Here is a 57,146-nt window from a genome sequence, read left to right as displayed (position 1 = left end):
GGGCAGGGCCCGCCCGGCGGTGGCGACCAGGGACAGGGCGTTCCCGCCGCGCCCGTAGTGGCCGGTGACCAGGCCGACCGGCAGTCCGATGGCGGCGGCGAGGGCGAGGGCCTCCAGGGTGTACTGCACGTGTTCCCCGAGGCGGACGGGGATACCGTCGTAACCCTGCCAGTGGGCGCTGTCGCTGAAGAAGGCGTTGACGAAGTTGAGTACGTTCACCGGGCTGCGTCCTTCAGGGCGGGCGCCTGCTTGCGGCCGGCCGTGCCACTGGGCATCCAGGGCGTCAGCAGCACGCGCACGAGGACGAGCAGGGCGTCGACGAGGATCGCCAGGAGGGCCGTGGTGATCACGGAGTTCCAGGTCAGTTCGGGCCTGTTGTAGATCTGCGCGTCGTGGAGCAGGTTGCCGAGCGCGCCCTGGTTGCCGATCAGCATGCCGACGCTGACGAGGGAGATGCTCGACACGGTCGCCACCCGCAGTCCGGCGATGATCGCCGGGACCGCGATCGGCAACTGCACCTGGAAGTACCGCCGTATCGGCCCGAAGCCCATGGCGGTGGCCGCGGACAGGGTCTCCTGGGGTACCGAGCGCACCCCGTCGACGATCGCCGGGACGAGCACCACCAGGCTGTACACCGCCAGCGGGATCATCACGGTGAGCTCGGTCTGCCCGGTGTAGTTGATGAGGACGACGAAGAACGCCAGCGACGGGACGGCGTACAGCACGGTCGTGACGCCGAGGACGGGCGGGTAGAGCCAGCGGAAGCGGATGCAGAGCTGGGCGATCGGCAGCGCCAGGAGCAGTCCGGCCGCGACCGGCAGCAGGGCCTCTCTCAAGTGCAGTCCGACCAGCCCGATCCAGCTGTGCTGGAGGTCGCTCGGCATGTCGAAGAAGTCGTGCAGGAAGTCGCTCATCCGGCGACCTTCTCGTCGTCGCGCCCCGCCGCGTGGGCGCTGCGGATCGCCTCGCCGATGGTCGCTTGCGAGACGACGCCGGTCACCCGCCCGCCGGTGTCCACGGCGACGGCCCAGCCGGTCGGCGACAGCACCGCGCAGTCGAGGGCGACCCGCAGCGAGTCGGTGCCGGGCACGAACGGCCGCCCGTAGGAGAGCAGTCGTTCCGGCCGGATGTCCCCCGCGACCAGGTCCCGCGGCTCGCCCCAGCCGAGGGGCCGGCCGTCCGCGTCGGTCACGAGGAGGTAGGGGGCGTCGGGGGCGTCGATCTGCTCGGCGGTGGCGTCGAGCGGGATCACCGGGTCGCTCGTCAACTCCAGCCGGGCCGACGGGAAGAAGGACAGGCGCCGGATGCCGCGGTCACCGCCGAGGAAGTCCTCGACGAAGGCGTCGGCGGGGCTGGACAGCAGCTCGGCCGGGGGCGCGTACTGGGCGAGGTGGCCGCCGGTGCGCATCACGGCGACCATCGTGCCGAGCTTGATCGCCTCGTCGATGTCATGAGTGACGAAGACGATGGTCTTGCCCAACTCGTCCTGGATGCGCAGCAGTTCGTCCTGGAGCCCCTTGCGCACCACCGGGTCGACCGCGGAGAACGGCTCGTCCATGAGCAGCACCGGCGGGTCGGCGGCCAGCGCCCGCGCCACGCCGACGCGCTGCTGCTGGCCGCCGGACAGCTGGTACGGGTACCGCTTGGCGAGCGCGGCGTCGAGCCCGACCCGCTCCATCAGCTCCGCGGCCCGCGCCCGGGCCTTCTGCTTGCCCCAGCCGAGCATGCGGGGCACGGTCGCGATGTTGTCGACGATCGTGCGGTGCTGGAAGAGGCCGGCGTTCTGGATGACGTAACCCATGGACCGGCGCAGGGTGGTGACGGGCTGCCGCTGGATGTCCTCGCCGTCGAGGAGGATCGTTCCCTCACTCGGTTCGACCATCCGGTTGATCATCCGCAGGGTGGTCGTCTTGCCGCAGCCCGACGGTCCGACGAGGACGGTGATCGAGCGGTCGGGTATCTCCAGTGAGAGCCGGTCGACCGCCACCGTGCCGTCCGGGTAGCGCTTGGTGACTGAATCGATCCGTATCAAGACGCCGGGCCCTTCGGGTTGGCGGAAGCTTTTGGCCATGGTCGTACGGGTTGTTGCCGGTCGAGTCTAGACGGCGGTCGTTTCCGGCCCCGGGGCGGCCGGAACCCCGGCCCCGGCCAGTGGCAGCCGCACGGTGAACACCGTCGCCCCCGGTTCGCTGTTCAGCTCGATGCGGCCGCCGTGGGCCCGGACCAGGGAGTGGGCGACCGCCAGGCCGAGGCCGCTGCCGCCGCGGTCGCGGCTGCGGGCCTTGTCGACGCGGTAGAAGCGGTCGAAGACACGCTCCTGGTCCTCGGGCGGGATGCCGGGGCCCGCGTCGGCGATCCGGACCAGGGCGGTGCCGGAGGCGACAACGACCTCCACGGACACCGGGGTTCCGGGCGGGGTGTGCACGGCGGCGTTGGCGAGGAGGTTGTCCAGGACCTGCCGGACGCGCTGCGGGTCCAGGCGCACCGTGAGCGCCGTCGGGCCGGCGGTCACCGTCAGCGGGTGGTCCGGCCGGCTGGCCCGGAAGGCGTCGGCGGCCTGCTGGACCAGCTCCACGAGGTCGGCGTCCTCGCACCGCAGCGGCGCCTCCACCTCCGCCGCGTCCAGCCGGGCGAGCAGCAGCAGGTCGTCCAGGAGGATGCCCATGCGGGCGGCCTCGGCGCGCAGCCGGGCCAGGTGCCGGTCGCGTTCCTCGGGGGCGTTGGCGGCGGCGTACTGGAAGAGGTCGGCGTATCCGCGCACCGACATCAGCGGGGTGCGCAGTTCGTGCGAGGCGTCGGCGACGAACCGGCGCAGCCGCTGCTCGGCCTCCGCGCGCACGGCGAGGGAGTCGTCGATGTGCTCCAGCATCGTGTTGAAGGCGGTGCGCAGCTCGTCCACCTCCGGGCCGCCGTCCCGGCCGTCGGCGCGCAGCGGCAGCCGGGCCGCCGACTCGGTCAGGTCGTGCGAGGTGATGCCGTGCGCGGTCGAGGCCATGTCGCTGAGCGGCTTCAGCCCGCGGCGCAGCATGCGGCGGCCGAAGACCACCAGCGCGAGCAGCGCCAGCGCGAAGGTGACGACCTGGATGGTGATGAGCTGCCCGACGGTGTCCTCGATGTCCTCCATGGGCGCGGCGCTCACCAGGACCACCCCGGGCTCGACCTCGCAGGCGCGCAGCCGGTAGGTGCCGGCGCCCCTGAGGTGCTCGGTGCGCAGCAGCTCCGTGTGCGCGGTGGTCTGCGCCGAGGCCAGGGCGGTGAAGTCGTCGACGTCCTCCGGCAGGTCGGCGGGGTCCTCGGGCCTGCGGAGCTCGGGCGTGCCGTGCGAGACGTCGTACACGGCGTAGAACCAGCTGTAGTACTTCTTGCCGGAGAGCGTGCCGTAGTCGGCGATGCTCTTGGACTGGGCGATCTGGGCCTGCGCCAGCTGGGTGTCGAGCTGCGCCGACAGGTAGTCGCGCATGTACGTGGTGAGGGCCGTGCCGACGACGGCGAAGACGACCAGCGACAGCGCGCCGAGGCCGAGGGCCAGCCGGGTGCCCAGGCGCATCCCGCGGTAGGCCCGCCGCAGCCGGGCGATCACTCGGAGGCCTGTCGCAGGACGTACCCGAATCCGCGCACGGTGTGGATCAGCGGCGCACCGCCGTCGTCCGTCTCGTCGAGCTTGCGGCGCAGCCGGCTGATGACCAGCTCGACGACGTTGGAGCGGCCGCCGAAGCCGTACTCCCACACGTGGTCGAGGATCTGCGCCTTGGTGAGCACGGTGGGCGACTTGCGCATCAGGTAGCGCAGCACCTCGTACTCGGTCGGGGTCAGCGACAGCAGCCTCTCGCCGCGCCGCACCTCGCGGGTGTCCTCGTCCATGGTCAGATCGCCGACCTGGAGCACGGACCGCTGGAAGGCGGGGCCGGCGCTGCGCCGCAGCACGGTGCGCAGCCGGGCCATCAGCTCCTCCACGGCGAACGGCTTGACCAGGTAGTCGTCGCCGCCCCGGGTCAGGCCCGCGACCCGGTCGGCGACGCCGTCGCGGGCGGTGAGGAACACCACCGGCACCATCGTGCCGGAGGCGCGCAGCCGGTCCAGGACGCCGAAGCCGTCGACGCCGGGCAGCATCAGGTCGAGCACCACGATGTCCGGGTGGAACTCGGCGGCCCGCTGCAGCGCGTCCTCGCCGGAGTACGCCGTGACCGCTTCCCAGCCCTCGTAGCGGGCGACGGTCGCGACGAGGTCGGCGATGGGCGGGTCGTCGTCGACGACGAGGAGTCGTACTTTTTCCACCCGCTCATAGTGCTTCACGTGTCCGGTGCCGCCATAGCCGCCCGAGCTTTCGCCGCCGGATCGATAAGTACTTGAAAGTTGGGCGACAGTATTCCGACAGCTCCCCCGCGACAAGCTCGGTGTCCCAGGATCCGATCAAGGAGCTGCCGATCGTGACGACCCTCCAGGAACGCCCCGCCGCGCCCCGCCCGGGGGTGCGCCCCAGAGTGGTGGGCCGCACCGGCCTGTACGCGGTGCTGGTGGCCAACGCGGTCGTGGTGACCGTCTTCTTCGTCCAGGCCGGTTTCGCCTCGAACACGCTGATCGTGCTGGGGCGGCTGGCGGGGCTGTACGGGGCGCTGCTCATGGCGTTCCAGCTGCTGCTGGTGGCGCGGCTGCCGTGGTTCGACCGGCGGATCGGCATGGACCGGCTGACGTCCTGGCACCGCTGGACGGGCTTCTCGGTGCTGTGGCTGCTGCTGGCGCACGCCGTGTTCATCGTCTTCGGCTACGCCCAGTCCTCGTCCCTGGACCCGGTGAACCAGCTGGTGGATCTCGCCGAGACCGTCGAGGGCGTGCTGCGCGCGATCACCGCCCTGGCCGTCATCATCGTGGTCGGCGCGGTCTCGGCCCGCTCCGCCCGGCGCCGGCTGGCGTACGAGACCTGGCACTTCATCCACCTGTACACCTACGTCGCGGTGGTGCTGGCGTTCACGCACCAGGTCGCGGCGGGTACGTCGTTCACCTCGTCGTCCGTGGCGCGGACGTACTGGTACGCCGTGTGGGGCGTGGCCCTCGCCGCGGTGTTCACGGGCCGGCTGCTGCTCCCGCTGTGGCGCAACCTCCGCCACCGGCTCCGGGTCACGGCCGTCGTCCCCGAGAACGACGACGTGGTCTCGGTCTACATCACCGGCCGCGACCTGGACCGGCTGCCCGCCCGCGCCGGACAGTTCTTCCTGTGGCGGTTCCTGACGAAGGACCGCTGGTGGCAGGCCAACCCGTTCTCGCTGTCCGCCGCGCCGGACGGCCGTACGCTCCGGCTGACCGTGAAGCGGGCGGGCGACGGCAGCGCGGCCCTACGGCACCTGAAGGTCGGCACGCGGGTGTTCGCCGAGGGCCCCTACGGCGCCTTCACCACCCTGCACCGCACCCGCCCGGACGCCCTGCTCATCGCCGGCGGCGTCGGTGTCACCCCGATCCGCGCCCTGCTGGAGGAACTGCACGGCCACGCGGTCGTGATCTACCGGGTGGCCACCGACCAGGACGCCGTCCTCTACGACGAACTGCGCGAGCTGGCGCTCGCCAAGGGGGCCGAGCTGCACCTGGTCACCGGGCCGGCCCTGCCCGACCGGCTGGCGCCGCAGGAGCTGGCGCGTCTGGTCCCGGACATCACCGGCCGGGACGTGTACCTGTGCGGCCCGCCGCCGATGATGAACGCGGTGCTCGGCAGCCTGCGCGAGCTGGGCGTGCCCCGGACGCAGACCCACTTCGAGCGCTTCAGCCTGGCCGGATGACGAGGAGAGATTCGTGAAGCGAGCCATACCCGTCCTCGTCCTGAGCGTCGCCGGCCTGATCCCGGTCTGGAGGTACGCGCCGTCATCCGACACCGGGTCGTCGTCCGCCTCGCAGGCCGCCGCGCCCGCGTCGACGCCCTCGGTCTCCTCGTCGGGCGGCACCACGACGACGGTCGTGTCCGGGTCGACGATCGACACCGAGAAGGGCCCGGTGCAGGTCGAGGTCACGTTCGACGGCGACGAGATCGCCTCGGTGCGGATGCTCCGGCAACCGAACCATCCGCAGACCACGGCCGCCGTGCCCAAGCTGATCGAGGAGACGCTCCAGGCGCAGAGCGCCGACATCGACACGGTGTCCGGTGCCACGATCACCAGCGACGGCTACAGGGAGTCGCTCCAGGCCGCGATCGACGCGAGGGGCTGACGGCATGCGGCGCGTCGAGCACGTCATGGGCTTCCCGGTGTCGGTACGGATCGACGACGAGGGCTTCCCCGAGGCGCCGGTGGACGGCTTCTTCGCCTGGCTGCGCGAGGTCGACGCACGGTTCAGCCCGTTCCGCCCGGACAGCGAGGTGTCCCGGCTGGGCCGGGGCGAGGTCGCGGCCCCCGGCCCGGCGCTCCGCGAGGTCCTGGACCTGTGCGAGGAGTACCGGATCGCGACCGGGGGCGCCTTCGACGTCCGGCTGCCCGGCCGCGGCCTCGACCCCTGCGCCGTGGTGAAGGGCTGGTCGGTGCAGAAGGGAGCGGAGCTGCTGGCGGCGGCCGGGGCGCGGCGGTTCTGCCTCAACGCGGGCGGCGACGTGCTCGCCTGCGGCGGCCCCTGGCGCGTCGGCGTACGCCACCCCGAACACGCCGACCGGCTCTGCACGGTCCTGGACCTCACGGACCGGGCCGTCGCGACCTCCGCCCGCTACGAACGCGGCGACCACATCCTCGACGCCCGCACCGGCCGCCCGGCGACGGGCCTGATCAGCATGACCGTCGTGGCCCCGACCCTGACCGAGGCGGACACGGTCGCGACAGCGGCGTTCGCCCTGGGCGCCCAGGGCGTCGCGTGGGCGGCGGCCCGCGAGAACTGCGAGGTGTTCGCGGTGGACGCGCACAGGCGCGTGCTCCGGAGCCCGGGGTTTCCGGTGGCCGGGGCGGGGTCCGTCGCGGCGTAGGAATCCACGTCGACAAGGATCGGGGCTCCTCGAGAACTCATAGGCACCGCTTATAAGGGAGATCCGCTTTGCGTCTTGGACGCCCCGCGGACCGCCTTGCTGCAATCGACGCATGACGACGAACCACCGCATTGCCCTGATCCCCGGCGACGGCATCGGCGCCGAGGTACTGCCCCCGGCACAGCAGGTGCTGGATGTTCTCGGCCGCCGCCACGGCTTCAGCCTGTCCTACACGTCGTACGACTGGTCGTGCGAGCGGTACCTGCGGGAGGGCGCCATGATGCCCGCCGACGGGATCGACCAGTTGCGCGACAAGGACGCGATCCTGCTGGGCGCGGTGGGATACCCGGGGGTGCCCGACCACGAGTCGCTGTGGGGGCTGCTGATCCCGATCCGGCGCAGCTTCCGCCAGTACGTCAACCTCCGGCCCGTCCGGGTCTTCGAAGGCATCGACAGTCCGGTGCGCGGCGCACGGCCGGGCGAGGTCGATTTCGTCGTCGTGCGCGAGAACATGGAAGGCGAGTACAGCGAGGTCGGCGGCCGGCTCAACCGCGGCTTCCCGGACGAGATCGCCGTGCAGGAGGCCGTGTTCACCCGGGCCGGCGTCACCCGCCTGCTGGACTACGCCTTCACGCTCGCCTCCCGGCGCGGCGGCCGCCTGACCTCCGCGACCAAGTCGAACGGCATCGTGCACACCATGCCGTTCTGGGACCAGCTCGTCGCCGAGCGGGCCGCCTCGTTCCCGCAGGTCGCCTGGGGCCAGGAGCACATCGACGCGCTCGCCGCCAAGTTCGTCCTCGAACCGGCCCGCTTCGACGTCGTCGTCGCCTCCAACCTCTTCGGCGACATCCTCAGCGACCTCGCGGCCGCGGTCGCCGGTTCCATCGGCATCGCCCCGGCGGCCAACCTCAACCCCGAGCGGGACTTCCCCTCGATGTTCGAGCCGGTGCACGGCTCCGCGCCCGACATCGCGGGCCAGGGCATCGCCAACCCGCTGGGCGCGATCTGGTCCGCGGCCATGATGCTCGACCACCTCGGCCATCCCGCCGCGGCCAGGGACATCACGGACGCGATCGCCTCGGTCCTGGCCAAGACCGACGCCCGCACCCGCGACCTGGGCGGAACCGCGACCACCGCCGAATTCACCGACAAGCTGATCGAGCTGCTCTGACAGACCGTCTCAAAAAGGCCCCAAGACGGAACACCGTGTGTGTTGACCTGCACGTTTCCCGGGCCGAAAGTAAGCGCCATCCCCAGCGGGACGCGCCAGGGCCGACCACCACCCAGACCGCACCATCGAAAGGAGCGACCGCATGCGCATCCCGAAGCGCGTCGCCGTGATCGGCGCCGGCACCATGGGCAGCCAGGCCATGTGGCGACTGGCCGCCCGCGGAGCCGAGGTCATCGGCTACGACCGGTATGCCCCGGGTCACGACCGTGGCGCGGCCGGGGGCGAGAGCCGCATCTTCCGCGCCGTGCACCTCGGTGAGCCCGGCTACATTCCGCTGCTGGGACTCGCCGACCGGATGTGGGAGGAGCTCCAGGCGGAGACGGGCCGGTCACTGCGACGCCGCAGCGGCTGCCTGGTGATGGGCGAGGCCGCATCACCGGCGATGCGCCTCCTCGTCTCTTCCAGTGCCACCCATGGTCTGGAGCACGAGGTACTGGACGGGGAGGAACTCGCCCGCCGCTACCCGCAGCACCGTCTCCCGGACGGGCACACCGCCGTCCTCGACCGTGAGGGCGCGATCATCAGGCCCGAGGCGTCGGTCCAGGCGGCGGCCGCCCGCGCCGAACAGCTGGGCGCCCGGCTGCACCGCTACACCCCGGTGCGGGAGATCGTCCCCGCGGCGGGCGGCGGGGTGCACGTCGTCACCGACCAGGGCACGGACCACGTCGACACCGCCGTGGTGACCGTGGGCCCCTGGATCAACACCCTGCTCCCGGACCTGCCGCGGAGCATCGACGTCCGCCGGGTGGTCTGCTCCTGGCACCTGCCCACCCGCCACGACTGGTTCGCGGGCGGGGCTCCTCCCTTCGTGCGCGCCACTCCCCACGACTGCTTCGGGATCCCGTCGCCCGACGGCATCTCCGTCAAGCTCGGCCTCTCCTTCGCACGCCATCTGCCGGTGCCGGAGCCCGAACGGCTCGACCGTACGGTCCGCCCCGAAGAACTCGGCATCTTCCATGAGCTCATCGCCGAGCTGATGCCCGACCTGAACCCCGACCCCATCAGGACGTCGGCCTACATGGAGGGCTACACGGAGTCCGGAAACCCGCTCGTCGGTCATCTCCCCGGCGAGGACGACATCATCGTCATGGCCGGATTCTCCGGCAGCGGCTTCAAACTCTCGCCGGCCATGGGCGAGATCGCCGCCGACCTGGCACTCGACGGCACCACGGAACACCCCATCGACTTCCTCGCACCGGCAGGAGTCGCCGCCGCCTGACCCTCGGCATCGCCGACGACATCGCCCCCGGCAAGGACAGGAGCATCCTCATGCCCATTCCCTCGTTTCAGTTCCGCCCGAAGTACGTCTCGTTCGACTGTTACGGCACGTTGATCGAGTGGCCGATGACCCCCATCACGCGGGAGCTCGTCGGCGACCAGATCCCCGCCGAGCACTGGGACCAGTTCGTCCGGGAGTTCCGCGGCTACCGCTACGACCAGGTGCGCGGCGAGTACTACCCCTACGAGCAGGTCCTGCAGGACGCCTTCGAGCGCGTCTGCCGCAAGTGGGGCGTGAAGGCGGCTCCGGACGCGGGCCGGCGGTTCGCCGACGGCGTGCGCAGTTGGGGCCCCCACCCGGACGTGGTGGAGCCTCTGAAGAAGATGGCCGAGCACTACAAGCTGGTGATCCTCTCCAACGCCGGCGACTCCTTCCTCGCGGAGAGCGTGCCCCGGCTCGGCGCGGAGTTTCACGCGGTCCTCACCGCGGAGCAGGCCGGCTACTACAAGCCCCGCTACGCCGCGTTCGAGTACATGCTCGAGAAGCTCGACGCCTCGCCCGAGGACTTCGTGCACGTCTCCTCGCACACCCGCTACGACCTGATGCCGATGCACGACATGGGCTTCCGCAACCTCGTCCTCCTCGACCGCGGCTGCGACCCCGTGACCCACGGCTACGACTACGTGACGGTGAAGTCCCTGGACGAGCTCAACACCATGCTCGGCATCTGACACTCCCGACTTGCTCCGTTCGCCGTTCCCATAACCAGTAGAGGAAAAGCATGTCGCTCCTGAAGACCATCGACACCGATCCCTCCTTCGCACCCCGCGAGTCCGGCCCGCTGCCGGAGCGCCTGATCTCCGGCGACCCGACGTACAAGACCTGGGCCCAGGACGCCGCCCGCGGGGAAATGATCAATACCGGTGTCTGGGAAGCCACGCCCGGGGAGACGCGCTCGATCAAGGGCGAGATCTTCGAGTTCTGCCACATCCTTTCCGGCGTCATCGAAATCACGCCGGAAGGTGGCGAGCCGGTGGTCTACAAGGCAGGCGACAGCTTTGTCATGAAGCCGGGCTTCGTCGGTGTCTGGAAGACCGTCGAAACCGTGCGCAAGATCTACCTGACCGTGTCGTAACGCCGATACCGCAAGGCGGGCGAGGGGACCGGGCGGCTGCCGCCCGGTCCCCTCCGTACTCACCGGGCGGGCATGGAGATCCGCCGGGCGACGACCCCGGCCGCGACGAGCCCGGCGATGGCCAGGAGGCTGCTGGCGAGGAACGGGTCGGTGCCGTCCAGGGCGGGAGCGAAACCGACGCCGACGTAGAGCGTGACACCGGTGGAACCGCCCAGTTGGTCGGCGGCCCGCTGGACGCCGGAGGCGATGCCGGCGTCGTCATCGGTCACTCCGGTCACCGCGACGTACTGCAGCCCGACGAGTCCGAACCCCATCCCGGCGGCGATGAGCATCATGGCGGGAACCATCGCCGGACCGCCGGCCCCGAGGGAGGAGACCAGGGCGATGGCCGCCATCGCCAGCCCGGTGAAGCCGATGCCGGCCAGGACACAGGCCCGGGCACCCCATCGACCGAGCAGCCGGGGAACCAGCACCGAGGCCGCGATCAGGGACACCGCCAGAGGCAGCATCGTCACACCGGCCCGGAGCGGGCCGGCCCCCAGCCGGTCCTGCAGGTAGTAGGTGAACAGCAGGAACGACGTCGACAGTGCCGCGCTCAGCAGAGCGGTGGCGAGGTTGGCCAGGACGCGCGGCCGGTTGCGGAAGAACCGCAGCGGCACGAGCGGGTTCGGTGAACGGCGCTCGGCCCTGATGAACAGGACGGCGGCCGCTGCCGCGCCGGCCAGCGCCACCGGCGGCAGCCAGGGCAGCGTGCCGTCCGCCTCCCCCGCCTCGACGACACCGAGGGTGAACAGCAGCGGGGCCGCGACCAGCAGGAACGCACCGGGCAGGTCCAGGGGAGTGGACCCGGCGGGCCGTTCGTTCGGCACGAGGACGACCACTGCGGTGAGGACGACCAGGATGAAGGGTACGGACACCAGGAAGATCCACCGCCAGCCGAGCAGCTCGGTGAGGATCCCGGAGACCACGAACCCGAGGACGAGGCCGCAGCTCGCGACGGCCGCCCACACGCTCAGCGCCCGCGACCTGCGCGGCCCCTCGGGGAACATGAGCACGATCACCGCCATCGCCGCCGGAAGCGCGATCGCTTCCCCGGCGCCCTGCAGCAGCCGGGCCGTCACCAGCACGGCGAAGGTCGGCGCGAGCCCGGCCAGCACGGACGCGGCGCCGAAGAGAGCGGTGCCGAGCAGGAGGATGCGGCGCCTGCCGAGCACGTCGCCCAGCCGGCCGCCGAGCATCAGCAGCCCGCCGCCGGTGATCGTGTACCCGACGACGACCCAGGTCAGCGCGTGACCGTCCACGTCGAAGTCGGCGCCGATCGACGGCAGGGCGACATTGACCACGGTCACGTCGACCGCGATGAAGAACTGCAGCATGGCCATGCAGCACAGCACCAGCCACGCACGCACCGGGGACGACGCGTCCCCGCGCGAAAGGAGAATGCCTGAAAACACCGAGTGCTCCGTTGCCCAGAAGAAGTTCCGAGCAGCACGCACGTGCCGCTCCGGTCAACCACGGAGCGACGACGCGTTCAGCAGACGTGAGACGAACGCCCCGCCGCTAGCGGAGCGTCCTCGTCACCGCGGCGCAAGCCGCGCACGAAGCACCAGACATACCACCGATGTTACCGAAGCCGGCGGCGGAAACGGCGTGGGGGACGGCACCCGGCCGGTCAGCTGTCCGGCAACGCCTCCAGGAACCCCGGTGGCGGTACGAAGAACAGGGTGCCGGTGACGGCCCGTGAGTAGTCCAGCAGCGGGTCGGGGCCCGCGTCCGGGCCGCCGAGGAACATCCTGCGCAGCATCGTCTCGGGTATGGCGGGTGTGCGCGCGTAGGCCACGAAGTACGTGCCGAACTCCCCGTGTCCGGGCCTGCCGAAGGGCATCGCCGACCGCAGGATCTTCTGCTCCGAGCCGTCCGGGCCGAGGACGGTGTTGACGTCCTTGTGCGAACCGGGCGCGTCGAGTTCGAGGTTGGTGAGCTTGGTGCGGCCTATCACCTTCTCCTGCGCCTCGACGGCGAGGGCCTCCCAGGCGTCCACGTCGTGCAGGTACTTCTGCACGAGCGCGTAACTGCCGCCGCGGAAGCCGGGGTCCTCCTCGCCGACCAGTGCCGCGTCGGCCGCCGCCGGGCCGACGGGGTTCTCGGTGCCGTCGACGAAGCCGAGGACGTTGCGCGAGTCGAAGTACGAGAACGCCTGGGTCTCGTCCCGCACGGTGATCGTGCCGCGCAGCCGCCGCACGAGTTCGGCGGCGAGCGCGAAGCACAGGTCGGTGCGCGCGGCCTTGATGTGGAAGAACAGGTCACCGGGCGTGGCCGGGGCGTGGTGCCGGTGCCCGGCCAGCTCGCGGAACGGGTGCAGCGCGGCGGGCCGCGGGCCGCCGAACAGCGGGTCCCAGGCCCGGGACCCGATCCCGGCGACGCAGCCCAGACCGCCGTCGGGGCTGGGGAAGCCGACGGACCGCACCAGGCCCGCGAGGGAGCCCAGCACCTCCCGCACGACGGCTTCCCCGCCGGGGTCGATCGTGGCGACCAGGAACACCGCGACCGACGCCGGCGGGTTCAGCACCGGCTGCGGCAGCGTCTCTCCCGAGGGCAGCGGTGACGTCATGGCATCTCATCCCTTCGGCCGGCCGACACGGCCCGCCCGCTCCCCCTCCGGGGCGGCGCGGCCCACGCCCCTGACACGATGCCCGGCGAACAGGCGGCCGGAACTTTCCGGCCGGAAGCGATGGTTGCTAGACCGGATTGACCGGTTCTTCCCGCAGCACCTTCACGTCCCACGGCCCGAGCGGCACCGACTCGCCGTACACGGTGTCCGACAGCACGTCCCGCAGGGCGATGGGCACCGGCACGGAGACCTCCTCCCACGACCAGTTGTGCAGGAAGCGCACGCGGCGACCGTCCCGCGCGGTCGCCGAGGTGGCCGTGACGCTCGGGTGGCCGGGGCGACATGCGCCCTCCGGCGCGTACCGGTCGAACAGGGCCCGGGCGAAGACGGGGTCGGGGACGGTGCCGACGTAGGTGACGCGCCCGGCGCCGTGGCGGTGCGTGGTGACCGCGGGCCAGCGTCCGAAGTGGGGGTGCACGTAGGCCGCGAGCGTCTCGGCGCCCTGTGGCCGCAGCCCGTCCGCCCAGTGCAGGGCGTGCGCGTCGGCCGGGAGCGGGAGGGACTCCGTGCCGGTGACGGGCAGCGGGTCCCCCAGGTTGCTGAACTCGTCGTACGTCACCCCGGCCGCCTCGGCCAGCCCGCCTGGCTGGAGGCCGGTGCGGGCCCTGGCCTCGGTGTCGCCGTAGCCGGTGCGGGGGCCGAGCACGAGATGGCCGCCGGCCTCGGCGTAGGCGCGGAGCCGGTCCAGGACGGTGTCGTCGGCCGCGTAGTAGGCGGGGACGACCAGGAGGGGCGGCAGATCGACGTCCGGGAGCTGCCCGGGGTGCAGCACGCGCGCCTGGAGGCCCGCGTCGAAGACGCCGCGGTAGAAGGCGTCGAAGATCCTCTCGTACGACCGCCCGTCCGGACCTCCATCGGCACCGGCCAGCGGCGGCTGGCCCTGCAGTGCCCACTTGCTGGGCCCGTCGTAGAGGAAGGCCACGTCCGCGTCCGGGGTGAGGGACGCGACGAGGTCGCCGGCCTCCTCCAACTCAGCTCCCAGCGCGGCCAGTTCGCGGTAGACGCGGCCGGGTCGCCCGTTGTGCGGGAGGATGCCGCCCCAGTAGGTCTCGGTGCCGAAGTGCAGGGTGTGCCAGTGCCAGTACTCGATCATCGAGGCGCCTCGGGAGATCAGCGCCCAGGCCGCCTGCCGCCACTGGCCGTCGTAGGCCGGGCGGTTGTCCCACGGCCCGCTGATGGCCTGCGCGTTGGTCTCGGTGACCAGGAACGGCTCCTGCCGTGAGGAGTACATGCGGTCGGCGCTGCGGTACAGCGCCCAGGTGCCGTTGGTCGTCCAGTCCTGCCCGGCCGCGCCGGTGTCGGGCAGGGCGAGGGCGTCCTGCATCGTGTAGTACGGGTTGCCGGCGGTGACGTCGAGGCGGTCGGTGAGCCGGTCGTCCTCGACGCCCTGGCGGTCGTAGGAGATGCAGGTCGTGACGAACTGGCCGGGGCGGGCGTACTCGCGGACGATGTCGGCCTGCCAGGCGATGAACTCGGTGGTGAGCCGGGCCTGGAAGCGCCGCCACGCCAGGTCGTACTGCGGCTGGGCGTTGCCGTCCGGGGTCCACAGGTCGGCCCAGGTGGACAGCCGGTGCGACCAGTAGACCAGGCCCCATGCGCGGTTGAGGGTCTCCACGTCGCCGTACTTCTCGCGCAGTTCGTCGGTGAAGCGCTGGAAGACGCCGTGGTTGTGGAAGAGGTGCAGCCCGGGCTCGTTGTCGACCTGCCAGCCGATGACGGCCGGGTGCCCGGCGTAGCGTTCGGCGACCTTGCGGATGATCCGCTCGGCGTGGAAGCGGAACGCCGGGTGGGTGAAGTCGACCTCCTGCCGGGCGCCCCAGCCGATGCGCTCGCCGGTGCGGTGCTCCCCCGCGATCTCCGGGTACTGCCGGGCCAGCCAGGGCGGTACCGCGTACGTGGGCGTTCCGAGGATGACCGAGATGCCCCGCTCGTGGGCGCCGTCCAGGACCGGCTGGAGCCAGTCGAGGTCGAAGCGGCCGTTCTCGGGCTCCCAGGTGGACCAGACGGACTCACCGACCCGGATCACCGAGAAGCGGGCCTCGGCCATCAGGTCGAGGTCGTCCTTGAGGCGTTCGTACGGCTGGTACTCGTGGTAGTAGGCGGCACCGAACAGGACGCGTGGGGGCAGCTCGAACATGCTTCTCCTCAAGTGGGTTGATGATGTGTCAGCCCTTGACCGCGCCCGTGGACAGGCCTTCGAGGAGCTGTTTGCGCAGCAGCACGAAGAGGGCGACGGCGGGCAGGACGGCGAGGACGGCTCCGGCGAGCACGAGGTCGTACTGCCGTTGCTCCGACACGAACAGGGTCTGCAGGCCCAGCGGCAGGGTGTACTGGGAGCTGTCCGAGACCAGCACCAGCGGCCACAGGAAGCTGTTGTAGCTCTGGAGGAACTGCCAGACGGCCAGGGCGCCCAGCGCGGGCCGCAGCAGGGGCAGCACGATGGTCCGGAAGATGCCGAACTCGCTCGCCCCGTCGATCCGGGCGGCCTCCAGCACCGAGTCCGGGATGGACTGCACGATGTACTGCTGCATCATGAAGATCCCGAACGCGGGTGCCACCCAGGGCACGATCAGCGCGAACCACGGGCTGCCGAGCCCGGTCTTGACGAGGATCACGAACAGCGGCACGAGGATCACCGCGAACGGGATCGACAGCGAGCTGAACATGACGTTGAACAGCAGTCGCCTGCCCGCGAAGCGGAACTTGGCGAAGCCGTAGCCGGCGAGCGCGCACACGAAGACGGACACGGTGGTGGCGACGACGGCGACGACCGTGCTCATCAGGAACCAGCGGCCGAAGGGCTGGTCGGTGAGCAGGGTGCGGTAATCGTCGAGGGTGAACGGGTCGGGGACGAGCCTCGGCGGGTAGCCGAAGATCTCGCCGCGCGGCTTGAACGAGCCGCTCAGCGCCCACAGCAGCGGGGCGAGGAAGCCCAGGAGCAGCAGGACCAGGGCGCCGTAGAGAGGTATGCGGGTGCGGGTCATCAGGCGGCCCTCCCGATGCCGAGGAGGCGGTTGAAGAGCCGACTGAGGCCGAAGACGAGGACGAAGAGGACGACGGCCGCGGCGACCGCGTAGCCGAACTGCTGGCGCTGGAAGGCCGCCCGGTAGATGAACATGGTCACGGACAGGGTGGATTCGGCCGGTCCGCCGCCGGTCAGCAGGTAGGGCTCCTCGAAGATCTGGGCCGCGCCGATGAAGGACCGCGCAGCAGGGCGCGGCGGGTCGGAGGGCTGGGGGGCATGGGCGTGTACACACGTGACTCCTCACGTGGTGCGGCTACGGGCGGGGGTGCACGGGGCCCTGGTCGCGTACCGGCCCGGTGGAGGCCCGTACGGTCAGCTCGACGGCCCGGCCGGGTTGTTCGGCCGGGGCGGGGCGGCCCTCGATCAGGGCGATCAGTACGTCGACGGCGCGGTCGGCGACGGCGGCGAAGTTCTGCCGGACGGTGGTCAGCGGCGGGAAGAGGTAGGTGGCGGCGGGGATGTCGTCGTAGCCGACGACACTCACGTCGCCGGGGACGGCGCGGCCCGCGTCGGCGAACGCGCGCAGGGCGCCGATGGCCATGTCGTCGTTGGCGGCGAACACGGCTGTGACGTCGGAAAGTTCGGCGAGCTGCCGTGCGGCGGCGTAGCCGGAGGCCGGGCTCCAGTCGCCCGGTGACGGCAGGGGCGGTTCGGGTGCGCCGGCGGCGGCGAGGGCCTCGCGCCAGCCGCGCAGGCGGTCGCGGGCGGCCCACCAGTCCTGCGGGCCGGGCAGGTGCCAGACGGTGCGGTGGCCCAGGGAGAGCAGGTGCTCGGTGGCGAGCCGGGCCGCCGCGACCCCGTCGGCGCCGACCACGGCACTCGTGCCGGGCGTCAGTTCCACGCCCTCGCCGAGGCTGACCACCGGCAGTTCGGCGCTCAGTTGGAGCGGCGTGCCGTCGTCGATGGGCTCGGACAGCACGATGCCGTCCACGCCCTGTTCCAGCAGCGCGTCCACGGCGGCAGAGACTTTCTGCCCTTCCAGGGTGCTGGCCAGGGCGACGGAGTAGCCGGCGCGCTGCATCGCCCGCTCCAGGGCTATGAGCAGGGTCGAGGGGCCGTAGAGCGAACTGCCCAGCGAGACCACGCCGATCCGGCGGTAGCGGCCGAGGAGCAGGGCCCTGGCGGCGGTGTTGGGACGGTAGTCCAGGTCGCGGACGGCCCTGAGGACGCGGTCGCGTACCTCGGGGCTGACGTGCGGTTCGCCGTTGACGACCCGCGAGACGGTCTTCTGCGACACCCCGGCGGCCCGTGCGACCTCGGTCATCCCGGGGCCACGCCGCCGGCGCCCACCCGCAGCCGGGTGGCCTTCGGTTCCGGTCGTGGTCATGTGGGCTCCCGGGGGTGGCAAAAGGGCGTGGACTACGTAGTCAACGACGGCAGGATGGATGAACGGGCCGGGTATGACTACGTAGTCACGCCAGTGTCGGGGCGCCCCACCGCCGCGTCAATGGTCCGGACGCAAGCGGTTTCCGGTGCCCGGTGCTCGAGGTGTGCGGCTTCCGCAACGGCTGTCGTGGGCGGCTGGACAGAACCCGGGGCCTCGCGGAGGATGTGGGCGATGCGGCCCGACCCCAAGCACTTTCTCACCCACGCGGTCCGTCGCGTCGCGCGCGCCGGCCATCCGGCGCAGGTACTGGAGGAGCTCTGCGGGGCGACGGTGCCGTCCGTCGCGGACGCCCTCGTCGTGTATCTCGATGCCACGCCGGGCAGCGCGGACCTGACGGCCTCCGACACCCAACTGCGCCTGAGCGGCACCGGCTTCCGCCGTTCCCCCATTCCCGCCCAGCCCTCCGGCCCGGCCTCGTCCCCGGAGGGCGGTCCGCCGTACGACACCGGCGCGCAGTGGCATCCCGGTTCCCAGGACGGGCTGGGCGGTGTGCTGGGCGGCGCGGCGCCGGTCACCGTCCCGATGACGCCGTCGGGCGTCCTGGCGAAGGTCCTGGACGCCGGCGAGGCGCTGGGCAGGGACTCCGGTGATCTGGACCCGGCCCTGCGCGAGCTGCTGGGGCCCGACTCCCGTGTGCCGCACGGGGACCGGGTTCTCCTCGTCCCCCTGGTCGGCCCCGACGGCACGGTGGGGGCCGCCCTGTTCCTGCGCCGCCCCGACCGGGACGTCTTCCGTGCGGGGGACCGGCAGGTGCTCGGCGAGCTGTCGGCGCACGCCGCGCTCGGCGTGAGCGGAGCACCGCCGGCCTCGCGCCCGGCGCCTCCCCCGCCGCCCCCGGCCTCGCGAGTCGCCGCCGAGCCGATGCGGCAGGACGCGGACCGGCTGCGGTTCGTGGGCGCCGCGACGCGGCGGATCAGCCGTGCCATGGATCTGGACGAGATCGTGGCGGGGCTGTGCCGGGCCGTCCTGCCCAGCTTCGCGGACGGGATCCTCGTCTGCCTGCGCGATCCGCTGCCGGTCGGCGACGAGCGGCCCACCGGCCCGCTGGTCCTGCGGCTGCACCGGTTCGACCGCGCCCCGGCGGAGGACACGGGCGGTGTCCCGTTCCCCGAGCCGGGAGTGCCCGCCCCCGACCTGTGCGAGGTCCGGCCGGGCAGCGATCTCGCCGAGGTGCTGCGGGGCGTGCGCCCGGTGTTCACCGACTCCCCCGCCGGTCGTGGTGCACTGGCCGAACTGACCGGCAACGGCGGTGGGTTCGGCCTTCCGGACGGACAGCGCGCGATCCTCGCCCCGCTGCGCGGCCGGCGCCGCGTCATCGGCACGGCCCTGTTCCTGCGCCACCCCGAGTCCAGGCCCTTCGAGCTCAACGACCTCCTCGTCGCCGCCCAGCTCGCCACCCACAGCGCCCTCGGCATCGACAAGGCCGTGCTCTACGGCCGCGAGGCCCACATAGCCGACGAACTCCAGCGCACGATGCTGCCCGAGACCCTGCCCAGCCCGCCCGGCATCCGTCTCGCCGCCCGTTACCTGCCCGCCGCCGAATCGGCCCGGGTCGGCGGCGACTGGTACGACGCCATCCCGCTGCCGGGCAGCCGGGTCGCCCTGGTCGTCGGTGACGTCATGGGCCACTCCATGACCTCGGCCGCCATCATGGGCCAGCTGCGCACCACCGCCCAGACGCTCGCCGGCCTCGGGCTGCCGCCGCAGGAGGTCCTGCACCACCTCGACGAACAGGCCCAGCGCCTCGGCGCCGAGCACATGGCGACCTGCCTCTACGCGGTGTACGACCCGGTATCGCACCGCATCACCATCGCCAACGCCGGTCACCCGCCGCCCGTCCTGCTCCACCCGGGCGGCCGTGCCGAGGTGCTGCGCATGCCGCCCGGTGCCCCGATCGGGGTCGGCGGCGTCGACTTCGAGGCGGTCGAGCTCGACGCCCCCGGGGGCGCGACGCTGCTGCTGTACACCGACGGTCTGGTCGAGTCCCGCCTGCGCGACGTGTGGACGGGCATCGAGCAGCTGCGCGAGAAGGCGGGGACCACCGGCCGGCGCGCCGGGCCCGGCCGGTCCCCCGCGCTGGAGACCCTGTGCGACGACGTCCTCGACATGGTCGGCCCCGGCGACCGGGACGACGACATCGCGCTGCTCGCCGCCCGCTTCGACGGCATCGTGCCCGGCGACGTGGCGTACTGGTCCCTGGAGCCGGAGGACGCAGCCCCCGGCCAGGCCCGCCGGCTGGCCCGCCGCACCCTGTCCCGCTGGAACCTCGAGGAGCTCGGCGACTCCGTCGAACTCCTCGTCAGCGAGCTCGTCACCAACGCCGTGCGCCACAGCTCCCGGCCCGTCACCCTCCGCCTGCTGCGCACCGACGTGCTGCGCTGCGAGATCGGCGACGACGCGCCCGAACTGCCACGCCTGAGGCGCGCCCGGCCCACGGACGAGAACGGCCGGGGACTGTACCTGGTCAGCCGGCTGGCCATGCGCTGGGGCGCGGCCCGGCTCAGCACCGGCAAGATCGTGTGGTTCGAGTTCGCCCGGCCCTGAACTATGGAGCGAGCATGTGGGACGGCCCCTTTTACCGAGTCAGGCGTGACGGATACGAGATCTGCTTCCTGCCCGATGCGGGAGAGGACCTCGACGAGGTCTGCGACGTGGACATGTGGGTCATCCGCGATGACGGCGATCGCTGGTCCGGAACCGTGGTCACTCTCGATGAGGTGCGCCGAATCATGGACCGCCAGCGGCAGGCAGGCGAACCGGAAGGCGACTACTGGTGGTGCTGGGACGGCCTCATCGTCCGCGACGCGGGTGTGCCGTCGATGGTCAAGGTCATCGACGGGCTCGTCGCCGCAGGCCGGCACGAGACAGTTCTTCGCCACGTGGGGCCCGAAGAGGACGTTTGATCTTACTGACCTCGAACGACGGTTCAGCTCGCCGTGCGGCGGATCCGGCCCGCGTACTTCTTCTCCAGCTCCAGGTTGCCCTCGAACCCGCCGGGCACATTGGCCGAGACGTAGACCGGGGGGCGCTCGCCGGCGGCGAGGAGGCGGCCGGCCGCCTCGGCGACCGTCATCTGGACCAGCATCACGCCGGTGAGCGTGGACAGGGCGCAGACCGAGCCGCCGCCGGGGAGTTCGAGCAGGGAGTCCCCGCGCGGGGCCGCGTTGTCGAGGACGACGTCGGCGATGTCGGCCAGCTTCCGGCCGCTGGGGTGGGCGGCGGGGACGGCCCGGGTGTGGGCGAGGGAGGTGAGGGCCAGGACGCGGTGGCCGCGTTCCCTGGCGTGCAGGGCCATCTCCACGATGACGTTGTTGACGCCGGAGTTGGAGATGACGACGAAGAGGTCCTGGGGGTTCGGCGCGGCCAGTTCGTAGAGCCGGGCGGCCACCCCGGCCCGGCGTTCGAGGAGCGGGTCGTCGAGGACGGCCGGGTCCTCGCCGCCGTAGAGGACGAGGTCGGCGATGCTCAGCCGATTGGTGGGGACCAGTCCGCCCGCGCGGCCGGCGAGTTCGAGGACGAGGGCCTGCGAGTGGCCGGTGCCGAAGGCCTGGACGACGCCCTCCGCGCGGACGCACTCGGCGACCAGGTCCGCGGCGGCGGCCACGTCGTCCCGGGCGGATTCGATGACGTGCTGGAGGACGGCGAGGCTCTCCCGCGCGAACCCCTGGGCGCTCACAGACTCGACGGACACGCGTCACACTCCCCACTGATGGATTGATTCACCCTACACTTCCCCACTGATGAATCAATAAATCACACGCCTCCTCGGTCATCAATCGGGTCATCAATCGGGTCGTCGATCGGGCATCGATCGGGTCCTGGTATTCAATCCGCGCCCGCGAGGGTGGCTGCTACCTTCTCCTCATGCCTCCCACGGACGTCACCACACTGATCCGCACCGAGCTTCCCCGGCTGGCGGGGTCCCTGCGGAAGGTCGGCGAGCTGATCCTGGAGGATCCGGCCGCCGTCACCCACTGCTCCGCCGCCGAGCTGGGCCGCCGCACCGGCACCTCCCAGGCGACGGTCACCCGTTTCTGCCGGGCCATCGGGCTGGACTCCTACCAGCACCTGCTGATCGAACTGGCCCAGGAGCGCGGCCGGGGCGAGGCGTCCGACTGGGGAACCGCCGAGATCGGCCCGGACATCTCCCCGGACGACAGCCTCGAACGGGTCGTCCAGGTCGTCGGCACGGCCGACCTGCGCGCCATCCAGCAGACCATCGACCGCATCGACCTCGACGCGCTGGAGCGCGCGGCCCAGGCCCTGGCCCGCGCCCGGCGCATCGACGTGTACGGCGTCGGCGGCAGCGGGGCGGTGACCCAGGAGACGGAGACCCGGCTGTTCCGCATCGGCTGCGCGGTCCGCGGCTGGACCGAGGTGCACGCGGCCGCCACCTCCGCGGCCCTGCTCACCCCCGCGGACGTGGCCATCGGCATCTCCCACTCCGGGGCGACCCGCGAGACCCTCGAACCGTTCGAGATGGCCAAGGAGCGGGGCGCCACCACGATCGCCCTGACCACCGACCCTCGCTCGCCCCTGTCCAGGGCCGCCGACATCCGGCTCATCCCGTCCTCCTCGGAGACCAGTTTCCGGGCCGAGAGCATCAGCAGCCGGCACTCCGTCCTGATGCTGGTCGACTGCCTGTACGTCCGGGTCGCCCAGCTCACCTACCAGCGCGCGAGCGCCTCGCTGGCGCTGACCGACCACATCACGCCCCAGCACGCGGTGAAGTCCCGGCGGGCCAGGTGACCCGGCCGGGCGTGCATGGATGAACCACCAAGTTGACGTGAAGGTGGTTGTTTGAATCACTCCTGCCGTGCAGGATGGGGCTCCCCAGAGCACTCGTAGGAGCCCCATGCGCGTCACCTCTGTCGAGTCGACCGAGCTCTTCACCGGGACCACCGAGCAGCCGCGCCAGGTGGTGGCCGTCGAACTGAGCCACACTCCGGGCCGGACCGTGCGGCTCACCGTCGAGGGCCCGGGCCTCACCGGCACCGCGGAGGCCACCGCCGGCGAGGACGGCACCGTACGCGCCGAGGTCCCCGTCACCGGCGAGGACCTGGTGCCCGGCGACCGCCGAGAGATGACCGTCACCGCGAGCGACGGTGAGGAAGTCACCTCCCGCACGGGCGAGTTCACCGCGGCCGAGCCCGGCTGGACCATGTTCATGGTCAGCCACTTCCACTACGACCCCGTCTGGTGGAACACCCAGGGCGCCTACACGGAGACCTGGGACGTCGCCGACGACCCGGCGGCCAGTGGGCTGCCGGCCCGCACCTTCGACTCGCGCGGCCAGTCCGGCATGAGCCTGGTCCGGGCCCACTGCGATCTGGCCCGCCGCGACCCGGCGTACACCTTCGTGCTCGCCGAGGTCGACTACCTCAAGCCCTACTGGGACGCCTTCCCGGAGGAACGCGCCTTCCTGCGGCAGCTGATCCGCACCGGGCGCGTCGAGATCATGGGCGGCACCTACAACGAGCCCAACACCAACCTCACCGGCGCCGAGGCGACGATCCGCAACGCCCTGTACGGCGACGGCTTCCAGCGCGGCATCATCGGGGCGTCCCCCGAAACCGCCTGGCAGCTGGACGCCTTCGGGCACGACCCGCAGTTCCCGGGGCTGATGGCGGACGCCGGGGTGAGCTCCAGTTCGTGGGCGCGCGGGCCGTTCCACCAGTGGGGGCCGACACTGTCGGTGTTCGGCGAGGAGCCGAGGGACCCGGGCCGGATGCAGTTCCCGGCGGAGTTCGACTGGATCGCCCCCTCGGGACGCGGACTGCTGACCGCGTACATGGTCAACCACTACGGCGCCGGCTGGGCCATCGACAACGCACCCACCCTGCCCGAGGCGGAGACCGCCGCGTACACGCTCTTCCAGCGGCTCAAGCAGGTCGCCCTCACCCGCAACGTGCTGCTCCCGGTGGGCGGGGACTACGCGCCGCCGTGCCGCTGGGTCATGGACATCCACCGCGACTGGAACGCCCGGTACGTCTGGCCCCGCTTCATCAGCGCGATCCCCCGGGACTTCTTCGCCGCCGTCCGCGCGGAACTGGAGACGGAGGGCCGCAAGGCATCGCCCCAGACCCGCGACATGAACCCGGTCTACACCGGCAAGGACGTCTCCTACATCGACACCAAGCAGGCCCAGCGGTACGGCGAGACCCTCCTCGCCGACGCCGAGGCCTGGGCGACGCTCGCCTCCCTCGTCACCGGCCGCCCCTATCCGGACGCGGCCCTGGACAAGGCCTGGCGGCAACTCGTCTACGGCGCCCACCACGACGCCATCACCGGCTCGGAGTCGGACCAGGTCTACATCGACCTGATGACCGGCTGGCGGGAGCTGCACGACCTCGCCCGCGGCGTGCACGCCGACGCGACCCAGGCCCTGGCCGACCAGGTCACCCCGGGCGACGGCCCCGACCTGGTCGTGTTCAACTCCGCGACCTGGGAGCGCCGTGACGTCCTGACCGTCGACGACCCGGGGCTCGTACCCCAAGGGCTCCCCGCGGTCCGTGAGGACGGCCGGCTCCATGTCGTCGTCCCGGAGGTACCCGGCATGGGCCTCGCGGCGCTCCCGCTCACCGAGGGCTCCGTCCCCGGCTGGACGCCCGGCGAGGGCCTCACCATCCGCAACGAGTTCTACGAGGTGACGGTCGACCCGGCGCGCGGCGGCGGCGTCAGCGGGCTGCGCGCCCTGGCCGAGGGCGGCCGTGAGCTGCTGCGCGCCGGTGACATCGGCAACGAGGTCGTCGTCCAGGAGGAGTACCCGAGGCATCCGCGTTTCGGCGAGGGCCCCTGGCACCTCACCCCGACCGGCACGACCGCGGCCCGCAGCCGGGACGTCACCGCCGAGGTGAGCACCGAGCACTCCCCCGCCGGCTCCCGTCTCACCGTCACCGCCGACCTCGGCCTCTTCCGCTACACCCAGCGCTTGACGCTGTGGCAGGGCGTCGACCGGCTCGACGTCACCACGACCGTCGACGGGTACGACGGTGCCGACCGGCTGATCCGCGTGCGCTGGCCCTCGGACGTACGCGGCGGACTGCCGGTGCACGAGGTGGCGGACGCGGTGATCGGGCGCGGGTTCGGCTTCGTCGAGGTGGACAGCGAACAGTTCCCGTGGACGCTGGACAACCCGGCCAACACCTGGTTCGGCCTCGGCTCCACCGCCCGCGTCGCCGTCCACGACGACTCCGGTGTCCTCCTCGGACACCGCTCGATCGGCGTCGCCGAACTCGTCTACCCCGACTGGGACATCGCGGGCGACCTCGGCGCCCCGCTCGCGGCGGCCCTGGTCCGCGCCGGGGTCACGGCGACCTCGACGATCGCGGGCGGCCCGCGCTACGGCGACCTGGAGGTCGACTCCAACCTCCCGGACGTCCGGATCGCCGTCGGCGGCCCCGACCGCAACGCCGTGGTCGCCGAGGCGCTCGGCTGGGACCCGGCGGCCGGCCGGGAGCTGAAGCGCCAACTGGCCGAACGGGGCGTGGCCGCCGTCTGGGTCGCCCCACGCGCCTGTCTGCGCGAGGAGTGGATCCCCGGGGCGGATCTGCGCGACCTGGAACGCCTGCCGCTGCTGGTGGTGGCGGGCGCCCGGCCGGAGGACGACGCCAAGGCGGTCGACGCGATCGTCGCCGACCTGGACGACTTCACGGTGACGGCCACGGCGGCCGGCGGCGGCGAGGCACTGCCACCCGGCGACGCCTGGGACGGCCGCGGCTTCGCGATCCTCAACCGCGGCACCCCCGGCTGCGTGATCACGTCCTCCGGGGACCTCTACATGTCCCTGATGCGCTCCTGCACCGGCTGGCCGTCCGGGATCTGGGTGGACCCACCGCGCCGCACGGCCCCCGACGGCTCGGGGTTCCAGCTCCAACGCTGGTCGCACACCTTCGAGTACGCCGTCGTCGCGGGCACCGGAGACTGGCGCGAACTGCGGCTGCCGCAGGCGGGGCACGCGTACAACCGCCCGCTGACGGCACGGCTGCGGCAGTCCGCCGGCGGCTCCTTGCCCCGCGACTCGGCCATGCTGAAGCTGGAACCCGCCGGCCAGGTGCTGCTCGACGCGCTCAAGCCGCTCGGCTCCCCGCTGGCCCGGGGCAGCCAGGCCCCCGCGGATCCCGGGCGGGGCCTCGTCGTCCGCGTGCACGAGGTCGACGGCCGGCCGGTACGGGCACGCGTCGCCGGGCCGGTGGCATGGGCGGCGGGCGCCCGCGCCGACGTCCTGGAGAGGCCCGGGGCGCCCCTCGTCCCGGAGGAGACCGGCGGCCTCGAAGCCGACCTGACCGGCTTCGAGGTCGCCACCCTCCTCGCCACGCCGGCCCATGCGCCGGAAAGCGCGGTCGGCCCCGGCATCGACGCCCACGAGCCCGCCCAGCCGGTCGCCACCCGCTACTGGCTGCACAACTCCGGCCCGGCCCCACGCGGCAACATGCCGGTCGCCGTGTACCTCTCCCCCACCGCCCTCACCGCGGACGGCCCCGTCACCGCGACCGTCCGGGTCTCCTCGGAGCTCACCGACGCGCCGGTGTCGGGCACGGTGGCCTTCGAGGCGCCGCCCGGCTGGAGCACCGAGCCCGCCGAACTGCCGTACGCGCTCGGCCCCGGCGGCTTCACCCTCACGGACATCACGGTGACACCCCCACCGGACCCCGCCCCCGGCCGGCACTGGCTCGCCGCCCGGCTGTCGTACGGCGGCCAGACGTACGAGGACGTGGTGGCCCTGGACGTCGCGGGCGGGCACAGGGGCCCGACTCTGATGACGGAACTGGGAGTTGACCGGGTGACCGTACGCCGGGGTGAACGGACCCGGGTCCCCGTGACCCTGCGGAATCCCACCCGCGGCCCCGTCCACGGCACCCTGTGGGCCGTCTCCTCCTGGGGCACCTGGCCCGGAGTCACGCCAGGCTGCCAGGGCTTCACGGTGCCCGGCGGGGAACAGGTCGAGTCCGTGATCGAGGTGAACGGCGACGCGATCCCACCGGGTTCGTACTGGCTGATGGCAAAGACGGCCTGGCACGGCTGCGTGGCCTACACAAGGGCCATCGAACTGCAGGTGACGCCATGACGGAGGAGTACGCAGCACGCGTCGGGGGCCAGGCGATCCCGAAGCAGCACGTGGAAACCTTCCTGAGCGCTGGTGTTTTTAGGGGCGCGGGGAACTGCGCGACCAGCCACGACGCCGCCGCACAAGCACGACGACACCGCCAACAACGGCGCTGGGCAACCCAGGTCATCGTCACCGACGAACTCGCCCGCCACGCCTGCGCGGAACGCGGCCTCCCCCCACCGGACGACGTCCAGCCGATGCACCTGCTCACCATCCCGGAAACCGAAGTCGCCGACCTGGGCAGCATCATCGCCGCAGCCCTCGCCCACTCCCCCGCCGCCCGAGCCCTGCTCGCCGCCCTGGAACGCGAACAGCACATCCCCGAAACGGCCGTACGGGACTACTACGACCGCAACCAGGACCGCTTCCTCACTCCCGAGGCGCTACGCCGCGGCGTCGACCCCTACAGCACCCCGGACCCCTCGGACATCCACCCCTACGCGCACGTCCAGGACGGCATCGCACAGCAGTTGCGGCACGCCGCAGCCCGACGCGCGTTCTTCGACTGGCTCGACCGGGCAAGGGCGGACGTCGTGTACGCCGAAGGCCACGAACACCCCGGCGACCCCTCCCACCCGGACCACGAACACCGCCACTGATCGCCGTACGCAACCGAACAGCAACACGGCAAACCATTGACCTCCGATGAATTCTGGTCCACCTTTTCATCAATCGAAGTCCAACTTGGTGATTTGATCCAGCATGACTGGTCCCAGGAGGGCAGCAATGCGCGCAAGAAGACTCACCGGATCCCTGACCTGTCTGGCCGTCCTCACGCTGACGGCCGCCGGCTGCGGCCTGGCCGGCGGCGGTTCGGACGGCGGCGACGCCACGGCCGGCGGCTGCAAGGTCGACAAGGGCAACGTCGGATCCGGCAAGCTCTCCGGGGACGTCAAGGGAAAGATCACTTTCCAGACCACCAACCTGAAGAAGGATTTCGGGACGTACTTCAACGGCGTCATCGACGCCTTCGAGCAGGCCCACCCCGGCACCACGGTCAACTGGATCGACGATCCGGGCGACGCCACCTTCACCCAGCGCCTGGTCGCCGACGCGCAGGGCTGCACGCTGCCGGACGTGGTGAACATCAACGTCAACACGGCGGTAGCGCTGACGAAGAACGGCTACCTGCTGAACCTGGACGACAAGGCCCCGGACGCGGGCAAGCCGTTCGCGCCCGCACTGTGGAAGTCGAGCATGTACGCCGACGCGGACGGCAAGAAGGTGCACAGCGTGCTGCCCTGGTACTCCGGCGGCATCGTGCAGACCTTCAACACCGATCTGATGGAGAAGGCGGGCCTGGACCCGGCGAAACCTCCGACGACCGTCCTCGGCCTGTTCGACGACGCGGAGAAGATAGCCAAGGCCTCCGACGGCGAGTACTACGCGTTCCTCGCCAACCCGCAGCTGCGCATCCCCGCCGACTGGCAGCAGATGGGCATCAAGATCCTCTCCCCGGACGGCAAGAAGTTCACCTTCGCCGACGACCCGAAGACGGCCCGGTGGGTCGAGGCCATGACGAGCCTCTACAAGGCCGGCGGCATGCCGAGGGACTCCCTGTCCTCCACGCAGGACCCGGCCAACGTCTACGGCCAGGGCAAGCTGGTCTACGGCCCCACCAACCCCAACTTCCTGCGGTTCATCCAGCAGAACAACCCGAGCGTCTACAAGAAGACCGGCGTGGCCCCCTTCATGCTGGACGCCCTCGGCCACACGGTCGGAGCCCCGCAGTACATCGGCGTGGCGTCCACCAGCAAGAACGCCTCGACGGCGCTGGCCTTCGGGCGGTTCCTGACGAACGCCGAGAACCAGCTCGCCTGGGCCAAGGACCCGAACGTCGTCATCTTCCCCTCCACCACGGCCTCCCTGAACGACCCGTTCTTCCAGTCGGTCAAGGGCGACGCCCCCTTCGCCGAGGCCCGCAAGATCGTCGCCAGTGACCGCAAGACCGCCACGGCCGACGAGATCGCGCTGACGCCCGGCGAGCTGAACGCCATCTCGGCCCAGATCCAGCTGGCCATGCAGGGCAAGAAGAGCGCCGAGGACGCTCTGAAGGAGGCGCAGTCCAAGGCGAACCGGCTGATCGAGCAGGGCAGTTGAGGATGACCCAACCGACCGTCCACGAGGCGCCCGTCCCCGCTCCCCCGGGTGCGGGCGCCGGGCGCCCCGGCGCTTCCCCCTCGCCCGGCACGCCGGGGCCCCTGCGCCGCGCCCTCCGCTTCGTCCTGCCCGGCCCGAGCGCCGACGCGGGGGGCGCGGCGCTCTACCGCCGCTGGTGGCTGCCGTGGCTGTGGATGACCCCGGCGATCATCGGCGCGACCGTGTTCGGGGTCTTCCCGTTCCTCAACACGGTCGTCGTCTCCTTCACCGACGCCAAGCCGCTCGGCGGCGCGTACGACGTCGTCGGCCTGGACAACTACCGCCGGATGCTGGGCGATCCGGACTTCTGGGTGGCCACCCGCAACAGCCTGCTGTACGCGCTGTTCGTCGTCCCGCTGATGGTGCTGCTGCCGCTGCTGCTCGCGATCCTCGTCGAGAAGAACCTGCCGGGCATCGGCTTCTTCCGCTCGGCGTTCTACACGCCCGTCCTCGCCTCCAGCGTGGTCGTCGGCCTGAGCTGGCAGTGGCTGCTGAGCGACCAGGGACTGGTCAACACCTGGCTGCAGAAGGCGCACATCATCCGCGAGGCCATCCCGTTCCTGTCCGACTCGTGGCTGATCCTGCTGTCGGCGATGGGCCTGACCCTGTGGAAGGGCCTCGGCTGGTACATGATCTTCTACCTGGCGGCCCTCGGAAACGTACCCAGGGAACTGCACGAGGCGGCGGCCGTGGACGGGGCGGGCGCCGCGCGCCGCTTCTGGCACATCACCGTGCCCGGGGTCCGCCAGTCGATGATGCTGGTCGGCACCCTGACCGGCATCGGCTCCCTGCGGGTCTTCACCGAGATCTACATGCTCGGCGGTGCCACCGGCGGCCCCGGCGGCGCCGACCGCACGCTGCCCTTCTACATCCGCGACGTCGGCCTCGACCCGCTCACCGGCAACGCCGGCTACGGCGCGGCCGTCAGCGTCGCCCTGTTCGCACTCACCCTCGGCCTCACGCTGCTCGCCCAGCGCCTGACGAAGGAGGACGAGGCATGACAACGACCGCCGTCGGCAAGCGCCGCCGCCTGATGCCCCGCTGGCGGGACTACGGCCGCCCGCGCGAACTGGTTCTCCGCTACCTGCTTTTGCTGTTCGTCCTCTTCATCACCGTCGGCCCGCTGCTGTGGCAGCTGCTGTCGTCCCTCAAGGGCGCGGGCGAGGACGTCTTCGGCGCGGGCGCCTCCCTGATCCCCCGTCACCCGTCGCTGCGGGCGTACCGGGAGGTCTTCGACCAGGTGCCGGTGTGGACGTACATCAGGAACAGCGCGGTCGTCGCCCTGCTGTCCATCACCAGCCAGCTCGTCTTCTCCACCATGGCCGGCTACATGCTGTCCAAGCCCGGCTGGAAGGGCCGCAAGCTGGTCTGGATCGTGCTGCTGGCCTCCATGATGTTCCCCTTCGAGTCGATCATGGTGTCGCTGTTCCTCAGCATCCGGGACATGGGCCTGGTCGACCACCTGGCCGGTGTCTGGCTGCCCGGGTTCGTCGCCGCGATCAACGTCCTCATCATGCGGGCCGCGTTCCTCGCCGTGCCGCGCGAGATCGAGGACGCGGCGATGCTGGACGGGGCGGGCGAGTGGAAACGCTTCCGGTACCTGTACCTGCCGTCCGCCTACGGCGCGATCCTCGTCGTCACCATCAACACCTTCATCAGCGCCTGGGACGACTTCCTGTGGCCGCTGATCGTGCTGCGCACCGAGGACCACTTCACGCTGACGCTGGGCCTGGCCCGGCTCCAGACCTCGTCCTTCGGCTACGACCAACGGATGGTGATGGCGGGCTCGGTGATCTCCGTGATCCCCGTGCTGCTGCTGTTCGTCATCACCCAGCGCTGGTTCTACAAGGGCGTTTCGTCGGGTGCCGTGAAGCTCTGAGTCGGTACGGCGGTCAGAGCGGCCCGCGCGGACGCGGCGACGCGGAACTCGACCACCGTGCCGGGCGGAACGGCGGCGGCGACATCGGCGCCGAGCGGGAACGCGACCGTGCGGGTCTCGCCCGGCGCCAGGTCGACGGCCTGGAAACCGCTCAGCTCCAGCGCGCGCGGCCAGACGCGGGTCCGCAGCCGGCGCAGATAGAGCTGGGCGACGGAACGGCCGTGCCTCCGGCCGGTGTTGGTGATGTCGGCCTCGACGCCGTGCCCGGACAGCCGCGGCGGGCCGTACGCGAAGGTCGTGTAGGACAGTCCGTGCCCGAAGGAGTGCAGCGGCTCGGCGCTGTCGTCCACGTAGCCGCCGTATTCGGTGTCCTTGTGGTTGTAGTAGACGGGGAGCTGGGCTGCGGAGCGCGGCACGGAGACCGGCAGGCGGCCGGCCGGCTCGGCGAGTCCGAGCAGCACCTCCGCGATCGCCTCACCGCCCCACGGGCCGGGGTACCAGGCGGTGAGCAGCGCGGCCGCCGTGTCCGGTACGACGTGCGGGCGGCCCTGGATCAGCACGACCACGGTCGGCGTCCCCGTCGCGACGACGGCGTCCAGGAGCGCGTACTGCGCCTCGCCCAGCCGCAGTCCGGCCAGATCGACGCCCTCGCCGCAGGTCATCTCGGACACGGCGGTGCGCGCGGCCCCGTTGGCGTCGAACTCGGTCCCGGCTGAGCGCGCGCTGCTGCCGCCCAGCACCAGCACGGCGACATCGCACGCGGCGGCCTGGGCGATCGCCTCCGGGATGCCCGACAGGTCGCCGCCGGTGAGGGCGCACCCCCGGGCGTGGCGTACGTCGATGCCTGCCGGGGCGAGCCCCCGCAGCCCGTCGAGGACACTGGTGCCGGTGCCGGGCCGTTGGGGGGCGGTGTAGTCGCCCAGTTGGTGGGCGACGGTGCCGGCGTGCGGGCCCAGGACGGCGATACGGGAGACGGCCGCCGGCGACAGGGGCAGCACGCCGTGGTCGTTGCGGAGGAGGGTCACGGCGGCGCGGGCGACGGCGGTGCTCAGGTCGCGCCCGACGGCCGGGGGCGGCAACGGGCAGGCGCGGTAGGGCTGTTCGAACAGCCCCAGGCGGAATTTCAGCCGCAGGACGCGCGCCACGGCTTCGTCGAGAGCGGCCTCGCTCACCAGGCCCCGCTCGACCGCCGCCTCCAGATGCGTGAACCCCTCGTCCCACAGGCTCAGATCCACCCCGGCGTCGAGCGCGAGGGCTCCGGCGGAGACCTTGTCCCCGGTGATCCGGGCCAGCCGGTCGACAGCGAGCCCGTCCGCCATGACGAGTCCCTGGAAACCCCAGCGCTCCCGGAGCAGTTCGCGGAGCAGGGCGCGGTTGCCGGAGCAGGGCAGGCCGTCGACCTCGTTGTAGGCGGCCATGACGGCGGCGGCTCCGGCCCGGACCCCGACGCGGGCGGCGGGGAGATGGATCTCGTGCAGCTCCCGGAGCCCGAGCTCGGACTCGGCGGAGTTGCGGCCCCCGACGGTGGCTCCTTGTCCGGCGAAGTGCTTGAGGACGACGGGGGCCTTGTCGGCGGGGAAGTACGCGGCGGGCGCGCCCTGCATGCCGCGCACCAGTGCCTCCGTCAGCCGTCCGGCGAGATACGGATCCTCACCGAAGCACTCCTCGGTGCGCCCCCAGCGTGGATCACGGGCGATGTCGAGCGCCGAGACCAGGGCGACATGCCCGCCGCGGGCGCGCAGTTCGGCGGCGGCGTGCGCGGCGGCCCGTTCGTACAGTCCGGGGTCCCAGGTGGCGCCGACGGCCAGGTTGACGGGCAGGACCGTGCCGTCGAGGGCCATGTGCCCGTGCGGCACCTCCTCGACGAACAGGGCCGGGATGCCGAGCCGGCTGCGCTCGACGACGTGGCGCTGGACGAGGCGGGCCAGTTCGGCGCCGTCCGGCGCGCCGGATCCGGTGGTGTGGTCGACCCCGGACCAGGCGTCGGCGCGCAGCAGCCCGTACAGCGCGCCGAGTCCGGCGAAGCGCTCGGTCTCGGCGTACAGGGCGTCGGTGAGTTCGAAGCCGCCGTCGGGGGTGCGGCGGTAGGCGTCCCAGCCGTACATCCGCTGGTTGAGCTGGCCTGCCTTCTCGCGCAGGGTCATACGGGAGAGCAGGTCACGGACGCGGGCGTCGACGGGGGCGGCGGGGTCGCGGTACAGGGGCGTGCCCTGCCGGGTGGCGGTCACGTACGGCCGCCGTGGGCGAGGCGGGCCAGGGCGACGGCGCCCCGGCAGCCGTCGGGCACCCAGTCGAGGGACAGGCCGAGGGCACGGAGGCGGACCTCGAGGCGGTCGGTGAGGGGCCCGTCTGGCCCGAGCAGCCCACCGGTGGCGACCACCCGCTCTCCGGGGCTCGGCTCCAGCGCCCGCACACTCTCGGTGAGTTGATCCGCCGCCTCGTCGAGAATCGCCAGGGCGACCGGATCCCCGACGTCCCGCGCCGCCGCGACGACCAGCGGCGCGAGCCGTGCCAGACGGATGGGGGGCTCGGCCATGACGGCGGGGAGCAGGTGCCTGCGGTAGGCCTCGCGGTGGGGGCGGGACCAGGGGTTGTGGTCGTGAGGCGGAAGGGGCCGCCGCCCCACGACCGAAGCCCCGGCCACACCGGGCAGGGCCCCGGCAACACCGACCTGCCCCGGGCCCGCCCGCCTTCCCCCCGCGCCGCCGACCGCACCACCCTGAGCCCGGCCCGCAGACCCCTCACCCACAACCCCAGCCCCTCCGGACCGCCCCGGATCCGCCGGCCCTCCCCCCGCGCCGCCAGCCGCACCACCCTGAGCCCGGCCCGCAGACCCCTCACCCACAACCCCACCCCCTCCGGACCACCCCGGATCCGCCGACCGCCCACCCGCGGCGCTCGGCCCGGGCCCCGGCGGCGCTGCCTCGTTCCGCCCGTCGCCCGGCGCGCCCTCCACAGGTCCGGTCGCGCCGATCGCGTCCCCAGCCCCTCCGGACCGCCCCGGGCCCGCCGGCCGCCCGCCCATGTCTCCGACCGGCGCGGACTGCCCCGCCCCCGCCGACCGCCCACGCATGTCCCCAGCCCCTTCAGACTGCCCGGGACCCGCCGACCGCCCACCCGCAGGCGTCGGCCCCGTCACCGGCGGCACCTCCTCATGCCGTTCGTCACCTGGGACACCCTGGGCGGTGCCCGGGACCACCTCCGGGGACAGTCTCCGCACCGCGCCACCGGCCGTGCCACCGCCGGGCAGGACGTCGCCCGGCAGCCCGAGTTCCCGCCCCACCGCCTCCGCCAGTACGGTCGGCGCGCCCCTGCCGTCGGCCATGCGCAACGCCGCCCGTACCGCCGCGCGGCCGATCCAGAAGCCGCTGCCGTCGTCGCCGAGGAGCCAGCCGTCGCCGTCCACCGTGGTGGTGGCACGGCGGTCGGTGACACGCATGGCGACCGCGCCCGTGCCGGCCACCAGGGCGAGACCGTCGGAGGGGGCGCCCGGAGCGGAGGCGAAGGCCGCCTCGATGTCGCTGCCGATGACCGGCGGGCCGGCGTCGATGCCCAGCCGGTGCAGGGCGGCGGTGAGAGCGGCCAAGGCGTTGCGCCGCCCCGGCTCGTCGGCGGCGGCGCCGGTCGCGCCCGCGAAACCGCCGGCCACGGCCACGACCCGGTCCCTGACCGGCTCCGGCACGGCCCGCCCGACGGCCTCGACGAGGTGCTCGGTGAGCTGCGGCAACGGCACGGTCAGCGCGTTGCCCGGCCCGGCGGCGCCCTCGCCCACCGGACGCCCGTCGTCCGCCGTCGCCAGGACCGCCCGGGTCCGCGTGCCGCCCGCGTCGATACCGATCACCAGGGCCGAGACGCCTTGACGCTCCTGGTTCAATTCATTACCCATTGGCGTCTATGGTGATTGATGCATTCACCCAGGGCAAGCACCAGGCCGGCCCCGACCCGAGGAGGATCCCATCCCCACGCTCCGCTTCGGCGTCAACTACACGCCCCGCCGCGGCTGGTTCCACTCCTGGCACGACTTCGACCCGAAGCACGCCCGCGAGGACCTGGACCAGATCGCCGCGCTCGGCCTCGACCACGTCCGGGTCTTCCACCTCTGGCCGCTCCTCCAGCCCAACCGCACACTCATCCGCACCGCCGCCGTCGACCAGCTGGCGCACCTGGTCGACCTGGCCGCCGAGGCCGGTCTCGACGTCCTCGTGGACGGCGTGCAGGGCCATCTGTCCAGCTTCGACTTCTACCCGGAGTGGACCCGCAGCTGGCACCACCGCAACGTCTTCACCGACCCGGAGGCCGTCGCCGCCCAGGCCGAACTCATGCGGACCCTCGGCCGCGCCCTCGCCGGCCGCCCCAACCTCATCGGTCTCCAGCTCGGCAACGAGCTCAACAACCTGGTCGAGCACAACCCGGTGACCCCGGACGAGGTGGACCGCTACCTCGACACCCTGCTCGCCGCCACCCGCGCGCACCTGCCCCCGGGCCGGCTCGCGACCCACTCCGCCTACGACGCGGCCTGGTACGGCGACGACCACCCCTTCACCCCTGAGGCCTCGGCCCGCAAGGGCGACGTCACCACGGTCCACCCCTGGGTGTTCTCCGGCGACTGCGCCCGCCGCTACGGCCCCCGATCCCCGCAGGTGCTGCACCTCGCCGAGTACGGCACGGAACTCGCCAAGGCCTACGCCGAGGACCCGGCCCGCCCGGTCTGGGTCCAGGAGACGGGCGCCCCCGAACCGCACATCCCGGCGGCCGACGCGCCCGAGTTCGCCCGGGCGACCGTACGGAACGCGGCCGGGTGCGAAGGCCTGTGGGGCGTGACGTGGTGGTGCTCCCACGACGTGGACCGCGCCCTGGCCGACTACCCGGAACTGGAGTACACGCTGGGCCTGTTCGACGCGCGGGGCAGCGCCAAGCCGATCGCGACCGCCCTCGCCGAGACGGTCGCGGAGGCCCGCGCGGGGCACCACCCGGCCCGCCCCCGCGACACGGCCCTGGTCCTGGACTGCACGCCGTCCACGCGTTCCGTGTCCGGCCCGGGAGGCGCCTACTTCGACGCGTGGATGGCCCTGCGCGCCGAGGGTGTCCGCCCGGCGGTGGTCCTGGCGGCCCGGGCGGACGACGCCGCGTACCTGGCGGCACGCGGCATCAAGGAGGTCGTACGAGTGCCGTAGGCCGGAGGGGCTCAACCGCCCGCCAGCACCTCCGCGACCGCCCGCAGATTCACCCGCCCCCGCCCGTAGGAGCACAGCGCTCCCCCCTCCGGCAGCCCGGTGTCGACCCGTACGGCATCGGGCCGCCGGGCCAGCAGGGCGGCCCGCAGGCGTTCCTGCCAGGGGTGCAGCCCGGCGTCGCAGGTGGCGACGACCAGCGGCGCGTCACCGGACGCGCCGAGGATGCCCGCCACCACGGCGGCCGGATCCGCCGGCTCCCCGGTGACCGCCGTCCCCGTGGCCGTGGGGTCGACGGCGCGCACCTCCGTCAGCAGGTCCTCCCCGCCCCAGTTGAGCGCGGGGTGCGGTGGCGGGTACAGGTCGACGACGTGGGCCCCCCGCACGCCCGTCGGCACCGGGCCGCCGCGGACGGCCCGGCGGGCGGCCTCCAGCCCGGCCCCGGCGTCCCAGCCCCCGACCGCCCCGTCCGTCGCCGCGTACCGTGCGGCGAGCCGCCGCACCCGCCCGGCGGACTCCCACAGCCGCTCCTCGGCCAGCGCACCGGAGCGCAGCGCGCCGCGCACCGCGTCCCGGCAGGCCAGGGTGACCTCCAGGTCCGGCACGGCGACGATGACCTGGTCGGCACCCGCCGCGAGGGCGATCCGCGCCCCGGCGGCCTCGCCGTAGCGGTCGGCTATGGCCTTCATCTCCAGCGCGTCACTGACCAGGACTCCGTCGAAGTCGAGCTCGTGGCGGAGCAGATCGCCCAGGATGCGGCGGCTCAGGGTGGCGGGCCGCTCGGGGTCCAGCGCCGGGAAGACGACATGCGCGCTCATCAGCATCGGCACGCCGGCGTCGACGGCCGCGCGGAACGGTTCGAGGTCGGCGCGCAGTTCGTCGTACGACCGCGGGTCGACGGCGATGCCGTGATGGCTGTCGGTCTCGGTGCCGCCGTGGCCGGGGAAGTGCTTGGCACAGGAGGCGACGCCCCGCCGCTCGGTGGCGGTGATCCAGGCCCGCAGATGCCGGGCGGCGAGCGCGGGCTCGGCACCGAAGGAGCGGGTGCGCACGATCGGGTTGCGCGGATGGTGCTGGAGGTCGGCCACGGGGGCGTAGGAGGCGGTGATGCCGAGCGTGGCCAGATGCCCGGCGAGCGCGTCGGCGCAGCGGGCGGTGAGCGCCGGGTCGTCGGCGACGCCGAGAGCGTAGGAGCCGGGTACGTCCGGCGCGCCGGCTGCGACCAGGTGGCCGATGCCGCCGCCCTCGTTGTCGATGCCCACGATGAGGTCGGGCCGCAGGGCGCGCAGGGCGTCGGTGAGCCGGCGCACCTGCTGGGCGTCGCGCACGTTCCGGGTGAAGAGGATGACCCCGCCGAGGCCCTGGTCGATGAGCCGCTTGAGGGTGTCGGGCACGGTCGTGGTGCCGGCGAAACCGGCGACGAGGCAGCGGTGGACGGCCTCGTCCAGGCCGGGAGGCAGGGGCGCGGAGTGGGTCACCCCGGGAATCCTGTGGCTGGCTCAGCCAAAAGTCAACCGCCCGATGGCTCGCCCATTCAAGGCCTCTTCAAGACCTCCCTTCAAGACCTTTTGCGAGCAGACCAGCCGAAACGTTCCTGAAGTTCGTCCGTCACCCACTCGCACCCCACTCACAGCGGTTAGCCTCGTAAGTCACCGAAGGTGAACGGGGGTTGCCCATGGTGAACACTGATCGCACGCCGCCGGACTGCCCTGGGGGACACGACGGCATGCCGGAGACCGGCGCCGCGGTCCACCTCCAGGATCAGCTCGAAATCCTCATCCAGGACTTCCGCACGAGCGCCGAGCCACCGATGCCGGTGTTCGTCGTGCACGCGCAGGACGGCACGGACGACGACGCCGTGGCCGGGCTGGTCCGGCAGCTGTACACGGGCCAGGACGCGCACGGCACGCGCTGCGCGGTGGCGCAGGACGTCTACGAGGGCACGACGGAGGTGCGCCGGGCCGCGGCCATGGTGCGGGCGCTGAGCGACCCGAAGAAGTGGGGCGGCCCGAAGGCGGTCTACCGGCGCTACGCGTTCCCGCGGCTGCGGCTGGTGCACGCCATCGACGACGCGGTCGCGGCACTCGGCGACACCTGGCCGGCGCCCGCCCCGGGCAGCCCCGAGGCCGGGCAGGACCAGCGGCAGCGGCTGCTCGACCAGCTGGCCCGGCAGCGCTGGCGCCCGAAGGGCACCGCGCGGTGGCGCTCGGGCCTGCCGCTGTTCGACATGGCGCACATCCTGCCCGCGAGTCTCGTGACCGTGCTCGCCGCGCTCCTCGCCCGCAGCGACTGGTTCGTGGCGGTGGCGGCCGGACTCGCCTTCCTGCTGCTGCTGACCGTCCTCAACTACGTCCTGCCGGGGCGGGCGCCGATCTTCCTGTGGCTGCGCCGGGAGAGCCGCTGGTTCATGACGACGACCTTCCTCAGGGCGGCGGACCAGGACGATCCGACCGAGGTGTCGCTGCTGCGGCCGGTGCGCTCCTGGAAGGCGATCGCGGCCCGGGCGTACGACGTGGCCGAGGCGCTCACGGCGGGCGGCGACTTCCACCTCCAGCTGTGCGTGCTGGCGCTGCGGGAGGACCTGCGGGACAACCACCGCCGCTGGAGCTGGGACCTGCGCGGCTTCAAGCGGCCGCGCCCGCCCATGCTGTTCCTGCCGCACGCGGACGACCGCAACGGCGGCATCGAACTCATCCGGGCGATCAGCGACGTCCGCAGCCGGCGCAGCGAGCTCGACCCGCTGCTGGTGGTCGCCGCGGTCCGCTCCCACGACGTGCCGCGCCTGGAGCGCGGCGTGGTCCGGACGGCGCCCGACCCCGAACCCGCACCGCCCCGGTTCGGCGAGCGGCTGCGCACCTGGTACCGGGAGTGGGCACGCGACCTGCGCGCCGAGCAGTCGCCCAGCCGGGAGCGGTCCGTCCTGCCCTGGGTGATGAAGATCCCGCTGCCGCACGACCAGCTCGGTCCCGTCGAGGAACGCCGCCGCCATCTGCGGGCCGCCACCCGGCCGACACTCGCCCGGCTGGTGTGGGCCCTGCACACCCTGGTCCTGGTGACCGCCCTGCTGGCCGCCGCCACCGTCATGCGCGCCGACTCCCTCCAGGACCGGTACTGCTCGGCATCCGTACTGACCGCCAACCGGGACACCCGGCTCGAACGGACACCCGGCGGCGACACGGAGTGCATAGGCATAGCGACGGGCGGCGTCCGCTTCGCCGACTGGCTGCCCGCCCCCAAGCCCTCCGACGAGCTCAGGACACTGACCGCCGACGACGAAACGCCCTGGTCGGTGGACGAACTGGAGGACCGCATAGCCGGGCAGAACGCGGACGTCCTCGCACGCCACTCCGGCAAGTACGTCACCGTCGTCTACGCCGGGCCGCTGAGCGCCGACCCGGCCGGCTCGTCGTTCGTGAAGGGCACCGAGGAGCTGGCGGGTGTCTACCTGGCGCAGGCAGTGATCAACAAGAACTCCAGTGTGAAGCTGCGCGTCCTGGTCGCCAACGGCGGCGTGGACCTGGGCCACCAGGAGGAGATGGCCGAGGCCATCGCCGCGTACGCCGCAGACGACCCGACCGTGGTGGGGGTCATCGGCACCGGCCGCGACCTGGAGTCGAGCAGGGCGACGACGCGCACCCTGCTGGAGGCCGGCCTGCCGGTCGTCTCCGGCACGAACTCCGCCACGTATCTGCCCCGCGAGTTCGCCAACTGGTTCAGCCTGGCCGCCACCGACGAGTGGCAGATCGAGCAACTCGGCCTGATCGCGGCCCAGTTGCGCAGACCGGACCGACGGCAGTACGGCCTCGTCCTCGCCCGCGACACGGCGAAGACCGACGACCTGTACACCGACGAACAGGCCCGCTACGGCCAGGAGATGCTGCGCCGGCAGGGCTTCGCCCGGCTCGAGCCGCGCCGCTACGTCCTCAGCGGCGGCAAGCCCGAACTCCGCTCGCACGCCCAGGAGATCTGCCGGGGCGGCCGGGTCCCGTCCGTGATCTACTTCGCGGGCCGGGTGGAGGACATCGATCCCCTGATGACGCAGCTGGGCACCGAGCCGGGCTGCGCCGGGAAGCCCCTGTCCATCCTCACGGGTGACGACCTGTCCAAGGCCGACTTCACCGCCGGCGGGCAGTCCGTCGCGCCGAAGGTCACGCTGTACCACGCGGCCCTGGCCGAGCTGAAGTCGGCCGCCACCCAGACGACCTTCTACCTCTCGGCCGCCGCGTACCTGCCCGGTCTGGACCGGCCCGTGCGCTACGACAGCCCCGCCCTGGCCAGCGGCCAGACCGCCCTGGCCCACGACGCGACCCGCGCCCTGTACTGGGCGGCCACCCGCGACGACCGGCCGCAGAGCCGCGCCTCGACCTGGGTGAACCTGCGCAACGTCAAGATCGAGGGCATGGCCACCGGCACCATCGACTTCACCCGGGCCCCGCTGTACGGCGACCGCACCGGCCACAGCATCGTCCTCAAGCGGGTCCGCCGCGCGGACGACGGCACCGCCGAGACCCGGGTGCTGTGCAGCCGCACCGCGGGGGACACGACACCCCTCACGGTGAAGGAGTGCCGGATCCGGTGACCGCGGCCCGCCTCAGCTTTCGACGGGCGTCAGCCGCAGCGCGATGCTGTTGATGCAGTACCGCTGGTCGGTGGGTGTCGGATAGCCCTCACCCTCGAAGACGTGCCCGAGGTGGGAGCCGCAGCGGGCGCAGCGCACCTCCGTGCGGACCATGCCGTGGGAACGGTCCTGGATCAGTTCCACCGCGTCGGTGTCCTTCGGGTCGAAGAAGGACGGCCAGCCGCAGTGGGACTCGAACTTGGTGTCGGAGGTGAACAGCTCCGCCCCGCAGGCGCGGCAGGAGTAGACGCCCCGGGTCTTGGTGTCGGTGTACTCACCGGTGAAGGCGGGCTCCGTGGCCGCCTGGCGCAGGACCGCGTACTCGCCCGGGGTCAGCTCCGCGCGCCACTGCTCGTCCGGCTTCTCGACGTCGTACGGCATGAGCCTCCAGCCCCTCAGTTCGACAGACGGTCCAGGATGTGCGGGCCGAGGTCGGTGACGTCGCCCGCTCCCATGGTGAGAACGAGATCCCCCGGCCTCGCCATTCCCGCGACCACGGCGGGCACGTCCGCCTTGTCGTGCACCGGCGTCACGTCCGCGCCCGCCGCCCGGGCCGCCTCGATGATCAGCTCGCTGGTCACGCCGGGGATCGGGTCCTCACGGGCCGGGTAGATGTCCAGCACGACCGAGGCGTCCGCCAGGGCCAGGGACTGGCCCATCTCCTTGCCCAGCTCCTGGGTCCGCGAGAAGAGGTGCGGCTGGAAGACGACCAGGATCCGGGCGTCGCCCGCCGCCCCGCGCATGGCCTCCAGGTCGGCGGTCATCTCGGTGGGGTGGTGCGCGTAGGAGTCGATGACCTGCACTCCCGCGGCCTCGCCCTTGAGCTGGAGCCGCCGCTTCACGCCCGTGTACGCCGCCAGCGCCGGGGCCAGCTCCTCGGCGGGGACGCCGAGCGCCACGCCCGCCGCGAGCGCGGCCACCGCGTTGTGCGCGTAGTGGCGGCCGGGCACGGAGACCGCGAAGGTCAGCTCCTTGCCCTCCAGCACCACGGTGACCTCGCTCTTCAGGCCCTGCGGCACGACCGACAGGATGCGCACGCCGGCGTCCTCGGACTCGCCGTACGTCACCACCCGCACGCCGCGCCCGGCGACCCGGCGCGTCAGCTCCCGCGCGCCCTCGTGATCGGCCGCGATCACCAGCGTGCCGCCCTCGGTGACACGGTCCACGAACGTCTCGAACGACTGGTAGATCTCGTCCATCGACGCGTAGTTGGCGTGGTGGTCGAGCTCGACGTTGAGGACGATGGCGACCTCGGGCGCGTACTTGTGGAAGCTGCGGTCGGACTCGTCCGCCTCGGCGACGAAGATCTCGCCCTCGCCGTGCAGCGCGTTGGAGCCGGGCGCGTCCAGGTCCCCGCCGATCGCGTACGACGGCTTCAGGCCCAGCTCGCTCAGCGACACGGCCAGCATGGAGGTCGTGGTCGTCTTGCCGTGCGTGCCGGCGACCGCGATCGGGCGCAGGCCCTCCATCAGGGCGGCGAGCGCGTCGGAGCGGTGCACGACGGGGATGCCGAGTTCGGCGGCGCGGGCCAGCTCGGGGTTGTCCTGCCGGATCGCCGAGGACACGACCACACAGCTGGCGTCGTCGGCCAGGTGCTCGGCGGCGTGCCCGATGCGCACCGTCACCCCCAGCGCCCGCAGCGCCTCGGCCGTCGCCGACTCCCGGGCGTCACTGCCCGCCACGACGGCCCCGCGCTGCGCGAGGATCTTCGCGATCCCCGACATTCCGGCCCCGCCGATGCCGATGAAGTGCGGTCGGTCCATGGCGGTGGGAAGGCCGGGTGCCATGCGGATCTCCAAGAGCGTTCAAGGACGGTTAGCGCCCACAGCCTATTTCAGGAGCGCGCGGCACTGTGCCAGGCAGGTGGTGTCCGCTACGCCTTGCTGTGCGAGAACAGCTTCAGCACCGGCACACCGACCTTGTGCCGCGCCCGGGAGGCCCAGTCCCGGTGGAAGAACTCCTCCACGTAATGGGGGTCGGTCAGCACGATGACCTCGTCCGCGCCGACCTCCTCCACCAGTGACTTCAGCGCGTCCAGCGGATGATCCTCGATCAGCCGCCCCTCGGCCCCGCTCCCGGAGGCCCGCAGCGCCGCGAGCGAGACCTCCAGCGCCCGCTGCCCGACACTCAGCGCTTCCTCGCCCTCCGGCGTCTCCCCCTCGCGGACGGCCTCGTCGAGCTCGCCGAGCGCGACGTCGTCGATAGCCCGCAGCAGCCGGTCCGCCTGCTCGCCGCGCGGCTGGAGCAGCACCTGGAAGGCGACCGGCTCCTCCCCGTGCAACGTCGTGACGAACTCCACGTCGGCGGACGTCAGGGCTTTCTCGATCATCAATACGCTTGTGAACACCAGGCGCCCCTTCTGTTCCCGGGGGCCCGCGGCCCCACTCCTCCGTGGGCCGCCCCGGCCCTGCGGAAACCATCCTGCCCCGTGGTCGCAGGGGCACTGCCGGATCCAGTGTGCCCTCCGGAAACCAAACGGAACGGCATATTCCGCCGATTACCGGACCGGCGGCGGCCATCGCACCGATTCCGGACCTACCGACCGGTTCGGTTTCCCGGCCGCCGAGACCTGTACCCCGTGCCGCGCGGATCAGTACCTCAGGATCGCCCGTACCGCGTGTACAGGAAGCCGTCCTCCTCCAGCATCGACACCAGCCTGAAGCGCTGCGGCACCGTGACGGCGGGCCCTCCGGCGATGCGCTGCGCGTCGCCCGCCGTGAGCAGCGGGGAGACGGTCAGGCACAGCTCGTCGAGCACACCGGCCGCCACCAGCTGCCCGAGCAGCCGCGGGCCGCCCTCGGTCAGCAGCCGGGTGTAACCGAGGGCGGCGAGGGCCCGGACGGCACGGGCCGGGTCCACGCCGATGCCGTCCCCGGCGGTGACCACCCGGGCGCCCGCCTTCTCGGCGGCGGCGACCCGGTCCGGGGCGGCCGAGGCCCCCGTGAGGATCAGGGTGGGCACCAGGGGCGAGGTGAACAGGGGCAGCGAGAAGTCCAGGTCCAGGCTGGCGGAGACCACCGCGATCGCGGGCGCGGGACCCTGCCCGGCCGCCTCCCGCCGCTCCGCGAACTCCTCACGCGCGCGTGCCGGCCGGTAGCCCTCCTGGCGCACCGTCTGCGCGCCGACGACCACGACGTCCGCCAGCGCCCGCAGGGTGCCGAAGATCCGCATGTCGGTCTTGCTGGAGATGGGCTGCGAACGGCCGTCGTGCTGGGCGGCCCCGTCCAGCGTGGACACCATGTTGGCGCGCAGCCACGGCAGCGGCCCGCCGGGCCCCGCCGCGGGATAGGCGTACGCGGCGGCCAGCTCGGCCAGACTCCACTCCCGTCCGGCCCCGCCGCGATCCTCTTCCCCGGGCCCGGCGCCCGAGCCCGGAGCTGCTGTTTCATCGGTCACAGGGAACAGACGTCGCATGCCGTGCAGTGTTCCACGCCCCGTAGCATGGTGAACCGTGTCCTCCTCCCCAGCCCCCTCCGGAACCGGCCCCATGACCGACGCGGCCCCGCTCTCGCTGTGCGCCCGTGAGCCGCACGTGCCCGCGGACCGGCTGGTCGCCGAGATGGTTCCGCCGCCGCGGTTCGACTCCGTGCGGTTCAGCACGTACATCCCGGACCCGGACCAGCCCAGCCAGACGGAGGCCGTCCGGGTCCTTGAGGGCTTCGCGGCGGGTCTCGGCCAAGCGGGCGATTCCGGCAAGCGGCGGCTGTTCGGGTTCGGCAGGGCGCCGAAGAAGGCCCCGGCCGGCCCGCGCGGCGTCTACCTCGACGGCGGTTACGGCGTCGGCAAGACCCACCTGCTGGCGTCCCTCTGGCACGCCACCCCGGCCGAGCCCACGCTCAAGGCGTTCGGCACCTTCGTGGAGCTGACCAACCTGGTCGGCGCCCTCGGGTTCCAGCAGACCGTCCAGACCCTGTCCGGCCACCGTCTGCTGTGCATCGACGAGTTCGAGCTCGACGACCCCGGCGACACCGTCCTGGTCTCCACCCTGCTCGGCAAGCTCGTCGACGCGGGCGTCGCGCTCGCCGCCACCTCCAACACGCTGCCCGGCAAGCTCGGCGAGGGCCGCTTCGCCGCGGCCGACTTCCTGCGCGAGATCCAGGGACTGTCGGCCCACTTCCGCGCCCTGCGCATCGACGGCGAGGACTACCGCCACCGCGGCCTGCCCGAGGCGCCGCCCCCGTACTCCGACGAACAGGTGACCAAGGCGGCGCACGCCACCGGGGGCGCGTCCCTCGACGCATTCTCGCCCCTCCTGGAACACCTGTCCCGCGTCCACCCCAGCCGCTACGGCGCCCTGACCGACGGAATCAAGGCCGTCTGCCTCACCGGTGTACGGCCGGTTCCCGACCAGTCGACGGCGCTCCGGCTCGTCGTCCTCGCGGACCGGCTCTACGACCGTGAAGTGCCCGTGCTGGCCTCGGGCGTGCCCTTCGACCAGCTCTTCAGCGAGGAGATGCTGAACGGCGGCTACCGCAAGAAGTACTTCCGGGCCATCTCCCGGCTCACCGCCCTGGCCCGCGACGCGGCCAAGCTGGCGAACGCCCGGTAATCACAACCCCGATATCGCGCCGAACCACCGTGGGGTAAGGGGCAGTTCAGGCCAGTCCACCTACGGTTTTCAGGCTCTCTTCAGCTTGAAACGTTAAGTTAACCCTGCAAACGACCTTGCAGGGTTAACGTGTTTCTTGACCAGTCATTGACCAAGTGTTGGTCAGTGCCAGACGTGCGAATCAGCTGAAGGGGGGCGCATGTACCGAGGTACGACGGCACGGACCGTGGTTTCACTCCTCGCCGCCGTCCTGCTCGCCCTTCAGTTCTTCGCACCGACGGCATCCTTCGCATCCGCGCACACGCCCAGTGAAGTCAAGGCCAAGGCTCAGCCCGGAACTGAACCCTCCGGCAAGTCTGCGCACCCCGGAACCAAGCTCTCCGGAAAGGCTCTGCGCGACGAGACAGCGACCTGCCGCGCCGGGCACCACGGGGGCCCGAACGGCCCCCTGCGGACCCGCGACCGGTTGCACAGCACCGACTCGGCGCCCTCGGCGCCCGATCGGCACCTGCTCAGGCACATCCCGCCGAGAGCGCCGGACCGGGCCACACCCGGCGTCGCGCACGAACGCACGTCGAGATCCTCGACGTCGCACACTCCGGCAGCACTTCAAGTCTTCCGCTGCTGAGGAACAGAGCAGTTCACCCCCACCTCTGTCATGCCCGTCCGACGCGCCCCCACTGCGCGCCAGGAGGAGTCACCACTCTGATGCAACCCCTCATCGACAACGCCCGCATGTTCGGACAGCGCCCTGAGGAGTTCGCCCGCCTCGCCGAGGGCCAGTCCCCCGACGTCCTGTTCATCACCTGCTCCGACTCCAGGGTCGTACCGGCCCTGATCACGGGCGCCCGGCCCGGCGAGCTCTTCGAGCTGCGCACCGCGGGCAACATCGTCCCCCCGTACGCCTTGGAGCACCCCACGTCCGAGGCGGCCACCATCGAGTACGCCGTGGAAGTCCTCGGCGTCAAGGACATCGTGGTCTGCGGCCACTCGCACTGCGGTGCCGTGGGCGCGGTGGTACGGGGCGACGACCTCGCCGCCGTACCGGCGGTGCGCGACTGGCTCGCGCACGCCGCCGAAGAGCCCAAGTGCGATGACCCGGCTGACCCGACGGTCGCCGAAGCCGTGCAGAACCACGCCCTCACCCAGGTGCTGCGACTGCGGTCGTACCCGTGCATCGAGCGCCGGCTGGCGGAGGACCGCATCGGCCTGCACGCATGGTTCTACGAAGTGCACACCGGAACCGTGTGGCAACACCACGCGGAGACCGACACCTTCGAGACCCTGTGAGGGACACCATGACCAAGTTCCCTTACCTGAGGCAGGACTTCCTCGCCTCCATCGTCGTCTTCCTCGTCGCCGTGCCGCTCTGCATCGGCGTGGCCGTCGCCTCCGGCGTCCCGGCCGAACTCGGCCTGATCACCGGCATCGTGGGCGGCCTCGTCACCGGGTTCCTGCCCGGCAGCAGCCTCCAGGTGTCGGGGCCCGCCGCGGGCATGACCGTGCTGGTCTTCGAGGCCGTCAGCGAGTTCGGTGTGGCCGCACTCGGCGTGATCGTGCTGATGGCCGGTCTGCTCCAGCTCGCCATGGGCTTCTTCGGGATAGGCCGCTGGTTCAGGGCGATCTCCGTCTCCGTCGTCGAGGGCATGCTCTGCGGCATCGGCCTGGTGATCATCGCCGGGCAGATCTACGCGGCGGCGGGCCTGAAGGCGCCGGAGTCCGGCATAGGCAAGATCGCGGGGCTGCCGGGGGCGTTCACCGACGCGCTGGGCAGCACCGAGGCCATGACCTCGCTCGCGATCGGCGCGGGCACCATCGCCGTCATCGTGCTGTGGAAGAAGCTGCCGAAGGCCGTGCAGTCCGTGCCGGGCGCCCTCGCGGCGGTGGTCCTGGCCACGCTCGCCACGCTCGCCTTCAGCCTGCCGGTCGCCACGGTCGAGGTGGAGGGCCTCCTCGGGGTCATCCAGCCGCCCGGGACCGACGCCCTCGGCCAGCTGGCCGGTCCGGCCATCTGGGGCACGATCATCGCGTTCGCGCTCATAGCCTCCGCGGAGAGCCTGTTCAGCGCGGCGGCCGTGGACCGGCTGCACGACGGTCCGCGCACCCAGTACAACAAGGAGATGATCGCCCAGGGCGCGGGCAACACCGTGTGCGGTCTGCTCGGCGCGCTGCCCATGACCGCGGTGATCGTCCGCAGCTCGGCGAACGTCAACGCGGGTGCGAAGACCAAGGCGTCCCGTGTGCTGCACGGCGTGTGGCTGCTGCTGTTCGCCGCCGCCATGCCGTGGGCCCTGGCCCTGATCCCGCTGCCCGCCCTGGCCGGCATCCTGGTGCACGCGGGCTGGAAGCTGATCCCGTTCCGCCAGGTCGTGGCGCTGTGGCGGGCTCACAAGGGCGAGGCGCTGATCCTCGTGGTCACCGCCGTGTCGATCGTCGCGGTGAACATGTTCGAGGGCGTCCTGATCGGTCTGGCCCTGTCGGTCGTCAAGACCGCCTGGGAGGCCTCGCACGTCAAGCTCGAGGTCATAGACAAGGGCGCCGGTCCGATCCAGGCGTACCTGTCGGGCAACGCGACGTTCCTGCGGCTGCCGAAGATCCTCGACAGCCTGGAGAGCCTGCCGCAGGACCGCCCGGTCGAGCTGGATCTCTCGGGTCTGCACCACCTCGACCACGCCTGCCGCACGGCCCTGGAGAGCTGGGCCGAACGCCACAGCGCGACGGGCACGGAGCCGGTGAAGGTCACGGAGCCGGAGCCGGCACCGGAGGCCGAGAAGGTCACGGCCGCGTAGTGACGTAGCCGGAAGCCACTCCGACCCCCTGGTCCGGGGCGCACCCCAGCGGTGCGCCCCGGACCTTCGCGTGTACGACCCGGCTCCCGGGGCATGGCCCCGACCCCTATTCCAGGCATATCGTTACAGCAACAGACGAATCGGGACCTCTGGACGGGGAGGTCGGCATGGTCGAAGAGCTGGTCGGGGCGGTAGTGGCGGCCGGAGCCGGGGTGCTGGTGTATCTGGCCTCGGCGGCGCGGGTCGTCAAGCAGTACGAGCGCGGGGTCGTGTTCCGGCTCGGGCGACTGCACGGGGACGTGCGGCGGCCCGGGTTCAATCTGATCGTCCCCGCGGTGGACCGGATGCGTAAGGTCAACCTGCAGATCGTGACCATGCCGGTGCCCGCCCAGGAGGGCATCACCCGGGACAACGTGACCGTGCGGGTCGACGCGGTCGTGTACTTCAAGGTCGTGGACCCGGCGGCCGCGGTCGTCAACGTCGAGGACTACCGTTTCGCCGTCTCCCAGATGGCACAGACCTCCCTGCGCTCGATCATCGGCAAGAGCGAACTGGACGACCTGCTGTCCAACCGGGAGAAGCTCAACCAGGGCCTGGAGCTGATGATCGACAGCCCGGCGGTGGAGTGGGGCGTGACCATCGACCGCGTGGAGATCAAGGACGTGTCCCTGCCGGACACGATGAAGCGTTCCATGGCCCGCCAGGCCGAGGCCGACCGCGAGCGGCGGGCCCGGGTGATCAACGCCGACGCCGAGTACCAGGCCTCCAAGAAGCTGTCCCAGGCCGCCCAGCAGATGGCCGACACACCCTCAGCGCTCCAACTCCGCCTGCTCCAGACCGTCATGGCCGTGGCGGCGGAGAAGAACTCCACGCTGGTGCTGCCCATCCCGGTGGAACTGCTGCGGTTCCTGGAGAGGGGCCATCAGGAGTCGGCCCACCAGGAAGGGACCCACCAGGAAGGGGACCGGCCGGCACCGGCGCCGGCGGACCGCCCCGTCGACACGACCGAACAGGCCATCGACGAGCTGCGGCGCGCGGTCGAGCAGTGAGCCACGCTACGCGCGTGGTTCCCGCGACCCGCACCAGGTGATAGACACAGCGGGATCACAGTTCCTGTCCGCCAGCAGGAAGGTTTCCCCATGACCGAATCCGGTCGTATCACCACACGACGTCAGGTTCTCGCCGGGACGGGCGCCCTGGGCGTCGGGATCGCGTTCTCCGGTGCCCTGTCCGAACTCTTCGCCGGCACCGCCGCCGCCCAGGACCTCGGCCACGGCGGCGGCTACGGACCGCTCGTCCCCGACCCGAAGGGCCTGCTCGACCTTCCGGAGGGCTTCCGCTACCGGGTCCTGTCCCGCGAGGGGGACCCGCTGCGCTCCGGCGAGGGCGCGGTCCCCTCCAACCACGACGGCATGTCGGCCTTCGCGGGCAGAGGCGGCCGGGTCCACCTGGTCCGCAACCACGAGAACCGCGCCGACGGCAGGCTCCCCGTCCCGACCGTCGAGGGCCTCACCTACGACCCGGCGGGCAAGGGCGGCTGCACGGCCCTGACGCTGGACTCCCGGGGCCACGTCCTGTCGGAACGCGTCGCGATCGCCGGCACGGCCGTGAACTGCGCGGGCGGCCCCACCCCCTGGGGCACCTGGCTGACCTGCGAGGAGACCGAGGACAGGGCGGGCACCAACGGCTACACCAAGGACCACGGCTTCATCTTCGAGGTCGACCCGGCCGACCCGCACCGCACGGGAGCCGTACCGCTGACGGCGATGGGCCGCTTCCAGCACGAGGCGATCGCCGTCGACCCCCGGCGGGGCGTGGTGTACGAGACGGAGGACGCCTTCCAGAAGCCCTTCGGCCTGTTCTACCGCTTCCTGCCGGACAGGCCGCTCGGCGGGCGGGGTTCGCTGCGCGCGGGCGGCCGGCTCCAGGCCATGCGCGTGCCCGGCGTGCCCGACCTGTCCTCGATCCAGGACATCGGCGCGGAGTTCGGCGGCATCGAGTGGGTGGACGTACCGGACCCACTGGCGGCGCAGACCCCGATCCGGCTCCAGGACTTCGGCCGCGGGGGCATCACGCACGCGCAGAAGCTGGAGGGCTGCTACTGGGGCGGCCGGTCGGTGTACTTCGTGTCGTCGTTCGCCCGCAGCGCGGAGGGGTCGGCGGCCGACCACTTCGGGCAGATCTGGCGCTACGACCCGGACCGGCGACGGCTCACCCTGGTGATCGTCTTCGGCCCGGACACCGACATCCAGCTACCCGGGGAGTCGCCGGACAACATCTGCCTGGCGCCCAGCGGCGGCCTCATGGTCTGCGAGGACGGCAACGGCGCCCAGCACGTCTACGGCGTCACCCGGCGCGGCGAGGTGTACCCGATGGCCCGGGGCAGGCAAAACATCGGCACCCCGGAGGAGCCCGAGTGGGGCGAGTTCGCCGGGGTGGCCTTCTCGCCCGACGGCGACACGATGTACGTCAACTGCTACACCCCCGGCACCACGTTCGCGGTGACGGGCCCCTGGCGCCGGTAGGCACGGCTCCGCTCCCGTCCGGGGCGCCGGATGCGCGACCCGGCGCCCCGGCGGACGATCGAGGCACAGGACCGGAAGGGGGCCCGGTGACGGAGAAGGGCAGAGGGAAGCAGGACGGGGACGAGCGCGGGGCTTCGCTGCGGGAGCGGCTGCGCCTGCCCGCGGGTGAGCCGGTCGACCTGTCCCGGCACGATGCCGCCGCCACCCCCGGCGGCCCGGACGGCAAGGCCGCGGGCAAAGCGGCCACGGCCCGGATCGGTGAGCGGCTCGCCGGCCTTCAGGAACGGCTGTGGGCGGCGAGCACCGCGGGTGACCGGCGCCGCGTCCTGCTGGTCCTGCAGGGCATGGACACCAGCGGCAAGGGCGGCACGGTCAAGCACGTCATCGGGCTGCTCAACCCGGCCGGCTGCCGGATCACGGCGTTCAGGGCTCCGACCGCCGAGGAACGCGCGCACTCCTTCCTGTGGCGCGTGGAGAAGGCGCTCCCGCTCCCCGGCGAACTGGGGATCTTCGACCGCTCGCACTACGAGGACGTGCTGGTCGCCCGGGTCCGGGAGCTCGCGCCACGCGCCGTGGTCGAGAGCCGCTACGAGCGGATCAACCGTTTCGAGCGGTCCCTCGCAGACGACGGCGTGACGCTGGTGAAGTGCTTCCTGCACATCTCCTACGACGAGCAGCGCCGCCGCCTGCTCAGGCGCCTCGACAAGCCGGAGAAGCGCTGGAAGTTCGCCCCGTCCGACATCGACGACCGCGCTCTGTGGCCCGCGTACCAGGACGCCTACGAGAGGGCCCTGGAGCGCTGCGGCACCTCGTGCGCGCCCTGGTACCTGGTTCCGGCCGACCACAAGTGGTACCGCAACTGGGCGGTCAGCACGCTGCTCCTGGAGCATCTGCGGGAGCTGGATCCGCGGTATCCGGAGCCGGACTTCGACGTGGCGGAGTGCCGGAAACGGCTGCTGCGGGAGTCCTGACCGGGGCGGTGGCCCTGACCGGTGCGGCGGTCCTGATCCGTTCGGTCAGGCGGCCAGCAGGGCGTCGATCTGGCCGACGGCCTCCTTCAGGCCCTCCTCCATGCCCATGGAGACCAGCTGCTCCATCTGCTCACGGGAGTCGAAGAGGGAGCGCATCTCCATCCGGGTGCCGCCGCCCTGCTCGCTGAGCCGCACCGTCACGGACATGGTCGGCATGTCGTCCTTGGGCTTTCCGTCGTCGTCGGCGAAGCCGTCGGTGAACTCCAGGGAGGTCGGCTCGCTGACCGAGGTGATCCGCCACCAGCCGCGGTGCCGGTCGCCCTCCGGGCCGGTCATGAAGTACGTGACCTCTCCGCCGGGGGTCAGGTCGTGCTCCTCCACGGTCGCCGGGTAGGTCGGCGGGCCCCACCAGCGCTCCAGCTGCCGGGGGTCGGCCCACAGCCGCCACACCCGCTCCACGGGGGCGGCGAAGTCGGCGATCAGGGTGAGGGTGAGGTTGTCGAGGTCCTTGTCGACACTGGTGACGCTCATCTCCGGGGTCCTTCCGGGGTGTCGTTCTCTTCGGTACCGGGAGCTCCCGGTTCTTCGATGCCGGGCTCTTCCGGCTCTTCCGGCTCTTCCCTGCCGGGGTCCTCCGCGAGCAGCCGGGCCATCCGGTCCACCCGTCCGCGCCACGCCGACTCGAGTTCGTCCAGGGCCTGGCGGGCGCGGCCCACCGCGTCGGGGTCGGTGCGCACGAGCTGCTCCCGTCCGCTGCGCTGCTTGGCTACGAGGCCCGCCCGTTCCAGCACCGCGACGTGCTTCTGCACCGCCGCGAAGCTCATCGGATAGGCCTCGGCCAGCCGCGAGACCGACAGCTCGCCGCGCACGCAGCGGCGGAGTATGTCCCGGCGGGTGGTGTCGGCCAGGGCGTGGAACAGCCGGTCCACCGTTTCGTCGTTCAGCTCATTCACATCTACAACCATTTGGTTGTACGTTAGCCTTGCCGGCCCCTTCTGTAAAGCGGCACGCCGATGCTGAAGACGGGCAGTCGGGGGTACCCGGTGGCTCATGAGCGAGAAGCAGCAGGTCAGCAACTCGTACTGGATGGAGACCGCACCGGACGGCCGTCATCCGGCCCTGACGGAGGACCTGGACGTCGACGTGGCGGTGATCGGCGCCGGGATCGCCGGACTGAGCACGGCGTGGGAACTGACGCGGGCCGGGCGGAGCGTGGCCGTCCTGGAGGCCGGGCGGGTCGCGGCCGGGGTCACCGGGCACACCACCGCCAAGGTCACCGCCCTGCACACGCTCGTCTACGACAAGCTGCGCCGCACCCGCGGCCCCGAGGGCGCGCGACTGTACGCCCGTTCGCAGTCCGAGGCGATCGAGCGCGCGGCCGGGATCGCCGGGGAACTGGGCATCGACTGCGACTGGGAGGCCAGGAGCGCCTACACGTACGCGTGCGACCCCGGCCGGGTCGACGAGCTGCGGGCCGAGGCGCGGGCGGCCGCCGAGGCCGGGCTGCCCGCCGCGTTCGTGGAGGAGACCGGGCTGCCCTTCCCGGTGGCGGGTGCGGTCCGGGTCACCGGCCAGGCCCAGTTCCACCCCCGCAAGTACCTGCTGGCGCTCGCCGCCGACCTCGTCGAGCACGGTGGGCGGATCTTCGAGGACACCACGGTGCTCGGACTGGACGAGGGTGAGCCGTGCCGGCTGTCGACCACGTCCGGGGCGACGGTGCGGGCCCGGGACGTCGTCGTCGCGACGCATTACCCGATCTTCGACCGGGCCCTGCTGTTCGCCCGGCTCACGCCGAAGCGCGAACTGGTCGTCGCCGGGCCGATCCCCGCGGACCAGGACCCGGACGGCATGTTCATCACGCCCGACGAGAACACCCGCTCGGTGCGTACGGCACCGTACGACGAGGGCCGGCGTCTGCTCATCGTCACCGGCGAGCACTTCACGCCGGGCACGGGCGACCCGCGGGCCGCTTTCGAACGCCTCACCGCCTGGGCCGTCGAGCACTTCCCGGACTTGAACGTCACCAACCGGTGGGCCACGCAGGACAACACTCCGACCGACACCGTGCCGATGGTCGGCCCGCTGCACCCGGGCGCCCGGCACGCGTATGTGGCCACCGGCTTCGGCGGCTGGGGCATGACCGGCGGCGTCATGGCGGGCAGCCTCCTCGCCGCGCAGATCACGGGCGAGGAGCGCGAGTGGAGCGGACTGTACGACCCGCGCCGGCTGAAGCCCGCCGTGCGGGAGGCGCCGTCGTTCCTCAAGACCCAGGCCAAGGTCGCCGGCCACTTCGTCGGGGACCGGCTGCGGCCCGCGCCGCCGGTGGAGTCCCTGCCGCCCGGCGAGGGGGCCGTGGTCCGCGCCGACGGCCACCACCGTCTCGCGGTCTACCGGGACGACGACGGCAACCTGCACTCCGTCTCCGCCCGCTGCACCCACCTGGGCTGCCTGGTCGCCTTCAACTCCGCCGAACGCGCCTGGGAGTGCCCCTGCCACGGCTCCCGCTTCGACACGGACGGCAAGGTGATCCAGGGCCCGGCGACCAAACCGCTGGAACAGCGGGACCTCTGACGGCCGGGTGACGCCCGCGGCCGACGCGCATAAGAGGACAATCCCGTTCATACATCTATACGGTGATCATCCTCCTCCGCCGTGTCGCCGCCGTGTGCGCCCTGAGCGCGGTCCTCGCCGCCTGCGGGACCGGCCGTCCCCCGCAGGCGGCCCCGCCGCCGGTGTCCGCGCCGCCCTCGCGCCCTCCGACCCTCGCGCCCGGCCCCGCCGGACTGACGCCGGTCTTCGAGCACGGTCCCCGCACCCGCGGCAGGACCGTCGCGCTCACCTTCGACGCCGACATGACCGCCGGGCAGGGGGCCCGGGCGGCGGCGGGTGAGCGGTTCGACCACCCGCGGCTGATCGCGACGCTGCGGGCGCTGAAGGTGCCGGCCACCGTGTTCATGACCGGGCGGTGGGCCGAGCAGTACCCGGACCAGGCCCGTTCCATCGGCCGGGACCCCCTCTTCGAGGTCGCCAACCACTCCTACAGCCACTACGGCTACACGCGGGACTGCTACGGCCTGCCGACCGTGCCCGAGGGGAGGATGCGCTCGGACGTGGAGCGGGCGTACGCCGCCTTCCGGAGGGCCGGTGTGCCGGAGCCGATGCCGTACTTCCGTTTCCCCGGCGGCTGTTACGACCGGCGGGCGCTGAAGGCGCTGACACCGGTGGGCGTGACCGCCGTGCAGTGGGACGTGGTCGGCGGCGACGCGTTCGAGTCGGACCCGGATGTGGTCGCCCGGCAGGTGCTGGACGGCGTGCGGCCGGGGTCGGTGGTCGTGCTGCACTGCACGCGCAGCGCCGCCCCGGCGACCGAACGGGCGGTGCGCACGATCGTCCCCGGGCTGCGCCGGGAGGGCTTCCGGTTCGTGAAGGTGTCCGAGCTGATCGGGGCCGTGGGCGCACGGCACTGACCGGCCTACGCTGGACGTATGAGCGAGGACGACTACTGCCTGATCGACGCGACCAGGCCGCCCCGGGCGGACGGGCCGCCGTACGCGGAGTGCGTGCTGTGCCGGGAGCCGACGGAGTACCCGGAGTCGTACAAGGGCATCACCCTCTGCCCCGTGTGTGAATGGCAGGAGGCGCAGCGCACCGCCTGCTCAGGGTGATCTGCGGGCGGCGAGCGCACCGGCCAGGGCCAGCGCGGCGGCCGTGACCAGGGCTGCCGCGGCCAGGGGCAGCAGCGGCAGCGGGACGGTGCCCGACCGTGAGCCGGTCACCAGGCCCTGCACCGCCGCCTGCGCCGGGGAGCCGGTCGCGACGAGGGACAGCAGCGCCGCGAGCAGCAGTGCCAGGACGGCACGGCCCCGGGAGCGCAGCAGCGGCCGGCTGGTGAGCGCGCCGACGGCCGTGCCGAGCAGGGCGCAGGCCAGGGCGGCGAGCAGCCCGGCCCCGCAGGCGGGGGCGAGCGGGACCGGGGTGCGGTGGTCCGAGGCGACCGGAGCGCTCAGCAGCGTCACGCCGAGGGTCGCGACCGTGCCGAGCGCCGCCGCGCCGGACGACGCCACCAGCAGACAGGCCACATGGGCGCGCGCGGGCCCGACGGCCGCCGCGACGCAGCCGCGCGCGGCCTGCGGCTCGGCCGTGACACAGATCCGCGCCAGCCAGGCGGCGACGGGCAGCAGCGCGGCGGCGGAGTAGCCGAGCGAGTCGAGCACCGGCTGCCCGGCCTGGACACTGATCGCGAGGAAGGCGGCGTACAGCAGGAACGGCGGCAGCCAGCGCTGGGAGCGCAGCAGCAGGGCGGCTTGGTAGCGCAGGAGGGCGGTCATCGGCGGCTCGCGGGGGCGTCGGCCTGCCGCTCCACACGCACCACGTGCCAGGGCGGGCGTGCCGTGAGCAGGGCGCGGAGCAGGACGTCGGAGTGCGGGGCGGGGACGGTGAGGCGGTGGCTGCCCGGCGCGGTCTCCTCGGCGGCGGTGACGGTCCGCCGCACGTCGTCGGGCAGCCGTCCGTCCGGCGGGCCCTGGACCTCGACCGTGACCTGTGGTCCGGACGGCGGCGGTCCCGGCTCGGCGCGCTCGACGAGGCTCCCGTCGCGCACGGTGTACGTCGCGTCGGGCAGTCCCGCGAGGCGGCGCGGGTCGTGGTCGACGAACACCACGGATCCGCCCGCCGCCGTGCGTTCGGCGACCGCCCGCTCCAACTCGGCGCGGGCGTCGGTGTCCAGGCCGGTCCACGCCTCGTCCAGCACGAGCAGCTCCGGCTCGGCGAGCAGGGCCTGGGCGACCGCGACCTTCTGGCTGCTGCCTTTCGACAGCCGTGCCATGGGCGTATCGGCGTAGGCGGCGGCCCCGAGGCGCTCCAGCCACTCGGCGGCGGCACGGGCGGCCCTCGTGCGGGTCAGGCCGTGCACGGTGCCGAGGTGGGTGAGGTAGCCGGCGGCGGTGAACGGCAGGGCGGGCGGGAACCGCTCGGGGACGTACGCGGTGCGCGGGCGGCCGGTGATCCGGCCCTCGCTGGGGGCGTCGATGCCGGCGAGCAGCCGCAGCAGGGTCGACTTGCCGGTGCCGTTGGTGCCCTCGACGCGGACGAGCCGGCCCGGGGCCACCGTCAGGTCGACGCCGCGCAGCACCCAGGGGCCGCGCAGGCCGTAGCGGCGGCCCGCGTTCTCCAGGCAGAGGTCGGGTCGCATGGGCCCATCCTCCACGATCTTCCGGCTGGCACACTGGGATTCGTGAGCGAAGACCCGACGCCCGTGAGTGACAGCCCCTTCCGTTCCGAGCCCTCGGACCGCGACACGGCACCGCAGTTCGTGCTGCCGCTGGTCGTGCGGATCGAGCGGGCGGACCCGCCGGCGCGCACGGACGCGCTGGAGACGGCCGCGCGGGCCGTACTGACGATCCTCAGCGACGAGCGGTCGGCCGGCGACGGCCCGTGGGCGCAGGCGGTGCGGGACTGGCAGGACGCGCGGATCCGCAAGGTGGTGCGGCGGGCGCGCGGCGCCGAGTGGCGGCGGGCCGAGGCCCTGCCCGGCATCACGGTCACCGGCAAGGCGGCCGAGGTGCGGGTCTTCCCACCGGTCCCGCTGGACGGCTGGCCCAAGGACCTGGCCCGCCTCCAGGTCTCCGGCACCGACCTGGACGACCCGGAACCGCCGGTGGAGGCGGACCCCACCGCCCCCGTGCTGTGGCTCAACCCCGACCTCGGCATGTCGGCGGGCAAGGCGATGGCCCAGGCCGGACACGCCGCGCAACTGGCCTGGTGGGAGCTGCCCGACGAGGAGCGGGCCGCCTGGCAC

Annotated in this window: 50 protein-coding genes (2 of these 50 cut by a window edge); 27 read left to right on the top strand and 23 right to left on the bottom strand. The window is 72.4% G+C overall.

Translation table 11 applies throughout. The features are described from left to right. From ACZ3I3_RS35085 to ACZ3I3_RS35065, 5 genes are all read right to left on the bottom strand, one after another. Positions 1-219, bottom strand: the 5' portion of a protein-coding gene (locus ACZ3I3_RS35085; protein WP_467371719.1) for an ABC transporter permease. Its footprint begins 447 nt before the window's first position; the window shows 219 of its 666 coding nt (coding positions 1-219); the start codon lies at positions 217-219; its stop codon lies off the left edge, out of view. After that, positions 216-902, bottom strand: a complete 687-nt coding sequence (locus ACZ3I3_RS35080) for an ABC transporter permease (protein WP_467371752.1) — start codon at positions 900-902, stop codon at positions 216-218. The genes ACZ3I3_RS35085 and ACZ3I3_RS35080 overlap by 4 nt, the downstream gene beginning before the upstream one ends. 8 nt (positions 903-910) lie before the next feature. Next, positions 911-2,032, bottom strand: a complete 1,122-nt coding sequence (locus tag ACZ3I3_RS35075) for an ABC transporter ATP-binding protein (RefSeq protein WP_467371716.1) — start codon at positions 2,030-2,032, stop codon at positions 911-913. 66 nt (positions 2,033-2,098) lie between these two features. Next, the gene (locus ACZ3I3_RS35070; protein ID WP_467371714.1) at positions 2,099-3,580 is read right to left on the bottom strand and encodes a sensor histidine kinase; all 1,482 of its coding nucleotides are present in this window, start codon (positions 3,578-3,580) and stop codon (positions 2,099-2,101) included. Beyond that, on the bottom strand, positions 3,577-4,275 hold the full coding sequence (locus tag ACZ3I3_RS35065; protein ID WP_467371712.1) for a response regulator transcription factor: 699 nt from the start codon (positions 4,273-4,275) through the stop codon (positions 3,577-3,579). The genes ACZ3I3_RS35070 and ACZ3I3_RS35065 overlap by 4 nt, the downstream gene beginning before the upstream one ends. A gap of 152 nt (positions 4,276-4,427) precedes the next feature. Here ACZ3I3_RS35065 and ACZ3I3_RS35060 point away from each other — a divergent pair, with 152 nt between their 5' ends. From ACZ3I3_RS35060 to ACZ3I3_RS35030, 7 genes are all read left to right on the top strand, one after another. Further along, on the top strand, positions 4,428-5,768 hold the full coding sequence (locus ACZ3I3_RS35060; protein WP_467371710.1) for a ferredoxin reductase family protein: 1,341 nt from the start codon (positions 4,428-4,430) through the stop codon (positions 5,766-5,768). Between the two features lie 13 nt (positions 5,769-5,781). Beyond that, positions 5,782-6,192: an FMN-binding protein gene (locus tag ACZ3I3_RS35055; RefSeq protein WP_467371708.1), complete on the top strand. Its 411-nt coding sequence runs from the start codon at positions 5,782-5,784 to the stop codon at positions 6,190-6,192. Between the two features lie 4 nt (positions 6,193-6,196). After that, positions 6,197-6,931 carry an FAD:protein FMN transferase gene (locus tag ACZ3I3_RS35050; RefSeq protein WP_467371706.1) on the top strand — a complete coding sequence of 245 codons (735 nt, stop codon included), beginning with the start codon at positions 6,197-6,199 and terminating at the stop codon, positions 6,929-6,931. 112 nt (positions 6,932-7,043) lie between these two features. After that, positions 7,044-8,102 (top strand): tartrate dehydrogenase, encoded by a 1,059-nt coding sequence (locus tag ACZ3I3_RS35045; protein ID WP_467371704.1) that lies wholly within the window; start codon positions 7,044-7,046, stop codon positions 8,100-8,102. Positions 8,103-8,244: 142 nt separating this feature from the next. Continuing rightward, positions 8,245-9,381, top strand: coding sequence for an N-methyl-L-tryptophan oxidase (gene solA / locus ACZ3I3_RS35040; protein ID WP_467371702.1), 1,137 nt, complete (start codon positions 8,245-8,247; stop codon positions 9,379-9,381). A 50-nt stretch (positions 9,382-9,431) separates the two neighbouring features. After that, complete coding sequence (locus tag ACZ3I3_RS35035; RefSeq protein WP_467371700.1) at positions 9,432-10,112, top strand: haloacid dehalogenase type II; 681 nt, start codon at positions 9,432-9,434, stop codon at positions 10,110-10,112. A 50-nt stretch (positions 10,113-10,162) separates the two neighbouring features. Then, positions 10,163-10,516, top strand: coding sequence for a cupin domain-containing protein (locus tag ACZ3I3_RS35030; RefSeq protein WP_467371698.1), 354 nt, complete (start codon positions 10,163-10,165; stop codon positions 10,514-10,516). Between the two features lie 59 nt (positions 10,517-10,575). On the opposite strand, the gene ACZ3I3_RS35025 is transcribed toward ACZ3I3_RS35030, so the two are convergent. From ACZ3I3_RS35025 to ACZ3I3_RS35000, 6 genes are all read right to left on the bottom strand, one after another. Further along, positions 10,576-11,898 carry an MFS transporter gene (locus ACZ3I3_RS35025; RefSeq protein WP_467371696.1) on the bottom strand — a complete coding sequence of 441 codons (1,323 nt, stop codon included), beginning with the start codon at positions 11,896-11,898 and terminating at the stop codon, positions 10,576-10,578. Between the two features lie 290 nt (positions 11,899-12,188). Further along, the gene (locus tag ACZ3I3_RS35020) at positions 12,189-13,127 is read right to left on the bottom strand and encodes a Dyp-type peroxidase (RefSeq protein WP_467371694.1); all 939 of its coding nucleotides are present in this window, start codon (positions 13,125-13,127) and stop codon (positions 12,189-12,191) included. Positions 13,128-13,254: 127 nt separating this feature from the next. Continuing rightward, entirely contained in the window at positions 13,255-15,324 is a 2,070-nt protein-coding gene (locus ACZ3I3_RS35015) for a beta-galactosidase (protein ID WP_467371692.1), read from the bottom strand. Between the two features lie 28 nt (positions 15,325-15,352). Further along, entirely contained in the window at positions 15,353-16,171 is an 819-nt protein-coding gene (locus ACZ3I3_RS35010) for a carbohydrate ABC transporter permease (protein WP_467371690.1), read from the bottom strand. After that, positions 16,171-16,311, bottom strand: coding sequence for a hypothetical protein (locus ACZ3I3_RS35005; RefSeq protein ID WP_467371688.1), 141 nt, complete (start codon positions 16,309-16,311; stop codon positions 16,171-16,173). Before ACZ3I3_RS35005 ends, ACZ3I3_RS35010 begins: the two co-directional genes overlap by 1 nt. Before the next feature lie 154 nt (positions 16,312-16,465). Then, positions 16,466-17,476: a LacI family DNA-binding transcriptional regulator gene (locus tag ACZ3I3_RS35000; protein WP_467371750.1), complete on the bottom strand. Its 1,011-nt coding sequence runs from the start codon at positions 17,474-17,476 to the stop codon at positions 16,466-16,468. Between the two features lie 294 nt (positions 17,477-17,770). Between ACZ3I3_RS35000 and ACZ3I3_RS34995 the strand changes: the two genes are divergently transcribed. Beyond that, positions 17,771-20,143 (top strand): ATP-binding SpoIIE family protein phosphatase, encoded by a 2,373-nt coding sequence (locus ACZ3I3_RS34995; protein WP_467371686.1) that lies wholly within the window; start codon positions 17,771-17,773, stop codon positions 20,141-20,143. Positions 20,144-20,157: 14 nt separating this feature from the next. Further along, complete coding sequence (locus ACZ3I3_RS34990; RefSeq protein WP_467371684.1) at positions 20,158-20,502, top strand: hypothetical protein; 345 nt, start codon at positions 20,158-20,160, stop codon at positions 20,500-20,502. 23 nt (positions 20,503-20,525) lie between these two features. Here the strand turns inward: ACZ3I3_RS34990 and ACZ3I3_RS34985 are convergent, their stop codons facing one another. After that, complete coding sequence (locus ACZ3I3_RS34985; protein WP_467371682.1) at positions 20,526-21,290, bottom strand: sugar isomerase domain-containing protein; 765 nt, start codon at positions 21,288-21,290, stop codon at positions 20,526-20,528. 173 nt (positions 21,291-21,463) lie between these two features. On the opposite strand from ACZ3I3_RS34985, the gene ACZ3I3_RS34980 reads away from it, so the two are divergent. The 6 genes from ACZ3I3_RS34980 (at position 21,464) to ACZ3I3_RS34955 (ending at position 30,726) form a co-directional block, all read left to right on the top strand. Beyond that, positions 21,464-22,348, top strand: coding sequence for a MurR/RpiR family transcriptional regulator (locus tag ACZ3I3_RS34980; protein WP_467371680.1), 885 nt, complete (start codon positions 21,464-21,466; stop codon positions 22,346-22,348). A gap of 106 nt (positions 22,349-22,454) precedes the next feature. After that, on the top strand, positions 22,455-26,666 hold the full coding sequence (locus tag ACZ3I3_RS34975) for a glycoside hydrolase family 38 N-terminal domain-containing protein (RefSeq protein WP_467371678.1): 4,212 nt from the start codon (positions 22,455-22,457) through the stop codon (positions 26,664-26,666). Further along, positions 26,663-27,307 (top strand): peptidyl-prolyl cis-trans isomerase, encoded by a 645-nt coding sequence (locus tag ACZ3I3_RS34970; protein ID WP_467371676.1) that lies wholly within the window; start codon positions 26,663-26,665, stop codon positions 27,305-27,307. The genes ACZ3I3_RS34975 and ACZ3I3_RS34970 overlap by 4 nt, the downstream gene beginning before the upstream one ends. Before the next feature lie 127 nt (positions 27,308-27,434). Beyond that, positions 27,435-28,808, top strand: coding sequence for an extracellular solute-binding protein (locus tag ACZ3I3_RS34965; RefSeq protein ID WP_467371674.1), 1,374 nt, complete (start codon positions 27,435-27,437; stop codon positions 28,806-28,808). A gap of 2 nt (positions 28,809-28,810) precedes the next feature. Next, on the top strand, positions 28,811-29,848 hold the full coding sequence (locus tag ACZ3I3_RS34960; RefSeq protein WP_467371672.1) for a carbohydrate ABC transporter permease: 1,038 nt from the start codon (positions 28,811-28,813) through the stop codon (positions 29,846-29,848). Continuing rightward, the gene (locus ACZ3I3_RS34955) at positions 29,845-30,726 is read left to right on the top strand and encodes a carbohydrate ABC transporter permease (protein WP_467371670.1); all 882 of its coding nucleotides are present in this window, start codon (positions 29,845-29,847) and stop codon (positions 30,724-30,726) included. Before ACZ3I3_RS34960 ends, ACZ3I3_RS34955 begins: the two co-directional genes overlap by 4 nt. On the opposite strand, the gene ACZ3I3_RS34950 is transcribed toward ACZ3I3_RS34955, so the two are convergent. Together ACZ3I3_RS34950 and ACZ3I3_RS34945 are read right to left on the bottom strand one after the other, a co-directional pair. Then, complete coding sequence (locus ACZ3I3_RS34950) at positions 30,690-32,870, bottom strand: glycoside hydrolase family 3 N-terminal domain-containing protein (RefSeq protein WP_467371748.1); 2,181 nt, start codon at positions 32,868-32,870, stop codon at positions 30,690-30,692. The two genes, ACZ3I3_RS34955 and ACZ3I3_RS34950, sit on opposite strands and share 37 nt — an antisense overlap. An 80-nt stretch (positions 32,871-32,950) precedes the next feature. Beyond that, positions 32,951-34,612 carry a BadF/BadG/BcrA/BcrD ATPase family protein gene (locus ACZ3I3_RS34945; protein ID WP_467371668.1) on the bottom strand — a complete coding sequence of 554 codons (1,662 nt, stop codon included), beginning with the start codon at positions 34,610-34,612 and terminating at the stop codon, positions 32,951-32,953. A 22-nt stretch (positions 34,613-34,634) separates the two neighbouring features. Here ACZ3I3_RS34945 and ACZ3I3_RS34940 point away from each other — a divergent pair, with 22 nt between their 5' ends. After that, positions 34,635-35,900 (top strand): glycoside hydrolase 5 family protein, encoded by a 1,266-nt coding sequence (locus ACZ3I3_RS34940; protein ID WP_467371746.1) that lies wholly within the window; start codon positions 34,635-34,637, stop codon positions 35,898-35,900. An 11-nt stretch (positions 35,901-35,911) separates the two neighbouring features. Here the strand turns inward: ACZ3I3_RS34940 and ACZ3I3_RS34935 are convergent, their stop codons facing one another. Beyond that, positions 35,912-37,375: a glycoside hydrolase family 3 N-terminal domain-containing protein gene (locus ACZ3I3_RS34935; RefSeq protein WP_467371666.1), complete on the bottom strand. Its 1,464-nt coding sequence runs from the start codon at positions 37,373-37,375 to the stop codon at positions 35,912-35,914. A gap of 248 nt (positions 37,376-37,623) precedes the next feature. Between ACZ3I3_RS34935 and ACZ3I3_RS34930 the strand changes: the two genes are divergently transcribed. Continuing rightward, positions 37,624-40,476, top strand: coding sequence for a type 1 periplasmic-binding domain-containing protein (locus ACZ3I3_RS34930; protein ID WP_467371664.1), 2,853 nt, complete (start codon positions 37,624-37,626; stop codon positions 40,474-40,476). Positions 40,477-40,488: 12 nt separating this feature from the next. Here the strand turns inward: ACZ3I3_RS34930 and msrB are convergent, their stop codons facing one another. The 4 genes from msrB to ACZ3I3_RS34910 all read right to left on the bottom strand — a co-directional run bounded on the left by msrB (position 40,489) and on the right by ACZ3I3_RS34910 (position 43,929). Then, complete coding sequence (msrB, locus tag ACZ3I3_RS34925; RefSeq protein WP_467371662.1) at positions 40,489-40,896, bottom strand: peptide-methionine (R)-S-oxide reductase MsrB; 408 nt, start codon at positions 40,894-40,896, stop codon at positions 40,489-40,491. Between the two features lie 14 nt (positions 40,897-40,910). Then, positions 40,911-42,302 (bottom strand): UDP-N-acetylmuramate--L-alanine ligase, encoded by a 1,392-nt coding sequence (gene murC, locus ACZ3I3_RS34920; protein ID WP_467371660.1) that lies wholly within the window; start codon positions 42,300-42,302, stop codon positions 40,911-40,913. A gap of 86 nt (positions 42,303-42,388) precedes the next feature. Then, positions 42,389-42,862 carry an indole-3-glycerol phosphate synthase gene (locus ACZ3I3_RS34915; protein WP_466203036.1) on the bottom strand — a complete coding sequence of 158 codons (474 nt, stop codon included), beginning with the start codon at positions 42,860-42,862 and terminating at the stop codon, positions 42,389-42,391. A 251-nt stretch (positions 42,863-43,113) separates the two neighbouring features. Next, a complete protein-coding gene (locus tag ACZ3I3_RS34910) occupies positions 43,114-43,929 on the bottom strand; it encodes a pyrimidine reductase family protein (RefSeq protein ID WP_467371658.1) in 816 nt (271 codons plus the stop codon). A 73-nt stretch (positions 43,930-44,002) separates the two neighbouring features. On the opposite strand from ACZ3I3_RS34910, the gene zapE reads away from it, so the two are divergent. From zapE to ACZ3I3_RS34880, 6 genes are all read left to right on the top strand, one after another. Further along, positions 44,003-45,064 carry a cell division protein ZapE gene (zapE, locus tag ACZ3I3_RS34905; protein WP_467371656.1) on the top strand — a complete coding sequence of 354 codons (1,062 nt, stop codon included), beginning with the start codon at positions 44,003-44,005 and terminating at the stop codon, positions 45,062-45,064. 708 nt (positions 45,065-45,772) lie between these two features. Next, on the top strand, positions 45,773-46,354 hold the full coding sequence (locus tag ACZ3I3_RS34900; RefSeq protein WP_467371654.1) for a carbonic anhydrase: 582 nt from the start codon (positions 45,773-45,775) through the stop codon (positions 46,352-46,354). An 8-nt stretch (positions 46,355-46,362) separates the two neighbouring features. After that, positions 46,363-47,853, top strand: a complete 1,491-nt coding sequence (locus ACZ3I3_RS34895) for a SulP family inorganic anion transporter (protein ID WP_467371652.1) — start codon at positions 46,363-46,365, stop codon at positions 47,851-47,853. 167 nt (positions 47,854-48,020) lie between these two features. After that, positions 48,021-48,902, top strand: coding sequence for a slipin family protein (locus tag ACZ3I3_RS34890; protein WP_467371650.1), 882 nt, complete (start codon positions 48,021-48,023; stop codon positions 48,900-48,902). A 90-nt stretch (positions 48,903-48,992) separates the two neighbouring features. Further along, the gene (locus ACZ3I3_RS34885; RefSeq protein WP_467371648.1) at positions 48,993-50,378 is read left to right on the top strand and encodes a PhoX family protein; all 1,386 of its coding nucleotides are present in this window, start codon (positions 48,993-48,995) and stop codon (positions 50,376-50,378) included. An 86-nt stretch (positions 50,379-50,464) separates the two neighbouring features. Beyond that, on the top strand, positions 50,465-51,349 hold the full coding sequence (locus ACZ3I3_RS34880) for a PPK2 family polyphosphate kinase (protein ID WP_467371646.1): 885 nt from the start codon (positions 50,465-50,467) through the stop codon (positions 51,347-51,349). A 45-nt stretch (positions 51,350-51,394) separates the two neighbouring features. Here the strand turns inward: ACZ3I3_RS34880 and ACZ3I3_RS34875 are convergent, their stop codons facing one another. Together ACZ3I3_RS34875 and ACZ3I3_RS34870 are read right to left on the bottom strand one after the other, a co-directional pair. Further along, the gene (locus ACZ3I3_RS34875; RefSeq protein WP_467371644.1) at positions 51,395-51,880 is read right to left on the bottom strand and encodes an SRPBCC family protein; all 486 of its coding nucleotides are present in this window, start codon (positions 51,878-51,880) and stop codon (positions 51,395-51,397) included. Beyond that, a complete protein-coding gene (locus tag ACZ3I3_RS34870) occupies positions 51,877-52,314 on the bottom strand; it encodes an ArsR/SmtB family transcription factor (protein WP_467371642.1) in 438 nt (145 codons plus the stop codon). The genes ACZ3I3_RS34875 and ACZ3I3_RS34870 overlap by 4 nt, the downstream gene beginning before the upstream one ends. An 85-nt stretch (positions 52,315-52,399) precedes the next feature. Here ACZ3I3_RS34870 and ACZ3I3_RS34865 point away from each other — a divergent pair, with 85 nt between their 5' ends. The 3 genes from ACZ3I3_RS34865 (at position 52,400) to ACZ3I3_RS34855 (ending at position 55,014) form a co-directional block, all read left to right on the top strand. Beyond that, a complete protein-coding gene (locus tag ACZ3I3_RS34865; RefSeq protein ID WP_467371639.1) occupies positions 52,400-53,920 on the top strand; it encodes an FAD-dependent oxidoreductase in 1,521 nt (506 codons plus the stop codon). A 62-nt stretch (positions 53,921-53,982) separates the two neighbouring features. Next, complete coding sequence (locus ACZ3I3_RS34860) at positions 53,983-54,816, top strand: polysaccharide deacetylase family protein (protein WP_467371637.1); 834 nt, start codon at positions 53,983-53,985, stop codon at positions 54,814-54,816. 18 nt (positions 54,817-54,834) lie between these two features. Then, a complete protein-coding gene (locus ACZ3I3_RS34855; protein WP_010034064.1) occupies positions 54,835-55,014 on the top strand; it encodes a hypothetical protein in 180 nt (59 codons plus the stop codon). Here the strand turns inward: ACZ3I3_RS34855 and ACZ3I3_RS34850 are convergent. Next, positions 55,006-55,677: an ABC transporter gene (locus ACZ3I3_RS34850; RefSeq protein WP_467371635.1), complete on the bottom strand. Its 672-nt coding sequence runs from the start codon at positions 55,675-55,677 to the stop codon at positions 55,006-55,008. The two genes, ACZ3I3_RS34855 and ACZ3I3_RS34850, sit on opposite strands and share 9 nt — an antisense overlap. Next, a complete protein-coding gene (locus ACZ3I3_RS34845; RefSeq protein ID WP_467371633.1) occupies positions 55,674-56,540 on the bottom strand; it encodes an ABC transporter ATP-binding protein in 867 nt (288 codons plus the stop codon). Before ACZ3I3_RS34845 ends, ACZ3I3_RS34850 begins: the two co-directional genes overlap by 4 nt. A gap of 42 nt (positions 56,541-56,582) precedes the next feature. Here ACZ3I3_RS34845 and ACZ3I3_RS34840 point away from each other — a divergent pair, with 42 nt between their 5' ends. Continuing rightward, positions 56,583-57,146: the 5' portion of an aminoacyl-tRNA hydrolase gene (locus ACZ3I3_RS34840; RefSeq protein WP_467371631.1), read on the top strand. The gene runs 198 nt beyond the window's last position; the window shows 564 of its 762 coding nt (coding positions 1-564); the start codon lies at positions 56,583-56,585; its stop codon lies off the right edge, out of view.

The sequence above is a fragment of the Streptomyces sp. NPDC016851 genome (assembly GCF_055562795.1).
The sequence above is the reverse complement of the archived record's forward strand: the minus strand, read 5'-3'. Positions and strand labels throughout refer to the sequence as shown.

Coding starts and splice junctions, on each gene's coding strand:
- ACZ3I3_RS35050 (WP_467371706.1), top strand. CDS start 6,197: ATGCGGCGCGTCGAGCACGTCATGGGCTTCCCGGTGTCGGTACGGATC.
- ACZ3I3_RS35045 (WP_467371704.1), top strand. CDS start 7,044: ATGACGACGAACCACCGCATTGCCCTGATCCCCGGCGACGGCATCGGC.
- solA (WP_467371702.1), top strand. CDS start 8,245: ATGCGCATCCCGAAGCGCGTCGCCGTGATCGGCGCCGGCACCATGGGC.
- ACZ3I3_RS35035 (WP_467371700.1), top strand. CDS start 9,432: ATGCCCATTCCCTCGTTTCAGTTCCGCCCGAAGTACGTCTCGTTCGAC.
- ACZ3I3_RS35030 (WP_467371698.1), top strand. CDS start 10,163: ATGTCGCTCCTGAAGACCATCGACACCGATCCCTCCTTCGCACCCCGC.
- ACZ3I3_RS35025 (WP_467371696.1), bottom strand. CDS start 11,898: ATGGCCATGCTGCAGTTCTTCATCGCGGTCGACGTGACCGTGGTCAAT.
- ACZ3I3_RS35020 (WP_467371694.1), bottom strand. CDS start 13,127: ATGACGTCACCGCTGCCCTCGGGAGAGACGCTGCCGCAGCCGGTGCTG.
- ACZ3I3_RS35015 (WP_467371692.1), bottom strand. CDS start 15,324: ATGTTCGAGCTGCCCCCACGCGTCCTGTTCGGTGCCGCCTACTACCAC.
- ACZ3I3_RS35010 (WP_467371690.1), bottom strand. CDS start 16,171: ATGACCCGCACCCGCATACCTCTCTACGGCGCCCTGGTCCTGCTGCTC.
- ACZ3I3_RS35000 (WP_467371750.1), bottom strand. CDS start 17,476: ATGACCGAGGTCGCACGGGCCGCCGGGGTGTCGCAGAAGACCGTCTCG.
- ACZ3I3_RS34995 (WP_467371686.1), top strand. CDS start 17,771: ATGCGGCCCGACCCCAAGCACTTTCTCACCCACGCGGTCCGTCGCGTC.
- ACZ3I3_RS34990 (WP_467371684.1), top strand. CDS start 20,158: ATGTGGGACGGCCCCTTTTACCGAGTCAGGCGTGACGGATACGAGATC.
- ACZ3I3_RS34980 (WP_467371680.1), top strand. CDS start 21,464: ATGCCTCCCACGGACGTCACCACACTGATCCGCACCGAGCTTCCCCGG.
- ACZ3I3_RS34975 (WP_467371678.1), top strand. CDS start 22,455: ATGCGCGTCACCTCTGTCGAGTCGACCGAGCTCTTCACCGGGACCACC.
- ACZ3I3_RS34970 (WP_467371676.1), top strand. CDS start 26,663: ATGACGGAGGAGTACGCAGCACGCGTCGGGGGCCAGGCGATCCCGAAG.
- ACZ3I3_RS34965 (WP_467371674.1), top strand. CDS start 27,435: ATGCGCGCAAGAAGACTCACCGGATCCCTGACCTGTCTGGCCGTCCTC.
- ACZ3I3_RS34960 (WP_467371672.1), top strand. CDS start 28,811: ATGACCCAACCGACCGTCCACGAGGCGCCCGTCCCCGCTCCCCCGGGT.
- ACZ3I3_RS34955 (WP_467371670.1), top strand. CDS start 29,845: ATGACAACGACCGCCGTCGGCAAGCGCCGCCGCCTGATGCCCCGCTGG.
- ACZ3I3_RS34950 (WP_467371748.1), bottom strand. CDS start 32,870: ATGACCCTGCGCGAGAAGGCAGGCCAGCTCAACCAGCGGATGTACGGC.
- ACZ3I3_RS34945 (WP_467371668.1), bottom strand. CDS start 34,612: ATGGGTAATGAATTGAACCAGGAGCGTCAAGGCGTCTCGGCCCTGGTG.
- ACZ3I3_RS34930 (WP_467371664.1), top strand. CDS start 37,624: ATGCCGGAGACCGGCGCCGCGGTCCACCTCCAGGATCAGCTCGAAATC.
- msrB (WP_467371662.1), bottom strand. CDS start 40,896: ATGCCGTACGACGTCGAGAAGCCGGACGAGCAGTGGCGCGCGGAGCTG.
- murC (WP_467371660.1), bottom strand. CDS start 42,302: ATGGCACCCGGCCTTCCCACCGCCATGGACCGACCGCACTTCATCGGC.
- ACZ3I3_RS34910 (WP_467371658.1), bottom strand. CDS start 43,929: ATGCGACGTCTGTTCCCTGTGACCGATGAAACAGCAGCTCCGGGCTCG.
- zapE (WP_467371656.1), top strand. CDS start 44,003: ATGACCGACGCGGCCCCGCTCTCGCTGTGCGCCCGTGAGCCGCACGTG.
- ACZ3I3_RS34900 (WP_467371654.1), top strand. CDS start 45,773: ATGCAACCCCTCATCGACAACGCCCGCATGTTCGGACAGCGCCCTGAG.
- ACZ3I3_RS34895 (WP_467371652.1), top strand. CDS start 46,363: ATGACCAAGTTCCCTTACCTGAGGCAGGACTTCCTCGCCTCCATCGTC.
- ACZ3I3_RS34890 (WP_467371650.1), top strand. CDS start 48,021: ATGGTCGAAGAGCTGGTCGGGGCGGTAGTGGCGGCCGGAGCCGGGGTG.
- ACZ3I3_RS34885 (WP_467371648.1), top strand. CDS start 48,993: ATGACCGAATCCGGTCGTATCACCACACGACGTCAGGTTCTCGCCGGG.
- ACZ3I3_RS34875 (WP_467371644.1), bottom strand. CDS start 51,880: ATGAGCGTCACCAGTGTCGACAAGGACCTCGACAACCTCACCCTCACC.
- ACZ3I3_RS34870 (WP_467371642.1), bottom strand. CDS start 52,314: ATGGTTGTAGATGTGAATGAGCTGAACGACGAAACGGTGGACCGGCTG.
- ACZ3I3_RS34865 (WP_467371639.1), top strand. CDS start 52,400: ATGAGCGAGAAGCAGCAGGTCAGCAACTCGTACTGGATGGAGACCGCA.
- ACZ3I3_RS34855 (WP_010034064.1), top strand. CDS start 54,835: ATGAGCGAGGACGACTACTGCCTGATCGACGCGACCAGGCCGCCCCGG.
- ACZ3I3_RS34850 (WP_467371635.1), bottom strand. CDS start 55,677: ATGACCGCCCTCCTGCGCTACCAAGCCGCCCTGCTGCTGCGCTCCCAG.
- ACZ3I3_RS34845 (WP_467371633.1), bottom strand. CDS start 56,540: ATGCGACCCGACCTCTGCCTGGAGAACGCGGGCCGCCGCTACGGCCTG.